Genomic DNA, 57,671 nt, shown 5'->3' on the forward strand with positions numbered 1-57,671 from the left:
CTCTAAATTGACTCGAATGCAATGGCCGTATGCCGAACGACCAGCGCGACAAGATCAGGGACGAATCCAACTATCCTTCAAGCGTGCCGAATTACGGTCATATGGGAACTCCACCATGTCGCGCACTGCTTCACTGGCGTGTGCGATAGATCTTCGTCGACTTCCTTCCCGCCCATAAGAGCGTGACCATGAACGCCACAAAGCAGAGGGCGACCGCCACCCAGAACCAAGCTGACGCGTGGGTTGCCAGACTGGCGAAGAAGCTCCCAAAAAAGAGAAGGACAAGCGGAGTCAAAAATCTCGGGGTCCAAGCCACTCTGCAATACAACTCGACCCCGAGACTTTTCGCAATAACTTCAAAATCCAAAGGTCCAACTGTGAACCGTCTGGTCTCGTGCTGCTTTCGTTTTGGGGAATGAGAGCGGATCACGATCGGCCCGGGCGAGCTCAGACATTCAAGCGTTCGTCGCGTCTATGAAAGGTAGATCAAATCTGCATTCCGACAAAAATGGCGCCCGCAGGCCGGACCCCCTACGGGACAGCATCGTCAGTCGATCACAGCAGCGACGGCTTCGATCTCGACGAGCTGATCCGTATACCCGAGGACGGTGACGCCTATGAGCGTGCTCGGTACGTCATGCGTTCCAAAGGCCTCGCGAACGACTGCCCAGGTCTTGACGAGGTCGCTCTGATTAGATGAGGCGACGAGAACTCGTGTGCTTAGGACATCATCGAGTCGGGCGCCCGCTGCGTGCAGCGCAATAACGAGGTTTTCCATCGCCTTGCTGGCCTGCGCCGAGTAGTCTCCGACTCCTGCGGTGCTGCCATCGAGATTGAGCGGGCAGGCGCCAGCCAGAAAGATGAGGCGCGCCTCAGCGGGAGCTGTTGCAGCGTAGGCATACTGAGCCACATTGGAAAGCTCGGCAGAACGGATCAAGACAACATTTTGGGACATGCCCTCACTGTATGGGAGAGCCAACGCGCGGCTGGCTTGCTCACGTACGCCCGCAAACCGAACCGCCAACGAGACAGATCCGGGGCCGCTCCACCCCACTGCCGACAGCGCCGGTGCTGTGTCAGATGGGACCCGCTTGCGGTGACCAAACACGCTGAGACCTGATTGAGATAGTGTTCCGTACGTGACGTTAAACCATGTTCGACGCGGAAGCGGTAGCCCGTTGTTGCTTGTGCATGGCTTGGGCGCAGGCTGGCGATCCTGGGCCCCAATCTTCGACGAACTGGCCGAGAGCCGTGAGGTTATCGCTGTCGACCTACCGGGGTTCGGTGAGACGCCGCCGTTGACCGGTGAGGTCTCGATCGCCACCCTGACCGACGCCGTCGTGGACTTCATCCGCGAACAAGGACTAGACGGGGTCTCCACCGTCGGCCAGTCAATGGGCGGCCGAATGGTGCTCGAGCTCGCGCGGCGGGGAGTCGGCGGCGACACCGTGGCGTTGGAGCCGGGCGGCTTCTGGAACGACCGCGAACTAGCCGTCTTCGGCGCCACGCTGCGGCCGTCGATCGCTTTAGTCCGAGCGCTGCGCGGCATGCTGCCATCACTACTCGGCAGCTCGGTGGGAAGGACTCTGCTGCTGGCGCAGTTGTCGGCCCGGCCCTGGGCGCTCTCGTGCGAGACCGTGCTGCCGGACGTGCGCGGGCTGGCCGACTCCCCGGCGACTGGCGCAGCCATGGACGCTCTGACCAAAGGGCCCAAGCAACAGGGCGCCCCCGCTGGCACGGTTCCCGGTCGGGTCACGATCGGGTGGGGACGCCGGGACTTGGTGACCGTGCCGAGACAGGCTGCGCGCGCCACGGAGCTGTTCCCCGACGCGGTGCTGCACTGGTTCGAACAGTGCGGTCACTTTCCGCAATGGGACGCACCACACGAAGCGACCCGACTAATTCTCGACAGCACCGATTAGAGTCGGGCGCTCTGCTCAGCCGATGACCGCACCCGTCGCCGTATGCGGATCCTTGTCGTGGCCTTTTTCGAGATTTCTTCGATCCATTCCGTCACGCGATCGCAGAAGCAGAAGCCATCACAGGTGTCTCCACTTATCCACCGGGTATTCGACATCGCGGTGGCCCCTGCGCCGGTGAACCTTCTCAGGATGTCGACCGAGATCGCACCATCGTCATTGGCAGTCAGCCACGCATGAGCGGTGCTGCTCAGTTCGAGCACCATTCGTTTACGTGAACAGCGGAAGGATCGCACTGTCGTGGGATCGAATAGAGCTAAATCGGGGCAACGCAGGCTGGTGATCCCACCCAGCACCCCCCGGTGACTGTGCAGGACCATCCACCTCACATGCAAGAACCCACCCGATGGGGCCCGCCTTTGGAACCACTCACGTTCCTAACAATAATTCGGCGTCCGAGGGTCTTCAGATTGTGACCAGTTCAAGGGTCAATCCCTCGCCCAAACATCAGTCGAGTGGGAAAAGGCAACGTGCGCCCGTAAGCCCAGCACGGCGACGCAAAACCCTGACCGCGTCAACATAAGGCAGCCGCGATATAAAAGCACGACGACCCGCGACGCAGTTCATACGCGAAATCCAGGATGACAGCGTATGCCAGATGGGAACCTCCAATGCGACGATCAACAGGTCGTTGCGAGGATCTCGAGAAGAACAGCCGATTCGGAAGCGGCTGCATGTGTTATCAGATCCGTGCCACGGCACCCAGAACTCGTGGCGCGATGCTGCCGACCAGCAATGCGGCGGCCGTAGGAATCAGGAGCGCGATGGGTAAAGTCGACGCGCCCGCGACGAACCCGATCAGGGCCGGTCCGATCAGTCCCCGCCGTAGCCAATTGCGGTTACCGAGGACAGTGTTCGCTCGGCTCCGGAAAGCACTGCAATTGTGCTGACAACGATGGGCCAGACCAACGCCATGCCCGCACCTGCCAGGGACCAGCCTGCGATGTCGGATCCAACTCGGGTTCCAATTGGTGCGTTGAGAACCCCGGCAAGAAGGACGAGGCCAAAGCCGAGGCTGGCGACCCCTCCAGCGAGCCTCAACGTTCTTGTCGCGCCTAATCGACTGCGAAGGGTATCCCCGAGAAATCGAACGCCCGTCATCGTTGCAAAAAACACTGCGTACACAAGTGAGCCGGTTGCCGCGTCGGCTCCAAGCACGCGAATCGCGTGAACGCCGGCCCAGTCGGCGTTAACAGCCTGGCCGGGCATTGCCCGCAGACCTCCGAATCGACGGACTATCAGGCCACATTATGCCTAGCCGAAGACGACTCGGCGCGCTACGCTGCTGCCAGCAATTGTTCGCATTCACTCCACTAAAAGGAAGAAGGCGCGACCATGTCGGCTGCCAGCGAAGAATCTCCCGCATCTGTGATCCACGATGATGCCGGCGGACCGGCAAGCTCGCTGGGGATGCCGGGTCGCGGTGCTCTGGATACGGTGCATCGAGAGCTTGAGCGTCATACCCTCGACGGCCCCGAAGCCATCGATCCGCTGCTGACCTACCGGGATGCCCTCCTCGGTCGATACATCATCGACCGGCCGATCTTCACGCTGGCCTGGCCGTCGAGTCTCTACATTCCCGCGGATGCAGACCCGGCGAAGTACTGGATCACCGCACCGCCTGCCGATCACCGCTATCGCTACCGGTGGACCGATCCGCAGCCGACCGCCAGCAGCGCGTCAGAGAAGACCGGGCACCTGTTCAGCTGGACCAACGTGTCGGGGTTGAACCCGAGCTACACCGGTGCTGCGGGCGTCGGCGTGCGGATCGTGCCGACGAACTCGCTCTCGACTGTGCGAGTCAGTGCCGACGTCGATCTGGTGGCCGAGAGCCGCTGGTGGTATCTCGTTGGCTCGTCCGCCGGTTTCGCAAACTTCTCCTACCGCGGCACCGTCTACATTTCGGGCTGGGAAATCAGCCCGGTGACCGGGCAATGGGAGTTGCTGAGACCGTTCGGGTCTCGGGTGCTCTTCCAGTATCGCGAGAGCGGGCAAGGAGGAACCGCGATACGCAGCGACCACCACGCCTTCGACGATCTCTCTGTGCGGCTGCAACTTCAGGGCGGCCACACCTACGGCATCGGGGTCTCGTTCGAGGTGGAGGTCGGATTCGACTGCCATGACCGCAATGGCAAGCCGTATCAGAAGCAGCCCGGCGACGACATCAAGCTCTGGGCATCGATGACCGGCGAGGTATCGAGCATCAGCGTCTCCACCGAGACGGTGTGGATCCCCTGACGGCATGCTCGAGAGTGGGAGGGACGCGGCCTCCTCTCGACGCGCGACCGGCTAGCTCTCTACGTAGGCCGCGAGGTGCTTGCCGGTGAGGGTGGATCGCCCGGCGACGAGTGCTGCAGGGGTGCCCTCGAACACAATGAGCCCGCCGTCGTGGCTGGCTCCCGGACCGAGATCGATGATCCAGTCGGCGTGGGCCATGACCGCCTGATGGTGCTCGACGACAATGACCGATTTGCCCGAATCCACCAGGCGATTCAGAAGGACGAGCAGCTGCTCGACATCGGCGAGGCGTAGACCGGTGGTCGGCTCGTCGAGCACGTAGACGTCACCCTTCTCGGCCATGTGGATGGCGAGCTTGAGCCGCTGCCGTTCGCCACCGGACAGAGTGGTGAGCGGCTGGCCGAGGCTGAGATATCCCAGCCCCACGTCGACGAGGCGATGAAGGATGGCGGGCTTCGCCGGTGTTCGACCCTCACCGCTGGCAAAGAAGTCTTCGGCCTCGGCCGACGACATCGCGAGCACCTCGCTGATGTCGCGCCCGCCGAGGTGATAGGAGGGAAGACCCCCACAGCGACGTCAAAATCCCAGTGAGCCCGTAAGAGGCGGTTATGGCGAGGTGAATCGCCCTGGGTTTCGTTCCTAGGTGTTCTCTTGGGAAGCGGTCGCTTCCAAGAGTGATTCGGGATTAGCGTCGTGCGCCTGTTCGGCTTCGGTCGGGGTGCGGTAGTCGAGCTCAGAGTGGAGGTGCGGGTTGTTCCACCACCACACCCATTCCAGCGTCGCGAGTTCGACTTGCTCGACGGTGCGCCACGGCCCGCGAGCGCGGATCAGCTCGGTCTTGTAGAGCGCGTTGATGGCCCCAGCCATCGCATTGTCATAGGAGTCGCCGACCGTCCCGGTCGAGGGAATCGCGGCGAGTTCCGCGATTCGGTCCGTGTAGACCATGGCCATGTAGTTGGAGCCGTGATTGGAGTGGTGGGTGAGTCCAGTCAGGTCGCCACCGGCGTCAAAAGCCGCCATGTCTAGTGCTTGCAACGGCAAGATGTCCGTTTTCAGCGTTGACGCGACGTTCCATCCGACGATACGCCGCGAAAAGACATCGGTGACAAACGCGACATAAGCGAAGCCCTGCCAGGTGCGCACATAGGTGACGTCCACGACCCAAAGTTTGCGGGGTGCGTCGGCGCGGAAGTGCCGCTTCACGAGATCGGTGGGTCGCGCACCAGCTGGATCGGATTTCGTGGTGAACACCCGTTTACCGCGTTTGACACCGCGCAGCCCGAACGAGCGCATGAGTCGCCCCGTCTGGTCACGGTCGATTTCCCAACCCTGCCGCCCCAGCAGCCGATGCATTTTCCGCACTCCATAGACGCCATAGTTCTCGGCATGCAGGCGCGCGATCTCAGTACCGATCAGTTGATCCGACAGTGTCCTGGCGGATGCCGGTCGGCTCTTCGCCGCCCGGTATCCGCGCGCGGTGACGAATCCCACCTCAGCTGCTCGCATCGTGTGGCAGACGAGCTCGACCGCGAAGCGATCCTTCATCACATCGATGAAGGCGATCATTTCGACGAGGGGCGGCCGAGCTCGGTGGCGAAAAACACGCTCGCAGACCGCAGGATCTCGTTCGCTCTCTCCAACTCGACGATCTGTTTCTTCAACCGTTTGATCTCCAGCTGCGCCTCCGACGTCGTCCCGGGGCCTTTGCCAGCATCAATATCGCCGCGCTTCTTCCACAATCGCAGTGTCTCAGGATTCACTCCGAGACGGCCTGCGACATGGTTGGCCGCAGCGAAATCCGACGCGCGATCAGGTCGTGCTTCAGCAAGCATCCGAAGAGCACGTTCACGAAACTCGGCCGGGTAAGGGTTCGACATTGTTCAATCCTCCAAAAGGAAAGAGCGGAACGAAACCCAGGGCGATTCACGGTGCCCTTTTGACTGTCCCGACATTAAGCCCGCTGACGGGGCGTCATACGCACGAGGTCAGCGTCTCGTATCCCTAGGAATACAAGACGTCTCAAGGCCGCGACCTGGGCGTCCTCAATATCGCAGGAATCTTGCGGCACGCCGATTCTCATAACTACGTCGCATAACCGCACGCTTGAGCTGTCGTACTCGCCATTGGTTATGAGACATTCCGGGAGCAGGAATGACGAAACTGATCGGTGTCATTTTTCGAATCCGTCTGCACGAACGTTCGTGCTCGCGCGCGCACCTCACTCCAGCCACCGACGAACCTCAATTTCCGTAAGCGGAACGACCTACGGTCCGAATTTTCCGCTCGTACGAGATCGCGCTGGCGACCACTTTTCGACCCGACCTGGTGTCCCGTAGGGGAACCCTCACCCCCGTCGTTAAGGTCGTGCCTGCCATCATCGATCCGTACGTCAAACTGACCACAAGTGAAAACATCACAACGAAGAGGTGGTTTGTATGGCTTCCCAACCCGTGGACTTCCACTCAGGCGCGCCGATTGACCTCGACCTCTCGGTCGAATGGATGGACGGCTCCGGCTTGAACGAGCCACTGGTCCAGGTCCACGCACTCGACGAACACACCTATATCCTTCGCCAGTCTCTGAAGACACACTACGAGGGACCATTCGTCTTCCTCCTGCTCGGCAACACGGGCGCACTCATGATCGATTCTGGCGCGACCTCTGACGAGGAGACATGGCCACTGCGCCACTTTGTCGACGAAATCATCACGGACTGGCTCGTCGCGCATCCCGCCCCGTCGTATTCGCTCACCGTCGCCCACTCGCACGGTCACGGGGACCACATCGCCGGAGATGTGCAGTTCTCCAACCGCGCCAGGACCAGCGTGGTGCCGGCGTCTCTTGAAGGCGTGAAAAGCTTCTTCGGATTCACGAATTGGCCGAACGAGACCGTTTCTTTCGACCTCGGCGGGCGGATCCTGCGCGTGATCGCCGGTCCCGGGCATGAAGAGGCCGCCACGCTTTTTTACGATCCGTGGACCGGCATCCTCTTCACGGGCGACACCGTCTACCCCGGTCGCCTCTACGTCGTGGATATGTTCGCCTACATCGCCACGCTGGATAGGGCCATCACCGTCATGGCCGAGGTTCCCGTCTCCTACCTTTTGGGATGCCACATTGAGATGTCGTCTACGCCGGGCCAAGATCATCCACTCGGTTCGCTCAGCCACCCAGGCGAGGCACCGATGCCCATGCGCCCAGGCCAGCTTCTGACCCTGCGCGAACGCGCGGTCGAGATAGCCCACGTCCCAGGCGTCTACAAGTTCGACGACGTCATCATCTACAACGGTAAGGCTGTGGTCGACGACTACTTGAACCCGTCCTCAGGCACTGAGGGTGGCAGCGATTGACCCAGCAGGGGCGCTGTGCAAACCAATCGCCACGGGAGGGTGAGAGATGCGGTCCGAGCGCGAAAGCGGCCATCGCGACGGAGAGCTCAACGGTGTCACAAGGGAACCTTCTGCGGGACCTGCTAAGCCCCGGTGTTTGATCCGCTGGTTGTCGTCAGTCGCTCGTCCACATGGAGTCGATAAGTCCGGCATACGACAATTTAGTGGGATCGGTATCGAATTTAGCTCCTGGATATTCCAAGACAATCCAGTCGGATTGATAGCCGTTCTCCCCAAGGGTTTCCGCGAATTTCTCCGCTTCGTTCGGCGACTCAAAACGGTAAATCGCAATTTCTTCTGACCGCACCACCGCTATGCAGGCGTTGTTTGTGGCACAGGCGTCGGCGGTAATGTCGCGTGGATTCGTCACGGGGAGATCAGCCTGCGCTGTGAAAGCAGCCCCTACATCATCGACCCCCATAGTCGACCGAGGCTCAAGTACCGCCTGACACCCGCTCATCGTCAAGGCAATTGCAACGACGGTGAGGACTCGAGCTGCCTCGGCTATCTTCATCACTGCATTGTCCCACCTTGATCCAGTTGCGCAGGGGAACCCGTAACGGAACGTTTTCAGCGGTTGAGAAGTTCGTGGGAGAGGACGACGGTGGCGAACTCGTCGTGAAGATTGATCGCGGTAACTCGGGAAAGTTCCGCCGCGCTGATCATTCCACCTTCTAGGTCTGCCCTGTCAAATGTGTGAGTCGCGTCTATAGCAAAGTAGACGGTGTATCCCAGATTTCCGCCAATGCGTGCTGTTGTTTCGCAGCAGTGATTGGTGGTGATGCCACAGATCACAATGGTCGAGATAGCGTTTTCTCGAAGCCAGGAGTCAAGATCGGGTGTGCCGTGAAAACTTGAGTTGACCGTTTTTTGGACCAATAGATCCGGAGTTCCGGACAGGTAGCTTTTCAAGGCATGGCCGGGGTTGCTGGGGTGCAGCGGAGAGAGCGGATTGGAGGAATTATGCTGCACGAAGACGACTGGTCGCGAAAGCCTGTGCCACTCGTTCACTAACGCTGTGATGTTCTGATCACAGTCCGCGTTATTTCGGGGTCCCCACCAATCAACTTGGTCAAATCCTTGCTGGGCGTCTACGACGATCAGGGCGGTGTGATCATCGATCGAGGGTAGTTGGATCACGATTTAGGCTCCCTATTTATTTCAGACCAATGGCCACATGGCTGATCCCAAGACGCCGTGTAGGACCGGGACCGATTCAGACACCGTTCAGCATCCCATGACGGTGGCAGCGCGCACGGTCGCGGCCAGCAGTTGGGCGCAGACGCTATCTCCAAAGCCGGAACTCCAAAGGTCCGGAGCGATTGACACGGGCGGCGGCACGCCGGTCACTCAGGGCTCCCGCACGAAGGACGGCGACCGGGATGCCCGAACGCTCATACAACATCGAAGACGATCCCCCGAGTTCCGCGGGCACCCGATTCTCGTAAGGGCCGCCCGATAAAATCCCCGGTGAGGGAGGATAAACGGCACACGCGAGAAGCGTGACCGGCGTCCTCACCCCGATCGAGTTCGGGATAATCGATGCACGAGCCGCTCACGCGGCCGGAAAGCCCAAACAAGACGTGTCAACCAAATCGTCAGCAGTCGCAGTGCGGAAATTCACCACCACTGGTGATAACGCAAATGCCTGATCCTGACTAGTCTCCGATGAGATCGAAGCCCAGATGGAGCGCTGCGTTCTTGCACGTGTCCTGATTGTTGTTTTGATCCAAGAAGCGGATGAACGCTCCTGCGAATGGCACAGACTCGCCGGAAGCGAGCATCGCCTTAATGGGCATCCAGTTACCGGTGATGCTGAAATCAATCGCCGGGCACGCTTCCGAAATTCCGCGAGACATGCTGGTCCCGGAGATGGTGACGCAAATCCGGTCGAGGGCGACAGGCGTGGCTCCCCCGTTCGTTACGAAGCCCGTGACAGGTGCCGCGGCGCTACCAGGCCCCATTCCGGCAATGGCGGAGGTCTGGGTGACGGAAATTGAATTCGTCGAGCCGACGCATTTGGATGACGGCTCAGCCGCCTGAACACGCGATGGAAACGCAGCAATCGTTGCGAGAACCACGGTGAGAATGAGCAGCAAACCCACAACGGCAATGGCTCGTTTTCGTCGTCGAGAGGAGACGAGCATGGCGATTCCCACAGCCACGACCACCGCGGCGATGACGATCACAGCAGCGATGGGCAGGTCAGTGCCGGTATACACAGCTGACCGCACAGGATGTCAGCTGTGTGTCTCACGGGACAGTCACCTCCTGCCGTGCCGTTGCTGCGTTGCCCGCAGCATCTCGCACGCGAACGAGCACGTTGTGCGTTCCTGGCGGCAATGGGGCAATCGTGACTGACCAACTACCGTCGGCGCCAACGGTCGAATTCAGCGTCTGCCCAGATACCAGAAGACTGACGATCTGTCCTGCTGCCGCCGTCGAGGTGCCAGCAAAGGTCGGAGCGTTGCTGGAAGCTACCGCCGACGAGCCACCGGTAATGGTGATGGCAGGTGGTAGGTCAACAGTGAACCGGATGGTGTTCGAAGCAAGCGTGAGGGCGCCGCTACCCAGCGCACGGCCGATCAGCTTCGCGTCGGCGCCGATCGTGATGGCGCCATGGGCGAGGATGGTGCCGGAGAAGAAAGAGTTTGCGCCCGTGCCGACAGCGCCGTTTGCCTGCCAAAACACGTTCGATGCTTTCGCTCCGTTGATGAGTTCGATCCTGCTGCCTGCGGCAGTGTTTAACGCTGCGTCGATTTGGAAGATGAATATTGCATTGGGGTTATTTTGGCCGTCGAGCGTGACGATGCCCCCGGCGCTGAGCTCGAAGGCTGCCTTGGTACTATGAACTCCGGCCGTGAAAGTGGCGCCAATTTGATCTCCCGCGAATGTTGTTGTCGGCGTTCGCGAAGCAGCATCGGCGTAGGCGGCGGCGCGGTCGGCATGCGCGCCGGAAGCGATCGCGTCGCCCGCATGAGTCTCGCCCTGCACCGTGCCATCCGGAAAGCCCGTGACGAGGGGCGTGGGGTCAACGCCAAGGTCTCCACTGAGCGCGCTGACCGACGTATTCGTTGCTGTTGATCCGAGTGCCGAGTACGGAGCGGCGCGACCCAGAAAGATTCCGGCGAGTGCGGGAGGCGTGACGGAGAACGGGGAGCTGGTAGCTGGTGCTAGCGTGCCCGACGCCGCGACAAGGGTGTAACCGACGCCAGGCGCGTCGATGCTGATGTCTGCGAAGGTGGCAATGCCGTTGGAGTCAGTGAACGCTGTCAGCGTTCCACCGAGCGTGCCGGAGGAAGGGTTTGAACCGGTCGATAGGACGACCGGAGTGCCGCTCGTCATGACCGCAGATCCGTCTGCAGACTGCACAACGACGGTGACAGCGGGCGTGATTATGGTCCCGTCAGCGGTGTCACCCAGACTGGCTCCGAACGCGAGCTTCGCTGCGACCGCGACGGCCACAGCGCCACTAGGAGTGCCCGCCGCCGTCCACGATCGGTAGATACTCGTGACAGTGTAGGTGAAGCTGCCATCGGCCGGGACCAAGTCAGTGCAGGATGTCGTCGCAATCAGGTTCCGCGCGTCCGAGCCGCAGGCCGGGGTCGTGGTCGTTCCGGATCTTCGGGTGACGACATAGCCGGAGGGCACGATCACGCCACTCGCCGCGGTCCAACTGACGGGCACTGCTGACGATGCGTACGCGGGAACAATCACAGCGGTCGGCGGCTGAAGCCTGCCGGTCTCGGCAGAACCAGCGCCAACACCACTTCCAGTCCAGTATGAAAAGGCAGGAGACGCTGTTGCGAGTAATCCAACGGCTATGAGAGCGGTGACCAGCGTCAACAGTTTAGTTTTCACGTGATCCCCCCGGGAAAGTAAGTACACAACAGAACGTCGAACGAGGGCCAGGCACACCAACCGAGGTCAGTGTGCCCGGCGGATGTCTGCTATTTCGCTAGGAAATACAGCGGGATCTCGATGTCCTGGCATGCATCCTGGTTGGCGTCGCGGTTCAGCATCGAAATATCGATAGTCCCAATGAGCTGGCCACCTCCGGCGATCTGCCCAGGCTGGTACACCACATTGCCCACAGCGAAGTCAGCTGCAGAGCAGCCGGTGACGGCTGTCCAATCGAGTCCGCCAGCGGATTTGACTGCCACGGTCACCTCGGAGAGCTTCTGGGTTCCCGTCCCCGGATTGGTTACGGTGAAGGCGAACGTCTTGGCCGCGCCACCTGGGGTGAGACCCGTGGGTGCTACGTTTTTGATGGTGAAAGGGGTGCTCGAGCCCGTCTTCACGATGCCGGTGCCGAAGCCCTGCGCGGTCCAGTAGGCGGATGCGGCCGTCCCTCCAGCGAGCACCAGCGCTGCCGTGGCGGCAACCGTTATGAGCGTGCGTTTGTTACGTCGTAATGCAGACATGTTTATTTCCCAATTGTGTACGAAGGTTGGCATCGATGCACGGCGAAAGAGCCTGCAAAGAGCGTGCTGGGCCGTCCGGCTCCAGCAGCGAGTCTCTTATATGAATAAAATGAACCCGTTTGAATAATGTATTGCTTCCGAGTCTTTGGGGGTATGAAAAACCAGAACCCCACCCGGGTGAGAATCAATCGGCGAGAGGATGAGGCTCGCCGGTTAAAGTGGGGGGAAGCGACGCGCGCAGCGGGCTATCAAGCAACTGTTGGCCAAAACGTTTCATGACGGCGGCCGCTTCGACCCTCGAACTCACGCGCAGTTTCCGGTACAGCACCCTCACATGGGTCTTAACCGTATTGCGCGAGACGAACTGACTCTCAGCGATCTCGTTGAGAGTGCCCCCGAGCGCCAGTGCCCGAAGAATCTCCATCTCGCGCGCCGTAAGCCGTTCGTGCGGTAACGACTCGTCGGGCTGGCCCACCGTTTCCGGTACGGTGGCCAGAAAACGTCGCAGCTCGGTCCACTCGCGCTCGCGCTGTTCGGACATTCGGCTCCACAGTGCAACGCGAGTGCTCACGGGAATCATCAGGAAGAGATACGGCATTGGCGATGAATGCTGCGTCAACAGCGCCTCGTCGAAAGTGTCGTCCGCCGCTATGACATCGCCCAGGAGCTCATGGGCGGCGGCTCGAACCAGAAGCAACAGGGAATGACCGGCGAGTGAATGATGCGATCCATACAGCATGCAAGGATCGGTGATGTCGAGCACCTTGGAGCCGTTTCCCGAAGCGACGAGCGCCGCCGCGAGCAGGGGGACCACGCATTCACCGCGCGGCTCGCTCACACGAGCGGCGTCGAGGTAGTCGAAAGCGAGTCTCGGCTCGCCAGCGCGCATCATCGCCTCGAAGGTCATCTCTGAACTGAGTGCGACCAGCAGCGCACCGGGACGACTGTCTCGCGTGAGATGGCCGAGTTGGCGTACAGCAACCCGCGTCTGGGTTGCGTGACCGGAATGCAGGTAGACAAAGCACTCGCAGATCTTCATCAGTACGGTGAGGCTGACACTGAGGTTGGGAACGACCGAGATGTCGAGTCGGAGGTCACTCATCCCATCGACATCGAGTGCAGCGCGTGCGAGGAAATACCGTGCGACGAATTCGGCGGTTTGCGCGATCGACCGTGGCCAGCCACACCGCCGATAGACACGCTGAGCCTCCGCGAGATAAGCCTCCGCGAGCATTAGTTCTCCGCGCTCAGCCTCCACCGCAGCGAGTGTCGCCGTCGCCAAATAGAGGTGATACGGCATGGATCCTATGGTCACTGAATCTTGCGCAACCCGAGCGAACTTTGACGCTACGTCGACGTGACCGTCGAGCAGTTCGGCGGTCGCCAGTCCGATCCAGGCCAGTGACGGCGCGGCCCCGAATTGTCCGAGCTCCAGCCACGGAACCGTGAGAAGGGATTCCGCCAACTCTCGGCCAAGCGTGCGCGCTTCCTCGTATCTACCCCTGGCCACCAACGCGGCGGTGTGCGATACGACCACCATCGCGTCCAGTTCGGCCGACGTAGCCTTTGTCGCAGACAGATGGGCTCGCTTCAGCGCCTCCTGGATCTCATCCCTCTTTCGGTCGGGCTCAAGAGGCGGCACGAGGGAGATCTGTAGCCTCATCATCAAGGCCTCGACTGAGTGCTGAGAGTCGCTGATGTCGATCGCTGCAGCAGCTTTTCTCATTGTGTCGATGCGACCGAGGGTGATCAGCGTGAGCACGGGTACGTTCGCCAAGGCGATTAGCGCTTCGACGTGCTGGCCCGAACGAGCGAGGTGGAAAACGTTGGCGTCATTGTCGCCGATGGCCGCGGCGTCACGCGCGGCGTCGGTGTGAAACTGGATGGATTCGGGTGCTGCCCGCGCCGCGGCGTCGTCACCCAGCGCATCGTGGAATTCGGGCGCGAGCGAGATACGCACACCATCGTCGCCATCAACGCTGTGGATGACGCGGCTGTCCAGCAACTGGGTGAGCGCAGCATTGGGATCGTCGACAAGGTCGAATCGAGGGGAATTCCGGCGCACTGAGAGATACTGCGATAAGAGCAGCATCAGGCGGTATATGTCCCCACTTCCGTCGAGCTGCATGGCCCAGTCACGCACGTGCCCCGCCCTACCCCGTAAATCAGTCGGAGCAAGGTTGGCAAGGGCCGCGAGGGGATCTCGAAGGTCGGCAGGTCCGACCACCATGACTCCACGCCCTGAGCCAAGGTCGGCGTCAACCGCGGCATCCGTGACGAAAGCCCAGCGCACGCTCGGCCAGTGCGCCCCGAGCGCAGCGAGCTGGGCAAAGTTGGGGAGCCCACGTGCGAGTTCCGCTTCGTTTACCACCATGATAATTGGCGATGCCTCACGCTTGACGGCGTCGGTGGCGTCCTGCAGTCGGGTGAATGTCATGCGCTCGAACTGGGTGATGACACCTAATTCATAGAGGCCGTCGAATGCAGCGTCCAGGGCATCGCCCTGTTCGGGAAGTTCTGAGCCCTCAATCCACAGGATGCGCTCGGGGCGTGTGTGCAACCAGTTAGCGAATGACACCGACTTGCCACTGCCGCGTGGTGCGGAAACGACGAGGACCGAGCCGACGTCCAGCCAGGTCGCCAGGGCGCGGGCGAATGCTGGAGGAACCCGCGCATCAACGACGGGGGGCAGTCCAATGCGGTTGGAGAATGTGTGTTTCAGGGATCGCGGAACTCGAACAGAACTGACCGCTATGTCCCGCATGTCATCGCCTTGGGCTTTCACCGGAACTCCCCCCTGCGATCGAGGCCAGCCGAGCGGCCGCGATTCCCTTCACAGTACCCATTCGCCACCTCACCCACGTTGTGCCCGTGCGCGTAAATTTCGAGCATGGATCGACCCGAAACCATGATGCTTTGAACTTGCTGCCACCCCGATAACGCCGACCGTACTCTACCCCGATCAGCGGCAGGGCGCACGGAGATCGCATCCGCGGTCGATTCGCGCGGCAGCATGCGCCCTCTTCGGAAAGGCCGGCGTTGTCCCCCGGGTAGCGTTCGCCGACAAACAGCGCATCGCGGTGCGCGGGGGTTATGGTCATAAGGCGAGGGTGTGCCGGCTTGCAAACGGGCGGCGTTGGTACAGCGCGAAACCACTGATCGGGGATGCGGGTCCCTGCCTCGCACGTGCTGCGGGGACGACCGGTTGGGTAGCCGGGTGCGCCGCAGCTTTTCGCTAGCGGATGGTGTCATCGCTATCGTCGCTGGGTGAGTTCGGCTCTGGCACATCGACCAGCAGTACCGGTGTGGAAGTGGCAATGTTGCCCGCGGCATCACGGGCAGTAGCAGTAGCAGTCACTGTTACCTCGCCGTTGGCCAGGAACGGCGAAATGACCGGTCAGGCCCTGCCGCGCCTCACCGTTGCGCGAAGCGACGGGCCCTAACGTTGCGTGTCACGATCGACCCTCACGCGCCGACCGTGGTTCCTGCAATTCTCGTGGTAGCCGTTGTCGTGGTAGCCCATGAGCCTCCATAAATCGCGATCAGAGGGTCTGAGGCGCCCACGGTAAGAACCTGCTCTGCCATAACTTCAATTCCCGTTCCAGCCGTAACGGCGGTTACCCGACTCTGTACGCCATCTGCCAGTGCGGCGGTCCTCACGCGCCAGCTACCTTCCGACGGTTCCCATGAGGTCAGAACCTGGCCCGCCACCGTCACAGTCACTTTCGAGTCGGCTACTGCATCAGCCGTACCGCTGATGGTCGTCTCAGAGAGTCTCGTGGTTGCTGCAGTCCCTCCGGTGATGACGATCGAGAGTGCTGTTTCGCTGATCAGTCCGAAGATATTTGCGTCCAGGGGGTCTGCTGAGGATTGAGGTGACACCTTGACGTGCAGCAGACCCCTTTGCTGCCCTTTCTCACCGATGCGGAGGTCACTCTGGGCACCGGCGTCATTGTCATGTCGGTGTGTGGGGTAGACCGGCTCGGCGGTTGCTGTCGATGGGCCCTAGCCGCCGGGCCGGCCTGCGCCGGCCGCCGGCCCTGATCGCGGCCTTGTTCCTGCTGGTGGGGCTGCCGCTCGCGGCCACCAGCGTGACTGCGATCGGCCAGGCTGTGGGCGAGCAGGCCGTGCACAGCAGCGCGAGTGGCTGGGCTGATTCCGTTGGCCGCCGAGTGGTGAATGTCACCTCCCGTGGCTCTGAGATGCTGCTGCGCACGAAAGGCGCCCGTTGCCGGTCCCCAACACGACCAGCCTCCCTACTCGGCTCCATTCGGCGGGCATCGATCCCGACGCCGTCGCGGTCTCTTTTCGGCCGACCTACGCGCGACGTTTCGACGCAGACCCATCCCTAAACTGAGCGGCACACTACCCGCAAAACCGGGGCCCCGCGCGGGATAGATAGAGTGAATAGATGATCTCCCGCCTGGTTCAGATCTCACGGCCGGTGCTTTGGGTGAACACCATCGGCACCTCCGTCATTGGCATGTGGCTGCTCGGGGATTTATGGCGCTGGGACGTTGTCCCGCTGCTGCTCTGGGCAACCCTGCCGTTCAACTTGTTGATCTACGGCGTCAACGACATCCTCGACCAGGAAACGGATGCCCAAAATGCCCGCAAGGGCGGCCTCGAAGGGGCTCGCATCCTCAGCTCCGAAACGCGCACGATCGTGCTCGGGGTGCTGGTCACAAACGTGCCTTTCATCGCTTACTTCCTGGTGACGCTGCCGCTGGCGGCGTTCGCTTGGATCGCCGCGTATGTCACCATTTTTGTTTTCTACTCGGCACCGCCCCTACGATTCAAGGCCCGGCGCTACCTCGATTCCCTCAGCAACGCTGCCTATGCATTCCCGCTGGTGTTCGTGCCCCTGGCCGTGGGCGAGTCGCCGATCTGGGCGGCCGCGATCGGGCTGATGGCGTGGAGCGTCGCCAAACATACCTTTGATGCTGTTCAGGACATCGACGAGGACTGCGCCGCCGGAATTCACACCACAGCGGTGCATCTCGGCGCTCGGGGCGCCGTGGTGTGGAGTGGGGTGTGGTGGGGCCTGTCAACGGTCGGGTTTGTGCTGGTGAACTGGCCGGTCGCCGTCGTAAGCGCATTGATTGCCGGCTGGCTGCTACTGTCGCTGGGGCGTGACCCCACTCCAGCCACCGCCCGCCGCCTGTACCGCTATTCCATCGCGTTCCCCTACGTCGCCGGCTCCGTTGCCGGGGCCCAAATCGTGGCCGCCATTCTGCTGAAAGATTACCGATGACCCGTTCGCGCAAGCCCACCACCCCACAACGCATCGTCGTGCTGGGCGCGGGCCTCGGGGGCCTCACCGCCGCTGCGCTGCTGGCCCGCGCCGGCCATACAGTGACGGTGTTGGAAGGTTCCGACTGGATCGGCGGCAAGAGCCGACGCCTCATGATCGATGGTCAGCGGGTCGACACCGGGCCGGCACTGGTCACGTTCCCCTTGGTCTGGGACGAGATGATCGCCCGCTACGACGCGCTCGGCGCCCGCCACTCCACCCCGCCCGAAGCCGCCGACGTGGCCGCGCTCACCCTGCAGCGACTTCCCGAAGTGGGCCGGTACTTCTACCGGGGCGACGATGTCACATTGCCGATCCCGGCTGGGCACCCGTGGCACGCGGCCTGGACCCGGTTCGAACGTGAACACGGCGGCCTCGGCCCGCAGCTCACGAGTATGCTCACCGCCAACCCGGCCAGTTTGGCGTCGTTGCCGGCCGTGCGCAATGTCTTTCGCGTCTACGGCACCAGACTGACCACCCGCGGCTTTCTGGACAGTCTGACCTGGATGCCCGACGGCCTGCGTGAGATCATCGCCATTCACACCCTGAACGCGGGCGTCTCCCCCAAGCACACCCTGGCTCTGTACGCGAGCATGCCGGCCATCATGGCCCGGAGCGGCGTTTGGGTTCCCGACGGCGGCGTGAACGAGTTGCCGCTCGCGCTGCACCGACTGGCGCTGCATGCGGGCGCGGATGTGCACACGGGCGAGCCCGTTACATCCGTCTCGAAAAGGCTCGTGACCACCGCGGTGGCGGCATACCCGGCCGACGTGGTCGTGAGCGGGCTCGACAGCGCCGTGCTCGACGGGCTGCTTGGACTGCCGAAATCCCGGCCGCGGGCGCTGAGCTGCTCGGGGGTGGCGATTTATGCGTCCCTGGAAGCGCCGCTGCCCGAGGTCACCGCCACGCACTCCATCGTGCTGCCCGACGATCCGGCAGCGCTGCACCATAGTCTCGATGCTGGGATGGTACCCGAGCAGACAATGGCATTTTTGAACTACTACCGACCACACGAGGTATACCCCAACGACCGGGCCACCGTGGCTGTGCTACTCACCGCCCCCGCCGACGGCCGCACGTACACCCTCGACAGCCCATGGGTGGCGAGCGAGGTGGCGCGGGTCAGCGGCGCCGTGGGCCTGGATCGGCCGATCAGCGAGTTCTTCCGAGACCACGTTGTACTGGACCCGCAGTACTTCTCCGACTGGGGCTCCACCGGCGGGGCTCTCTACGGCGCCACTAACCCGCTTTGGCAGAGCGGGCCGTTCCATCGCCCCGGCTACACCAGCCGGGCCCGGCCCTGGCTGTGGCGGGTCGGCGCGTCGGTGCACCCCGGCGGCGGCATTCCCGCCGTGCTCGGCGGCTCGATGACCGCGATGCAGAAGCTGATCGGACGTCTCGACGGTCGCTGACGACAACCACCCACGCACGCACCCTCCAGGAAACAGTGTCCACGAGTTCTTTGACCGCCCGGAACTCTTCGATCACATTGAGCAACATCGGCCTTGTCTGGCCTGTTAGCTCCTCCGCCCTGCGGTGCTTCACCGGCCCGTTCGGTGTGGGTCGAACTGTTCATGTCAACGCCAACCAAAAATGGGCCCATTCCTGCCAACTGAAAACAAGGCCACTGTTGTGTGGTCTACTGCGGAGTCTGCTGCGTGCTCAGGTGGCAGGCTCTAGTCACGCAGGCATGGCGGCTGGCGTGTTCATGATGACCTCGAACTTTAACGGCGTCAAACGTCCCGGGCGTGCTTGCCGCCGCCGTCGGTGATAGGTGCGTTCGATCCAGGTCACTATCTCGATCCGACCATCGGGTGTGCTGTCGGTTTGATTGACTCAAACCATGGGGCACGTCAACGAGTGGACTAGATCGACAGCAGACCCAGACGGCCATTCAGGCGCCAGCAGCCCATCCTCGCCTCCTGATGCGCGGAGTGCTATCGGGCGGTGCTTGCTGGTTCGATCGAGGTGACTGAGGTCGCGATAGGCGCGATAGGCGCGCGGTCGCAGGGAAGCGTGCACGCGAGAGGAGAGGAACCAATTCCCGGGGCTCACTTCAGATGAGAAAGTCACGAGCCTCGGGAGGCGCATGCTCCCTTTGATTACGTGGGCTCGCTTTGACCTGACAGACCCACTTCACCTGCAAATCGTCAGCCGCCGGACGATCAGGCACGCCGGATCGCAGCCTGCCCGCGCCGACGCAGCGATAGGTGTGCTTTGAGGACACCAACTCGGTGACCGACACCGTGACCGTCGGCCGCAGCCCCTTCGAAGTGACGCTGAATGAGACCACGAAGACCGCGTACGTGATCGCTACTGACGAGGGCACGGTATCGATAATCGACCCCGTGGTGACGGGTTTGGCCAATGGGGACAGTTACACGTTCACGGTGGCCGCGACGAACGCTGCCGGCACCGGTGCCGCCTCCACCGCCGTCACACCAATACAACCGCCGGTCACACCACGCATGTAGGGGACGTTTGAGAATTCAGAGCTTCGACTACGCCACGCGACCTGTTCTGCGGGGGCTGGCGTAGTTTGAGCCCCGTCTTCTTTCCGAGAGATAAACCCAAGGAACCATCACTGATCACGTTCGCGTGGCTCCCGTATCAGTGATCAGAGCCCATGTTGCCCGCGAGACGCGTGTGCAGGATGGTGCTGGCTTCGTTGAGGCCCTCAATGACGACGTGCTTTCCGTGGCGTTCGTACTTGTACTTGATTGCGTCGAGGGCGGCCACGGTGGACGCGTCCCAGATGTGCGAGCCAGACATCTCGATGACGATACGTTTCGGGTCGTCCGCGTATTCGAACTGCGTCATCATGTCGTTGCTCGAAGCAAAGAACAGTGCTCCGGTGACCGTGTAATACGCGGTCTGGGTCTCGCCCTCACCGGACAGGCTGCGCTCGACTTTTGCGAGGTGGGCCACGCGGCGGGCGAAGGCAACCATAGCGATGATCACGCCGACGACGACGCCAACGGCGAGGTTATGGGTGAGCACGATGACGACCACGGTCGCGACCATGACGGTGGTCTCGCTCTTGGGCATCCGCTTCAGCGTCGACAGGCGGATGCTGTGCCAGTCGAAGGTGAGGACAGCGACGATGATCATCACGGCAACCAGGGCGGCCATGGGAACAACGGCCAGCACATCGCCGAGGCCGAGGACCAGGACCAGTAGGAAGACGCCGGCCAGGAAGGTGGAGATGCGGGTGCGAGCACCGGAGGCCTTGACGTTGATCATGGTCTGGCCGATCATGGCGCAGCCGCCCATGCCGCCGAATAGGCCGGACATGACGTTGGCGACGCCCTGACCCCAGGTTTCGCGGGTCTTGTTGGAGTGGGTGTCAGTGATCTCGTCGACGAACTTCGCGGTCATGAGGGATTCGAGGATGCCGACCAGGGCCATGCCGAGGGCGTAGGGGGCGATGATCGTGAACGTCTCCCAGCTGAGTGGAATGTTCGGGAGGAACAGCCCAGGCAGGCTCCGGGGCAGCTCGCCCTGATCACCAATGGTGGGCACGTTGATCGCGATGACGACGGTAGCCACGGTCAGGACCACGATCGCCACGAGAGGCGCGGGGACGACCTTTGTAATGCGAGGCATCACGATCATGATGATGATTCCGATAGCGACCAGCGGGTAGACCATGAACGGCACGCCGAGCAGCTGGGGCAGCTGCGAGGTAAAGATGAGAATCGCCAGGGCGTTAACGAAGCCGACCATGACGCTGCGGGGAATGAACCGCATGAGCTTGGCCACCCCGATCACGCTGAGGATGATCTGGAATGCCCCGGCCAGGATGACAGTGGCGATGAAGTAGTCCATACCGTAGTCGCGCGCGACCGGGGCGATGACGAGGGCGACGGCGCCGGTGGCGGCGGTGATCATGGCGGGGCGGCCGCCGACGAAGGCGATGGTAACGGCCATCACGAACGAGGAGAACAGGCCGACGCGCGGGTCGACGCCGGCGATGATCGAGAACGCGATGGCCTCGGGAATGAGTGCCATGGCCACGACGAGGCCGGCGAGAACCTCGCGGGTCAGGATGCGCGGGGTTCTCAGGGCGGTCAGGACAGAGGGTTCGGCTTTATAACGATCAACTTTGGGCAAGAGGGATTTTTCGGCGATAGCGATAGAAGACTCCGGAAACGGGGCTCTCCCGCAGGAGGGCCGATGGGCGAGGTGTGGGGCGCCTCATTGCGCGGGCCCAGCACTGTCGTGTTCGACAACGGGGCGGGTGATGCTGGCACGCAGGAAACTGTGGACCAGACCTGTAACACTACCCTAACGTTAGGGTTAAGTTGAAAAGGGTGACGACGTGGAATCAGATCAAGGTGCGGTAATGCACATCGGTGAGCTCGCCGAGAAGACCGGTTTATCGTTACGAACGATCCGGCACTACGACGAGGTGGGCCTCCTCAAGCCCACAGGGCGCACCGATGGCGGGTTCCGCCTATACACGCAGGGCGACTTCAGCCGGCTCATGCTCATCCGTCGCATGAAGCCTCTCGGATTCCCCCTCGACGAAATGACCGACCTGCTGCGCGTGATCGACACCCTCAGCGACAGCGACACGATGGTCGACCCTGCTGTTCGCCGCGAACTGGACAACTTCATCACTGAAGCGGTCAAACGCCGGGCAAAACTTCAGGAGCAGCTCGCCATGGCCGACGAATTCCTCACACTTCTGCGCGAGCGGTAACACCCGCTGCCAAACCCCTTCACTCAGCAAGCCGAAGTGAACGAAATGAGGGGGCTCCCCGTGCTTCGGCGGCGTTTGCCCAGATTCATACAGTGTGCGCAGTTGGAGCGCTGCATTGAGTGAACCAGACCGGGGTAAACCCGGTTGCGTTCAGGGAATCTGTGCTGGGAGCTCTGCGCCGCGGCCCTGCGATGTGGGACTTTGACCTATCAATCTGGGCGGGTTTTGCAGGTCGATCCGGCCGGAGACGACATCACCGGCTACCTGGCGCAAGGGGAGATTCCGGTCGCGGGCGTAGGTGCGCATGATGACGAAGGCATCGTTCATGGTGGTGTTCATCGTGGCGGCGAGGACGCCTTTGGCCTGCTCGATCAGAATCCTGGAATCGAGCGCGCGTTGCAGCTGCTCAGCCACGACGTTGGCGCTGCGAATGTGGCGTTCCTGCAGGATGCCGATCGTCGCAACATCGGCCAGCGCTTGCGCAACGGCGATATCCTCCGGAACGAGCGCCCCGATCTGATGGCTGAATAGGTTCATCGTGCCTATGACTTGCCCGCGAAGTCGCAACGGAGTGGCATGAACGGATTTGAAGCCTTGTTTCAGTGCCTCTGTTGAGAACGTGGGCCAGGTTCCCCCGTCGATTTCGATATTACCGACGGTCACGGGGATGCCGGTATAAAAACAGTCAAGACATGGGCCCTCCCCTGCGGCGAGTTGGAAGATTTCTACCAACTCAGCTTCCTCACTCGTGGAGGCCACCAGCTGAAGCTGACCCGTGGGGTCGACCAGCATCAGCCCGCCCGCCTGGGTATCGAGAATCTCGGTGCATCGCTCGACAAGCCAGTGCAGCAGATCAACGACATCGAATTCAGTGACGAGGGTGTCGGCGAGTTTGACGAAAGCCGTGCTGAGCTTGCTCTCACGTGTCTTAGTTGTCATCATCTTCTTATTTTCCTCATTTTTTGTCACGGGGGCGTGTCTTCGAAGTTCAGCGAGCCGGACACCACATCGCGGGCGACGGTGTGAACGGTTATCCCGTTCGCGAAAGCGTAGGCCTGCAATCGTGCATATGCGATAGTCGCGGTCGTCTTCAACTGCACCAGAACGATGCCGGTGGCCTGGTGAACCTCTCGGCGAAACGCGGGCGCCGCCGCCGACTCCACGGCCACGTCATCGATCGCGGACACCATTGCCTGCTGAACCGTTCCTGCCGCTATTGCCGATGCGATCGCCAATGCCGTGGCCTGCTGCTGATCGTCCAATACGAGAGGTGTATCGCAAAACAGGGTTGCAACTCCCACCGTGACCGCCCCCATCTGGATGGGAACGCAGAAGATCGCACCGACAGGTAGCTCGCTGAGCGCTGCACCGAGCACTGGCCAATCATCATGACCTCCCGAAGCGACGTCCGGGATCATGACAAGTCGGCCTGAACGCACGACCGAATTTTGGGGCCCTTCACCGAGCTCGAACTGCAACTCGTCAATACGCGCGGCGATCACCCCACTCGAGCAGAGGCTCATCCGCGAACCGGAGGCGCTCATTGCCGCAACAGACGCACCCGAGACGGGAAGAGATTTCAGAAACGGACGACACAAATCCTGCACGTCGTCAGGCTCACGTCTCGCACCCGAATGGGTCGATCCGGTCACACCGATCCGCCTCGCTCACAGACGTAGTGCGGATCGCCGAATTGCGTTTCCGCAGCAAGGGTGCCGTTCAACCACATCACCATCAGGATCTTCCGCCGTTGGACTGCCAGGGTCCGGGACAGTTTTTTCTACGGTACCCCACACACCCAAACCAATACACACTGAACCCGACCGCATGGCCTGCAATGAATCACCTTGCACCCCACTTGCGGTGGCCGAATTTCCTCTTCTCATTGATTTCACATTCGAAGCATGTCAGCCTTATTTTTATTCACTCAGGCCCTCGGTGAATCCGCGTATCGTCGGATTGAGCCCAAAGTGAAAGCTTCTTTTCCACCCACACTCTGTGGCATCGGAACACTGCCACGACAGCTGCAGGTCGAGCGGGTCGGCCTAAAATCCTGGCAGGTGAGCGATAGTATCGCGCGCACTGCGATCGCCGTGCTCGAGGTGATTCCTCTCGACGGATCACGTTGGCGAATTTCGGATTCAATGGTGAACGAGCGCGACCCATGCTGGCTACTCGGATACGTAGAGCGTCTGGAGCATGACAAGTACGAAGTGTTGTGGCTGGCCGCACCCGTCACCTGGGCCTTCGTTGCATCCTTTGAGGATGCTTTAGCCGCCGTGGCCGATCGCACTCAGGTCACTGGTGCCATCCAAGCGCAACACGATCCCGCCATCGCGGCATCCTCCACTGTGGTGTCCTCCCATCTGGCGTTTGACCACATCCGCCGCCGCCAACAGGCCTCCACGACTGCTTACTAGGACAGTCGGCCAATCCGTACATCCGTACATCATCGAGAGCGGGGCCGAGTTCGTTCCTCACTCTCACAAATCGAACGGGGTATAAACCATGGGTTTTCTCTATTACGGAAACAACAGCTATGCCGTCGAGATGGATGACCGCCCGCTGGCCCATCTGAAGGTCGCCATGCTGAGCCTCCTCCGTGCGGGCAAATGCATGGCATTCACCTTCGATCGGTCAGCCGAGCTCGGCAGTGGCCGTGAAACGCTCTGGATCAGCCCGTCAACCGAGATCCGCTTCCGCTTCCTCGGAGGCCGGCCACCACGGATTAGCGAGCCGTGGGTGCGCTCCATTATCGCTACCGCGGACAGCCCCACCGGTCTTCGGATGGTCACCGAACCCGCCGACGCCCCCGCGGACACAGGTGCCCCCGCAGACACGCACGTCCTCACGCCGGCGTGACGTTTTATCGTGGAGAAACAGCGGGTGCTCATCGATATGTAGTTCTCGACCGAGGATGAACAGTATCTACAGCCGAACTTCAGATCATCACCGGCACAGAGAGGTCGCTAGCTTAATCGCGGCATCAACGCCGGAGCAGGCCAAACATCTAGCTCCCAATATGCGAAATCTGGGTACTCTTCGCCGTCGTCTTGCTCCTCAACGAGGCCGGGTAACTTCTCTATACGTACCGAAACTCCAGGGCTCACCAAGACGCGCGTCGGTCGGTTGCCCGAACCAGTGAAATCTACGAATGCCCCACCAGCGCGCACTGCTTCTACAATCTTGGATTCGACGACGGCGACAGCGGAATCGGTTACCGCGTATGAGCTTCCATGAAGATGAACCAGAACAGTCATAAGGCGCTTTCTGTTGTTAAACAGCAATATTTACCATTACCCGAACCGTACGCTCCACAGCATCCGCCATTCCCCGGCTTGACAAACAGCAGAAATCGGGCAGGCCACTCTGAAGACCCGAAACCTTGTGCCGCCACTTCGCACTCCACAATGCGACCGCAGGATTTCGCTGAGGCGTAGAGCCAGCCAATTCTGGCAAGGAGGCCCACCGCGTGCCCGATCAGGGCGTTGGCCGGCCGGGAGGACTTTTCCTGCGGGGATTCGAAGAACAGCATCACCGTGGGAACGACGTTGTGGTCGTGGTCGTCTGTGGGTCGCTACCCGGCGAGGATCAGTGCTTGCGGTGCGGCCTGCTTCATTCGGGTTTGCAACCATCTGAGTTGAATGGCAGTCTCCCCATCGCAGTCCGTCACGATGCTGAGCAGTTCTGCGTCCCTCAGACCCTGAGCGGCCTGCTTAATCATGGCCCACGTGATGTCGACCAGGCTGGCCAGGAGATAGAGATCCTGCAGGTCCCGGAGGAGCCCGATGGGTCCGGAGCGTGTGGTGGAGAGCCCGTCGACGTGGAGACGTTCAGGCTCGTCATCCCCCGGCTCACCGAACCGCTCCAGCATCGGAGCGAGGGCCTCCTGGTGTACGTCGCATTGCGCGGCGAGGATCTGGCAGATGAAGTGGACATCGGGTTCGTGGCCGTGTCCCTCGGACACCTGCCGCAGCGACGCGGCGAGGGTGCCCTCGGAGGTGTGCAGCAGGCTCAGGTAGACCGGGAGTTTCATGAGTGTTCCTCCTCAGCGACGACCATGGCCGGAGCAACGGGGGCGATCGTCTCCTTGGCCTGCGCCGCGGGCCCGCCGACGGTAGGAAGAACACCCCGGCCACGGCCTGCCGTACTGACGGGCCGGGAAGCCGTCGTCGTGGGCGCCGGGGACGCCGCGGTGCCGTCGGCGATCTTCGTGATCCGGACTGCGGCGTTCTTCAGGATGGGTTGCTTGGACACCGGGTCCCATTCAGTGATGGTGAGTTCGTTCGCGGCCCGGTAGTTCCCGCCAGGGACCCCGCCTTCGTCCCAGTAGCCGTAGTGGAACGGGGCGAAGATGCTGCCGTCACGGATCCCGCTGACCCTGACCGGGGCGGTGAGGTGCCCGCGCCGGGACTCGACCCGCACGATGTCGCCTTCTGCTACTTCGTAGGCCTCGGCGTCGCGGGCGGAAATCTCCACCCATGCATCGGGCGCCGCACCATTGAGCTGCGGGGACCTGCCGGTCTTCGTGCGGGTATGGAGGTGATAGACCGTACGCCCGGTGGTATAGCGAAACGGGTAGTCATCATCCGGGGTCTCATGTGCAGGGTGGTAGGGGGCGGTCTTGAAAATGGCCCTGCCTGCCGGGTTGACGGCCTGATAACTTTCGGGGCCGACTGGTGCCCCGGTCAGCAGGTCATGCCCGTAGCTCTCACAGTATCCAGGGTTGGTGGGGAACACGCCGTCACGGTAGAGCCGCACTGTGCCGTCCGGGTGCTCCTCGTTACACGGCCATTGCACGCCACTACCGCCGCGGAGCTTGTCATAGGTGATACCCGTGTAGTCGCACGGGCGCCCCCGCGTGCATTCCTTCCATGCCGCGAAGGCGTCCTCCGGTCCCGTCCAGTCCAGTAACGGGGTTCCGTCGAGCCGGGTGAAGCCCATGCGTCGGGAGTAGTCGAGGAAGGTGTCGAAATCGCTCCGGGCCTCACCGGGTGGTTCCACGGCCTTCTCGGAGAGATGAACGGTGCGGTTGACATTGGTGAACGTCCCGGTCTTCTCACCCCATGCCGCGGCGGGCAGGACGACGTCGGCGTACTGGGCGGTCTCGGTCAGGTACAGATCCTGTACCACCAAAAATACGCTGTCGACCGAGAGGATGTCGCGGATCCGGGATAGTTGCGGCATCGACACCGCAGGATTCGTGGCCGAGATCCATAGGAACTCGATGGATCCCTGCTCCACATAACGGAAGATCTGCATGGCATGAGTGGGTGGCGCCCAGTGCGGGATGATCGAAGCATCGACATTCCACAGGTCGACGAGTTGCTGGACGTGCTCAGGGTTCTCCCAGTTCCTGAAACCCGACAAATCCCCGTCCGCCCCGCATTCGCGATTGTTCTGGGCGGTCGGTTGCCCGTTCATCTGCAGGATCCCGCAACCGGGTTTACCCAGCAGACCGCGCAGCAGGTGCAGATTATTTACCGCACAAGACGACGCCGTGGCCTGGGACGACTGGTAGAAACCCTGCAGGACAGTGGACAACACGCGCTCCGACGTGCCGAAAATCTCTGCAGCACGGCGCACGTCGTCAGCCTCTACACCGCAGGTCTCGGCTACGGCCTCGGGAGTCCACGGCTCGACGGTGGCACGCAACTGCTCAACGTTCATCGTGTGCTGGTCGATGTACTCCTGATCGATCCATCCATTGATGAACAGCTCGCGCACCAGCCCATGCATCAGCGCCAGGTTCGTTCCCGGCCTGACTGGCAAATGCACCTCCGCTTGACGTGCCACTTCTGTGAAACGCGGATCCACGCACACGATCCTCGGCTTATCCGGACCCGCGATCCTGTCAAGGACCCGCATCCACAGGACAGTCTGGCTTTCGGCCATGTTGTGGCCGAACAGGAACATGGCGTCGCACTCGTCGATGTCGACGTAGCTGCCGGGTTGCCCGTCGGAACCGAAGCTCTCCTTCATGGCGGCGGCCGCGGTTGCGGTGCACAGTCGAGTGTTGCCGTCCATGTGCGGGGTACCGATCCCGGCCTTCGCGACGATTGCCTGCGCGTAGTACTCCTCGAGGAACAACTGGCCGCTCGTGTAGAAGCCGTGGGACAGGGGCCCTTTGTCATCAAGAAGATTTCTGCTGCGGGTGACGATGCGTTGCATTGCGGTTTCCCAGTCCGACTCGACCAGTACCCCGTTCTCGCGCACCAGGGGCACCGTGAGCCGGTCCTCGTTACTGACGCCCTGCCAGCTGGCGAACAGGCCCTTCGGTCCCAGCCGCCCATGGTTCACGATGTCCAACGACCGGCCGCGCACCCCGACCATGGTCCCGTCTTTCACGGCGATGTCGATTCCGCACCCGTTGCTGCACAACACGCACGCCGATTGCACCCAACGCTCCACGTCGGACTCATCGACCCCTTCAGCCAGGACCTGATCAACCCGCGTCGGCCACAGCTCGTCCCGCGCGTAAGGGGTGCGTGTTCCCCAGATCTCCGCAATACGGTCAACCATGACAAACTCCTCGATAACGCCGCTCATAACGTGCACCGGTAAACGTCGGTTCATTTCAGATTGTCATAATCAGCTGGCCCTGTCGACGTAATTCGAACCCTTTTGGGCAATCTGAACGGGACCCGGGAAGGGCATGGCGGCAGCGGTTCCGTTCGCGGGTTTGCCGACAGTTCGCCCCGATGGTGTTGATCTGTTCCCCACGGATGGACGCACCTCCGATGTGGCCTGCCGCCCCTATCGCACTGACACGGTTTTCGCGGGGTCATCACTGTTGCCCAGCTTGTCGGGGCAATCCAGGAGCACGCCCGATTCCGGTGGGCGTTCAGGTGTCGCTGTCCCTACGTCAGTGCCAGTTGTGCCCGTGGCGGATTGTTGCCATTGGGTACTGGAGAGTTGGTGCGAATTCTTCCCGTTTTCGATGATGGTGCATTGCAGACCGCCTCTTCGAACAATTCGCAGTCCGCGTTGGAAGTGGCTCTTTCACCCGCCGATGAGGGCGCCGGGAATTATCGGAATCTGATACCGACAGTCGATAAGGTGACGGCTTGAAGGAATTTCCCCGAGGGGCAGTATTCCTACACACCCTGCATCATGCGGTGGAAGGGCTCATCCATGCGGCTCGGATGAACGCAGAACTGGCCAATCATTGCCACGAGATCTCACCGGGCACGTCCTACCTCACCTTGCACCGGATGCACAACGATGGCCTTCCTGTGCCGTGCAACGCCACCGTGGATGGCCGGGTTCTTCGCACCCTCACCGCCACCAACGGGGGCCTTGCCGCGCTCCGGGGCGGTCGACGAGCCGTTCGCGAGCCGGCTGCAGAAGTCCTCCCATCCCCATTGGCCCCTGGACTGGAACTGTGCCTTGACGAGTCGTCCCGCGCTGGCCCGCAAGCTCGGCCGAGGAGATGCGGTCGCCATCGGCCTGGGATCCATGATCGGCGCGGGCATCTTCGCCTCGTTCGCTCCTGCAGCCGCAGCCGCGGGAGCGGGCCTCCGGACGTGCCCCACGGTTTAGTTACCTTCATTGGTGTGAAGATCAGGCTGATACGGGTGTCTGGCTGAAGCGTAACTCGTGCTCGACCGGAGAGAGATGCTGCAACTGAGAATGTCGTCGCTGCCAGCTGTAGAAGATCTTGATGTAATCGAATATGGCGTTCGCGAGATCGAGTCTTGTTCGCCATTTCTTCCGATTGAGGAGCTCGATCTGCATGCTGGACCAGAACGATTCCATCATGGCGTTGTCATAACAATCGCCGTCGGGCTCGGGCTCGGACTCGGACTCGGACTCGGACTCGGACTCAATCTTGCGATCTTCACCGGCGGCGTCTTCAGCGCCATAACCATCAGCCGGAGCGACCGAATGAGCCTCCCCGCGATGATGGTCGTTCCTGCGATCATTGCCTTCCCGATCGCAGCCGTCGAGCGCCGGGTCGCGTTCCCCGTTGGTCGCTGACCGGGAAGCGCGTACTTCTTCCATTTGCGGCAATTAGTTCGTTGTCGATGCCACGCGGGCCAGTCCGCGAGGTACCTCTTCGACATGCGTTACGGGATAGACGCACGAAGCGCCCCTTGCGTGTTGCAGGAGGCGCTTCACACCGCTCGAGCGACTAGGCGAACGTTGCCGCATCGATGACGAAGCGGTAGCGGACATCCGACTTCAACACGCGCTCGTAGGCATCGTTGATGGAGTCCGCGCTGATGAGTTCGGTTTCGGGCACGATTCCGTGCTCTGCGCAGAAGTCAAGCATCTCCTGCGTTTCACGGATGCCGCCGATGGCCGACCCAGCAAAATTACGCCGAAACGGGATGAGCGAGAAGACCTGGACGGGGAGCGGCTCCGCGGGGGCGCCGACGTTCACGAGGGTGCCATCGACGCGGAGGAGTCCGAGGTACGCTCCCATGTCGAGTTTGGCCGACACCGTATTGATGATCAGGTCAAACGAGTTGGCCAGGGTGGTAAAAGTGTCGGCATCGCTGGTCGCGTAGTAGTTGTCGGCGCCGAGGCGGCGGCCGTCCTCTTCCTTTGACATGGTTTGCGACAGCACGGTCACCTCGGTGCCCATGGCGTGGGCGATCTTGACGGCCATGTGACCGAGGCCGCCCATGCCAACAACAGCAACCTTCGTGCCGGGGCCCGCGCCCCAGTGGCGAAGCGGCGAATAGGTGGTGATTCCAGCGCACAGGAGCGGGGCCACCTTGGAAAAATCGAGATTCTCGGGCACGCGCAACACAAAATCTTCAGTAACGACGACGGCCTGCGAGTAACCGCCCTGAGTGACGGTACCGTCAGCGGAATCGACACTCGCGTATGTCCCGACGTTTCCCTCGGCACAGTACTGCTCGTCACCGCGGAGGCAATATTCGCACTCTCCGCAGGAGTTCACCATGCAACCGACGCCGACACGATCGCCGACTTTGTGTTTGGTTACCTCGGAGCCAACCTCAGTGACATAACCGACGATTTCGTGTCCGACGACCTGCGGGTAAGCGATCTGTCCCCATTCGCCGCGCACGGTGTGAATGTCTGAATGACAGATACCGGCGTACGCGATGTCGATCATGATGTCTTTGGGGCCGACGTCACGGCGTTCGATGGTGGTCTTAATGAGCGGTTCGGTCGCGGCTGGTGCTGCATAGGCGTTGACGGTGCGCATGGTTTCCTTTAATCATTGAACAATCGTGCGAGGTACTTGGTGATGTCCCGTTAAGCAATGAAGTTTCTCAATACCGCGCGAGCCAGTCTTCTAGCCTAGGCGATGGCAAGTTCGGAGAGGCTGGGCGCCGTCTCTGTTCCCCGGGTAGACACAGTGGATACACCAGTCGTCCACGTGTAAGGCTCACGATGACATCCGTTGAGTGCCGTCTGCTTCGTCACGGTAAACGTCACACCGACAAAGGCGCCCCGGCCGCGCTTGGCGGCAAGTTGTGGGTCGTTCCTTCAGGATTGACGCTTCTCGCACTCACCCGAGCTGTGCTCGCGATAAGTCCGCAGCCTGAGCCGGTTACCCTTCACCAATACCTCCGGGAGAACGCAACCGGCAGCGGCAAGAACTACCGGGTGCCCGACTTGGTCCCGAAGAACGACGTAGGGCCGCCGACACCGGTCAATGGTGGGCCTCGTACTTCTTCGGTTCGGCGAGACCCGCCTCCGATCGAGCCCGCCGAGCGAACCGCTCGAGTGACTTCATCGCGGAGACCACCTCGGCGGGGCGCACCTCGAATGGCATGTTGTGGATCGTTTCGCCGGGCACCGTCGCGGCCTCCGCGACGCCGCGCAGATCGGAATCGTCGTCGATCGACAGTCCAATCTCCGTGAGGGTCGTCGGGAGCCCCACCCGCGTCGTGAATTCGACGAAGTCGCGGATATCAGAACTCGGTGCCCCCTCGAGAATGAGCTGGGTGAGCGACCCGATGTTGACCTTCTGCCCGTGCGCGAGCCCGTGCGTCTGCGGTGCCACGGTGAGCCCGTTGTGGATCGCGTGCGCTGCCGCGAGGCCACCCGACTCGAAACCGAGGCCCGACAGGAGCGTATTCGCCTCGATGACCTTTTCGACAGCCTGCGTTACGAGGTTGTCGCGCACCGCGTCGAGCGCGGGGAGGGCGTTCTCCCAGAGCACCTCCCAGCTCAGCTTCGCGAGCGCCGTGCCAGCGAGGGTCGGCAGGCCACCCGCCATGGTCGTCGAGTTCGAGCGGGACGTCGCTCGCGCTTCAAGCCAGGTCGCGAGGGCATCTCCGACCCCCGCCGCGAGGAACTCCGCTGGAGCATTGGCGATGAGCTGGGAATCAACGAGCACGAGATCGGGGTTTCGGGGAAAGAAGCGGTACTCCTCGAACGCGCCGTCCTCGGTATAAACGACGGCGAGTGCCGAGGTCGGTGCGTCGGTCGACGCGACGGTGGGTGCCGTCGCCCATCGGATACCGGCGAGAAACCCTGCGGCCTTGACCGCGTCGATCGTGCTGCCACCGCCCACAGCAACCACGACATCCGCCTTGGCGTCGGCGATCACGGCGGTCAGCCGGTCGATCTCCTTCGCCGAGGGCATGCCGCCGAAGCGCTCACGCCGAAGCGGCAGGTTGGCCTTCCTGAGCGAGGATTCGACCTCGTGTCCGACGAAGCCCCAGACCACATCATCGGCGACGATGAGCGGAGTGCTGCCGATAGCGGCGAGGAACTCACCGAGCCGGGACATGGCACCCGGGCCCTGCACGTAGCGGCCGGGGCTGATGACGGAACGGATGGGGGTGGCTGTCGACATGAAGATCTCCTGACGTCGTTGTCGAATGCGGGGCCCGATGGGCGATCGACCAGCGGGATAACTCGTTCACGCACTATCCACGGTAGGGGTGTCGCGACCTCGGACACCACGAGGTTTTTCACTCTGCGAGAAGTGGAGCCGCACGGCATTGTCGTGCCGGTCGCCTGGGCGCAGAATGAAAGGATGCGAACAGATGATGCGTCGACACCCGAACCGATGAGCGACCCCGTGCCCGCGCCCTCGAACCCGCGCGAATCAAGCGTCGTGACGGTCGAAAAGACCCTCGCCATCCTGGAGATCGTCGCCGAGCGTGGTGGCGCGTCCGCGCGGGACGTCTCGCAGGCTCTCGGGTATCCCCTGCCCACTGTCTACCGGCTCATGCAGGCGCTCGTGCATGCCGAATACCTCGTGCATCTTCGAGGCGAACACCGGTTCGAACTCGGATACAAGATCGACCGACTGGGGGTTTCCCTGCACCGACAGATCGGGGTGCCGAGTCCCGTGCGTGCCGAGATTGCGCGGTTGCACGACACCGCGAAGGCGGCCGGCTATTTCGCCGTCTATCGCGGTGCTGACGTGGTCGTTGCGTTCGTTGTGGATTCGCCGGCTCATCCGCGGCTCACGCCGCTGAGCTTCGGGTTTCACCAGGCTGCCCACGCCACCGCGTTCGGGAAGATCCTCCTCTCCGGAATGAGTGAGGATCAGGTGGGGCAATACCTCGACGTGCACGGGATGGCGCCGCTCACTGCCCGCACGATCACCGACCGTTCCGACCTCGACGAACATCTCGCGCTGGTGTCTCGCACGGGGATCGCGTGGGAGCACGAAGAGTTCGTGCCGGGAATGACCTGCGCGGCGATCGGAGTGCGTAACGGCGCGGGGATGGTCGTCGGCTCGGTCGCGATCAGCGCGCCGAGCGGTGAGGTATCGAGCGCACGCGAGCGCGTATTCGAGAAGCTGTTGCGCGACGCGGCGAACCAGGTAAGCAAGTACTACCGGTCGGGACAGGTGCGCCAGGCCGCGACCGCCTGATGGGTTTGAGCGCGGGGCGGGTTTGAGCGCGGGGCAGGTTCGCGTCCCGCCTGGAAACCGGCCCGGCGAGAGAAAGAGCCCGGCCACCTCGCGGTCGCCGGGCTCTCCGTCAGTTGCTTCGCGGCTACTTCGCCTCGTACCAGGGCGTGATCACGGCGCGGGCGATCGTGTGCCCCGCCATGTTGAAGCCGAGAAACGAGGGGGTCGCACCTGCGTCGAGGCCGAGTGAATCGACGTCGAGCGCGTGAATGCCGATGTAATAGTTGTGCTTGCCGTGGCCCGCGGGCGGCGCCGCACCGAGGTAATGGGCAAGGCTCGCGTCATTCTTGAGCTGCAGCGCGCCCGCGGGTAGTCCGCTCCCGACCGCATTTCCCGCCCCGGTGTCGACCGAGGTCGTCGTGACCGGCACGTCGGCGACCGCCCAGTGCCAGAATCCGGCACCGGTCGGGGCGGAGGGGTCGTACATCGTGATGGCGAAGCTCTTCGTCTCGGCAGGGAACCCGTTCCAGCTCAGCTGCGGGCTCACATCCTCCCCGCCGGCGCCGAAGATACCGCTGCGGTGGCCGGGCGCCATCTCCTCTCCATCCGTGACGTCGCTGCTCGTCACGGTGAAGGTCGGGACCTTCGCGATGTCGTCATAGGGGTTGTGGCTCATAGTGCTCCTCGATTCAGGTTGGGACGGTAGAGAACAGGTCGTGTCGGCATCAGATGCCGCCGGTCTTGAGTTGGTCGGCGATGTACTCGGCCTGCCGGATCGCGAGCGCAACGATGGTGAGCGTCGGATTGGCTGCGGCTCCCGTCGTGAACACCGACCCGTCACTGATGAAGAGGTTCGGCACGTCGTGCGCCCGCCCCCATTTGTCGACCACGCCATCCTGGGGCTTTTCACTCATCCGGCTCGTGCCCATGTTGTGGGTGGCTGGATACGGCGGCGTACGGTGGGACCCGATGGAGCCGACGGCGTCGTAGAGCAGTTCGGCCTGGGTGTAGCCGTGGTTGCGCATCGCGACATCGTTCGGGTGATCATCGAAATTCACGTTGGGAACGGGCAGCCCGTTCTTGTCGGTGACCGACTTGTTGAGCGTGATGCGGTTCGACTCCTGAGGCATATCCTCACCGATGACCCACAGTCCGGCGGTGTTCGCGTAGGCCTCGAGGATCTCCGTGAAGCTCGCTCCCCACGCGCCGGGATCAGCGAAGCTTGCAAGGAACGCCGGACCGAGCGAGATGGTCTCGAGGTAGTAGCCTCCGGCGAACCCGCGGTCCGGGTCGTGGCCCGACTCGTCCGCGATGACGCCCGCCATCGTCTCGCCGCGATACATGCGCACGGGCTTGTCGAACCGCGCGTAGACCGAACCGGTGGTGTGGCGCATGTAGTTGCGGCCCACCTGGCCGGACGAGTTGGCGAGACCGTCGGGGAACATAGGACTTGCCGAAAGCAGCAACAGCCGGGGCGTCTCGATCGAGTTGGCCGCCACCGCCACGAGCTTCGCGCGCTGTCGCTGGAGGTTGCCGTCCTTGTCGAGGTAGAGCACGGCATCCGCTCGCCCCTTCGCGTCGTGCGTGATCTGCACGACGTGACTGTCGGGACGAAGGTCGAGCAGTCCGGTCGCCTCGGCACGGGGAATTTCCCGCACCAGCGTCGACCACTTGGCCCCGCTTTTATCGCCCTGGAAGTTGAAGCCGTCCTGCACGGATGCCGGTCGGCCGTCGTATTCCTCGGCGTTCGTGGCGTACGGCCCGGTCGAATAGAACGAGTAGCCAATGCGTTCGGCGCCATTCGCGAAGACCTTGTAGTTATTGTTCGCAGGCAGCGGTTTGCGGCCGTGCAGGTGGGTGGATCCCATCGCGATCTCGGCCTTGTCGTAGTACGGCGCGAGATCGGCGAGAGTGATCGGCCAGTCGAGCAGGTTCGCCCCCTCGATCCGCCCGTAAGTCGAGCGGGTCTGGAACTCATGAGCCTTGAATCTCGGAGTCGCCCCCGACCAGTGGGTCGTCGTGCCGCCGACCGCCTTGACGATCCAGGCGGGAAGGTTGGGGAAATCGCGGGCGATGCGATAGGAACCGGACGTCGTTCTTGGGTCAAGCCAGGCCATCTGGTTGAAGGCCTCCCACTCGTCGTTGACGTAGTCCTCATTGCGCAGGTAGGGACCGGCCTCGAGCACGACGACGGGGATTCCCTTCGCCGTGAGTTCGTAGGCAAGCGTTCCACCACCGGCGCCGGAACCGACGATGACGACCGCCTCGTCGTCGTGCTCGATCGCGGTCACTTCTTCACCTCCGCCATCTCGGCGTCGCGCCGTCCGGGCTGGTTGCTCGTGTCGCGGTCTATCGCAGGCGAGACGGGCGGGAGGGTCGCACCCCCGGTGACCCCGGTGGCGATTTCGACGAGCTGGTTGGGCCCGTCGTAGGTGTCGATGCGTGGATCGGGTAGCCAGTCGAGGTCATCGAAGCCGCGGTTCACGTAGCCGCCCTTGGGGAAGCTCGGGCCCTCATAGCCGAGCACCTCCCAGACGTCCTCATTGTCGTAGAGGTTCAGCACCGTCGTACGACGCACGAAGCCGAAGAATTCGGTGGTCTCGATGCGGCGCAGCACCTTGGTCGCCGCCTCATCGTCGAGATCACGGAAATCCCCGCCGGCGAGATGGCCGAGCGTGAGAAGACCCTGGGTCAGCGCTACCCGGAACCAGGTCGAGTTCTCAGCCTCTGCAAGGATCGTGTCGGCAGTGCGCTCATAAGGTCCGTCGGGAAAAGACGGGTGGGGGAAGGCGACACGGATCACCCGGATGAGCACGCTTCGCGCTTCATCTGTCAATGAGGTGTCGTTCAGCTGCGGATACTTGGCGGGAAATGCCATTTGTCGGCTCCTTTGCTCGAGAGAAATGGGGGTGGTTGAAGGTCAGGGAACGAGGATGCCGCGGCCGATCAGACGGCCAGCGTCGAGGTCGGCTATCGCGTCGAGCGCCGCATCCATCGGGTATACCGCCGTGTGCAGCGTGACGCGACCCTGCGCGGTGAGGGTCATGAGTTCGACGAGGTCGTTGTACGTGCCGACGAGGTTGCCGATCACGTTGATCTCCCGGGAGATGATGTCGATCGTTGGGAGGCTCACCGCCCCGCCGTAGCCGATCACGTAATGCGACCCGCGGTTGCGCAGCAGTCGGGGCGCAAGCAGCTCCGCGCCCCGCTCGCCGACGAAGTCGAAGACGACATTCGCGCCACCGTTCGTGATGTCGAGCACGTGTTTTTCTACCGTGGCGTCGTCGGTCGCGAGAACCGTGTGGTGAGCGCCGAGGGTTCGCGCGAGTTCGAGGGCGCCCTCGCTGCGGTCGACCACCGTGATCGTGGCGCTTGTGATGGCGGCGAGCGCCTGGATGCCGATGTGCCCGAGGCCACCTGCGCCGACCACGACCGCGTGGGTACCGGGGAAGAGCACGTCGGCTGCTTTGCGCACCGCGTGATAGGCGGTGAGTCCGGCATCGGCGAGAGCCGCGACATCCTGTGGCCGAAGCCCCTCATCGAGCTTCACGACCGCCCGCGCGTTGGTGAGCAACTGCTGGGCCATCCCACCGTCGACGTTGATGCCGGGGAAGGTCGCGTTTTCGCAGTGCGAGTCCTGCCCTATGCGGCACGCGGGGCACAGCCCACAACTCGTGAGCGGATGCATGATGACCGTGTCGCCCACCTTGACGTTGTGCACGGCGCTGCCGACCTCCCGCACCCATCCGGCGTTCTCGTGGCCGAGGATGTAGGGAAGGCTGGGGTGCTGGATCGGGTCCCACTGGCCCTCGATGATGTGCAGGTCGGTGCGGCAGAGTCCGGCGGCGCCGACATCGACGATCACGTCCCACGGGCCGGTGATCTGGGGCTCGGCGACCTCCTCGATGACGGGGTGCTCTCCGTACTGGTGCAGACGAACTGCTTTCACTATGTTCTCCTCATTGAGATCGGCGACGGATACAGAGATCGATGGCTGGTGCAAAGATCGACGGCTGCCCCGCCCGACGTTTAAGCATCTCCCGCCACCGAGCGACGTGCCAGAGCGCGTATCGCAGAGTGAGAACGGGGGCGAGGCGACGACTGGCCGAGCGACCGAATTCCGGTGATCTGTCGTCAAGGAGCGCGTCGCATCCACTTCCGTGTCGGCGTCGTCGGGTTCGGCTCTGGTGGCGGCTGAGCCGTCGACGTCCATGGGGACGGCAATCCGCGCCTCTGCTTCGGTTTCGGCCATCATGGTGCCAACGGCAACCAGTTTCACCGCATCGATCCGCGTGGATTTCGAGATGGTGCCATGTTCGATGCCAACTAGAGTTGGGCCCAGCAACCCTCAAGGCGAGTGCTCTTATGGTGTCACCTGGCTGAGAAGGTCTCAACTAGGTTGGGAACTGAGAGTTGTGCCCCGTACGTAACCACTCTTCACACCGGAAGTGACGACATGACCGCCCTGGTGCCGATCCCCTCCCCCGGTGAAACCCTGTTCTACGGCGAGTGGGGCAACCCCGCGGTCGTTGTCCTCCATGACATGTACGGCAGGATGCCCTGGCTCGAGCCGTTCGCCACGGCCGTCGCCAGTCGTGGTTTCCGTGTCGCGGTGCCCGACCTCTACAGCGGATTCTGCACCCCTGACCGGGAGGCGGCCCGCAATCTCATGGAGAGCCTTGATGTCGCACAAGCGCTATCGATTATCGACGACGCCGTCGAACAAGACCGGGAGACCGGCGTCGAACGCGTCGGCCTGGTCGGCTTCTCGATGGGCGGCTGGCTCGCGCTGCTTCATGCCCAGGGCGGTGGAGCCGATGCCGTTGTCGCGTACTACGCGAGCCTGGGCTCAGCCGACCACGGTGTGATCCCGTGCCCGGTGCTGCTGCAGTGGGCCGAGAGCGACAGTTGGCGAACAGGCGAGGATCCCGAGTCCTTCGTGACCCGGCTGAAAGACCACGGCACGCCCGTCACGGAGTACACATACGCCGGCACCCACCATTCGTTCGCGAATGCGAGCCTGCCGAGCGGGCTTGACAGCAGGGCCGCGGCTCTCGCCTTCGCCAGAACAGCGGTGTTCCTGGAAGCCCAGCTCATCGACTGAGGTCGTCAGCGACTCACGTCATGCAGGTGATGGATCGGGTCGTGGATGAAGTATTTCGAGAACGACTCGATCGTGAACTGCACTCCGTCACTGCGGCGCCCCGGTCGTGACCAGTCGGTGACCCGCCCGAACGCGGCCGAGAGCGATGCCGCAGCCTCCGTGAGTTCGGCGGCGATAACGGCGGGATCCTGCGTGTTGTAGCGCTCGGCGACAGCCGTCTCATCCTGGTCCCAGTTGGGGTACAGCGGGTTGTCGTCGCGCTGCATGAGTTCGAGCCTGTGGTGATAGAGACGGAACACGTCGCGCACATGCGCCGCATACTCCAGTGGTGACCACGTCGACTCGCCGGGTCGACTGCGGACGTCGGCGCGGTTCAGCACTGGCGGCCAGGCCGCCGCGTTCGCGAGCAGCATGGCCGCGACATCCTTCGCTCCGAAAGTTGCTGCGTCGAAGCCGCACTCGGGGCAGGGTTTCTCGATGACCCAGGTCCAGTTCTTGGTATCGGGCGTGAGCGGGGCATCGGGGGTGATCGGCATATCGGGCGGGATCGGCATGCTCCCATGGTCGCGCTCCAGCACCGGCGCGTGCCGCAGATTTGCTGCCAAACTCGCCAGCACGATGCCGATTCCTGATCCGCGCTAGGCCCTGATCGCGGGAATCGCTGTCACACGTGACATGAACCGTACAACGTTGTCGTCGACGATGATGTCACTCGGGCGAAGGGGGCGCGACAGGTACAGCCCGTCGAGCGCGCTGATGCGACTCAGCGCGACATAGGTCTGCCCGGGAGCGAACGACCGCTGCCCGAGGTCGACGATCGCACGGTCATAGGTCTTGCCCTGGGATTTGTGGATCGTCACGGCCCACGCCAGCCTCAGCGGAAACTGGGTGAACTCAGCGACGACGTCTTTGCGCAGTGATTTCGTCAGCGACGAGTAGTTGTACTTGAATTTCTCCCACACGGCCGGGCGAACCTCGTGGCGTTCCCCGTCGACGTTCACCCACACCGTCGAGTCGATCCTGACGACGGTGCCGACGGTGCCATTCACCCAGCGCTGGCCGCCGTTCTCGTAACCCGTGTCGTTGCGCAGGAACATCACCCGCGCGCCCATCTTGAGCTCCAGCGCCTCATCCGCCGGGAACGCTCGCCCGTTGAAGTCGCCGCTGACCTCGGCCTTGGCCGTGAGCACCCGCCCCGGCAGCCTCGCGAGCTCTGTCGCGTTGATCCTGGTGACGGTGCCGTTGGTGGTGGCCAGCGTGATCGCGCCGTCGGTAGGGGGCGGCCGCGCACCGACCTCGTTCAGCCTGGCGGCGATCTCGGCTGTCACCCCGCCGTGCCGAACCGCGTTGAGCATGTATTTGAACTCGGCTTCATGCTGGCGATGAATGGTCGTCAGTTCGTAGATCGTGAGGTCGGTGTCATCCCACACCTTCGCATCGAAGAACCAGATCGAGCGATAGTGATCCTCGAAATAGGCGCGCTCCTCACCCTCACCCGGCACCGGCGCCAGTTGGTACGGGTCACCGAACAGCACGACCTGCACCCCGCCGAATGCCTCGTGCTTTCGCTGCCGGGCCTGCCTCAGCGACCGGTCGATCGCATCGAGCAGGTCGGCGTTGACCATGGAGACCTCGTCGATGACGAGCGTGTCGATAGTGCTGAGCAGTTTGCGCAACGCGACGCCCTGGTCGATGTCGTGGTCAGCGATGACCCCGATCGGCAATCGGAAGAGCGAGTGGATGGTCTGCCCGCCCACGTTCAGCGCCGCGACACCGGTGGGCGCACAGATCACGATCTGCTTCGACGTATTCTCAGAGAGGTGATTCAGGAGGGTGGATTTACCGGTTCCCGCCCGACCTGTGATGAACAGGTTCTGCTGGGTGGTCTCGATCGCGTCGAAGACCGCCTGCTGTTCAGGCGACAGCTGCAGCTCGTTCCGCCCGACACCGTTCACCGCTTTACTGTACCCGGGGCATCCAGGGCATCGTGCGAGCGTGCCGGGACTGTTCAGAATGCGACGGCACCCCGGATGCGCAATTTAGGATGGAACTCGTGAACCGCACGATCATCATCTGGGCCGTCGTAGCTGCGGCCGTGATCGGCGCCTTCGCGATCACGGTCGGCGCTCTCAACTCCACCCTCTACAGCTCGAGTGGCTTCGTGAAGAGCTACCTCGACGCGCTCGAGAGGAAGGATGCGCCAGCAGCTCTCGAACTCGCCGGCTCCGGCGAGCGCAGCACCGCCACCAGGGCCATGCTCGACTCTTCCGCGATGAGCGACCTCGACACGGTCGAATTCGTCAGCGAGTCGCGATTTTCCGACGGTGTGCAGCGCGTCGTGTTCTCCTATGTCGCCGGCGGCAAGCCCGGCGAGTCGAGCTTCGATGTGCAGCAGGCAGGGAATGTGCTCGGCCTGTTCTCGAACTGGAGCTTCGCGACCGCGCCGTACAGCGTCGTGCAACTTTCGGTGCTGAACTCACAGGACTTCACCGCGAACGGCGTGGATCTCAGCACCCCCGAGCAGGGCACTGCCCTGCCCCTGGTGGTGTTCACGCCGAGCGCTGTCAGCGTCACCCACGAGTCGACCTTCCTGACAGCGAATCCCCTGCTGGTCAGCGCAACCCAGCCCGGGGCATCCGTTGTCGCGGCCCTCGACGTGCGGGCGAATTCGGCGTTCGTCGAGCAGGTGCAGGGTGAGATCGACGACTTCCTCGACACCTGCACCACGCAGACTGTGTTGCTGCCGACGGGGTGCCCCTTCGGCCAGCAGATCTCGAACCGGATCGCGTCGACTCCCGAATGGTCGATAAGCGAATACCCGTCGGTATCACTGGTTCCCGGCGCCGAACCCGGCAGCTGGCTGATGCCGGTGACGAACGCCGCAGCTCACCTCACCGTCGACGTGCAATCACTCTTCGATGGAACGACCTCTGTCTTCGATGAAGACGTGGCGTTCTCTGTGAGCTACCTCGCGACGTTCCTCGGCGACGACGAGGTGCTGATCACCGCCCAGCGTTAGGCGTCGATTCCAGTCTGGCGTCGACGCGAGCACGCCCTGCGAGCATGGAATTGTATTCGTCGAGCTCCGCGTCGCCATCACGGTCGGCCTTGCGGTCGTAGCGTTTCGATTCCTTGGCATCGCTTCGCGACCACATGATCGCCACCACGATCGCTAGTGCAACAGTCGGGATCTCGCCGACGCTCCACGCGATCCCGCCGCCGATCTGCTGATCCTGCAGCGCGGTGATGCCCGTATCCCAGCCCATCGAGCCGTACCAGTCTGCGAGCAGCAACCCGGTTCCCGACATCAGGGCGAGGCCGAAGAAGGCATGGAAGGCCATGGTTCCCAACAGGATGAGCAGCCGGATCGGATACGGCGGCCTCGATGGTGACGGATCCACCCCGATGAGCGCCTGCACGAACAGGTAACCCGTCAGCAGGAAGTGGATGACCATCCACTCGTGACCGATGTGGTTGGTGGTCGCCCAGCCGAACAGGGGCGTGTAGTAGAACGCCCAGAGTGAACCGGCGAACAGCACAGCCGCGACGAGCGGCTTGCCGAGAACCTCGAAGTACTTCGAGTGCACGAGCAGCAGCAGCCACTCCCGCACGCCACGACTGCCATCCGTGCGCTTCTCGATCGTGCGCAACGCGAGGGTGATCGGCGCACCCGGAACCAGCAGCACCGGGATTCCCATGCCGAGCACCATGTGGGCGAGCATGTGCTGCGAGAAGAGGAACTTCTCGTACACATTGATGCCGCCGTTGGTGATGTAGAACAGCAGCAGCATCCCGGCAACCCACAGCACGGTCCGCAGCACCGGCCAGGTGTCCCCGCGCCGGCGCAGCCTCAGCACGGCGGCGACGTAGAAGAAGATTCCAAATCCGCAGACCAGGATCCAGAGTAGATCGAAGTTCCAGAGCGTGAACAGGCGCTCGATCGTCACCGGAGGCGGCAGCGGGCTCCCGGTCAGAAGCTCGGCCGGTGTGGGTCTCGCGAGATCCGCCGCTGTGACCTCCGGTATGGGAGTCGCGGTACGCGCCAGCGCCGCGGCTACTCCTGACGCGATCCCCATGAACGCGATCTCTGCCGTCACGACCCACCAGAAGTACCCACGTCCGCTGCCGGCGGCCGCCTGCATCCTGCCGATGAAGAATCGGCGCTGCATCGCGCCGAACAGCCCGAGCGCCAGCAATGACGCGACTTTGACGAGCACGAGAATGCCGTACGGGGAAAGGAGATTGCCGATCTGCTCGATCCTGATCTGGGCACTGAGGTAACCGGATGCCGCTACCACGATGAAACTGATCAGGGCAACCGTCGAGTACCGCGCCAGCACTGAGGCAAGTCGGCCCTTCTCGAGGGTCGGCTTCACCAGCACGATGGTGATGAGTCCGCCGAGCCAGATCCCGGCGAAGAGCACGTGCAGGAAGATCGCGGTGATGGCCGAGTCGTGGTTCTCTGTGCCGCCCGTGTGGCCCTCGAGCGACATCGGAACGAGACCCACGACGGCGACAACCGTGACGAACAGCAACACTGTGACGTTGCGCACGGCGAAACACAGCACGGTGACTGTCGCGGCGATCAGCGTGGTCGCCAGCCATGCCTGCCCGAGCCCGGTGCCGGTGAGGAAGCCAGCGAGCACATCGCCGAACGCATTGTCGAGGCGGATCGTCGGCTGCAGCACGGTCAGGAACGTGAAGAAGGCACTGGCGGCGGCAGCGACGGCCCAGAGGGCGGATGATCCCGCCGCGACATCCAGCGCCCTCGAGAATTCCGGCTTCCCGGAGTCGAGAGCGAACAACGCCAGCACGAGAGCACCAATGGTCCCGGCGACACCGATGTTGACCAGGAGCTTCGAGATCGGGAGCCCGTAACGGGCGGCCGCTCCCGGGTCGATCAGTTGTGGGGCATCGGCTCCACCACCGAAAGCGAGCGACCCGAAAAGGGCGAGCATGGCCACCAGGATGAGGGTCGCGGGAGCAGCAATCCGAACAAGACGTGGCACTACCACAGTTTACGTCTGGCTCTCCGAGTGCCCGCCGTGTGAGGCCCCTCCCTGAAGAGGGCCCGTCCCTGTACGACGAAGGGCGGCATCCTCTCGGATGCCGCCCTGACGTTGTGAAACTGCTTAGCCCTTTGCGGCAGCCTTCAGCTTGCTTCCGGCGCTGATCTTGACGCCCTTGCTTGCCTTGATCTCGATCGCTTCACCGGTCTGCGGGTTGCGTCCGGTGCGCGCTGCGCGGTCGGTGCGCTCGACGGAGATCCATCCCGGGATGGAGACCTTCGTGCCGTCGCCGACAGACTTGGCGAGAACTGAGAAAAGCGAGTCAACGATGCCGCTGACTGCCGCCTGGGTCTGGCCAGACTCTGCGGCAACTGCCGCGACGAACTCGGTACGGTTTAGTGACTTGTCAGCCATGGGGTGTCCTCCTCGGACCTGATGCAGTTATGGGTGGAACTTTGGTGGATGATCCGGGTCAAAAACCGCGGAACCGCTAGGAATCTACCAGCTTGACTTGGTAATTCCGGGCAATTCGCCCCGGTGCGCCATGTCACGGAAGCGAACACGGGATACACCGAACTGGCTGAGGAAACCACGCGGGCGTCCATCGATGGCGTCGCGGCCGCGAACGCGGACCGGCGAAGCGTTGCGCGGGAGCTTCTGCAGGCCGAGGCGTGCAGCTTCGCGGGACTCGTCGGTTCCCGCCGGGTCGACGAGCGCCTTCTTCAGTTCGAGACGCTTGGTCGCGTAGCGAGCCACGATAACCTTGCGCTGCTCGTTGCGGGCGATCTTGCTCTTCTTGGCCATTGTTAGCGCTCCTCGCGGAATTCGACGTGCTGGCGAATCACTGGGTCGTACTTCTTGAGTACGAGGCGATCCGGGTTGTTGCGACGGTTCTTGCGCGTCACATAGGTGTAGCCGGTTCCAGCGGTGGAACGGAGCTTGATGATCGGGCGTACGTCCTGAGTCTTAGCCATTAGATTTTCTCCCCACGTGCGAGAAGATCCTTGACCACTGCTTCGATGCCGCGGACGTCGATGACCTTGATGCCCTTAGCGGACAGCTGCAGCGTGACGTTACGGCGAAGCGAGGGTACGTAGTACTTCTTCTTCTGGATGTTCGGATCGAAGCGACGCTTCGTGCGTCGGTGCGAATGCGAGATTGCGTGACCGAAGCCTGGGATGGCTCCTGTCACCTGGCATGTTGCTGCCATGGTTCTACTCCTGTTCTGGTTACCGCGAGCATCCCGTTTCCGGAAGCCCGCCCAAGATCACTTGTCGGCGCACCTGTCTTTCAAACTTTCGAAGAAGGCATGTGCACGTGAGCGGAAGAGTCCGCTCTGCAGCCTGCAATGTTACGGGTTTCCTGGCGCTTCTGCAATTGAGCAGGGTGCACAGTATCCGAACACGTCGACCACGTGGTTCGGTCGGGTGAAGCCGTGCTCCGCAGCGACGGAGTTCGCCCACTGCTCGACGGCGTCCGCCTCGATCTCCACCGTCAACCCACAACGGCGACAGATCAGGTGATGGTGGTGGGTTCCGGGCGTGCACGCGCGGTACAGGCTCTCACCCTCCTGCTGCAGCGAATCGGCCTCCCCCTCCACGGCGAGGTCGGCGAGTGCCCGGTAGACGGTGGCCAGCCCGATGGATGATCCACCGGCCCGCAACGCGGCATGCAGTTGCTGCGCGCTCACGAAACTCTCGCGGGTGTTCAGTGCAGCACGCACCGCATCGCGCTGCCAGGTGTGGCGCTTCATGCGGACACTCCCGCGGCTGCGCTGCGGGCTGACGGTTCGAGCTGGCGACGAAGTCGATGTCCCCTTATGCGGCCCACGATGCGGCATCCGAGGTAGATGAGGAACGAGATGGTCGTGACATACGGGCTGATCGGCAGTGAACCACCGATGGCGAGCAGCACGCCGCCGACGGCAGATGCGAATCCGAAGAGCATCGCCAGCAAGGGCACGACAATCGGCGACGACGAGACCCGCAGGGCGGCAGCCGCTGGCGTGACGAGCAGCGCGAGCACGAGCAGCGCGCCGATGATCTGTACCGAGACCGCGACCATGAGGCCGAGCAGGATCATGAACACGATCGACAGGGTGCGAGCGGGAACGCCCCGCGCCATGGCTACATCCGGATCGACGCTGTCGAACACGAGCGGTCGCCAGATCACCAGCAGTGTGATGAGCACGACAATGCTGATCGCGATGAGAACGCCGAGCTGGGGGATGTCGACCGACAGGATCTGGCCCGTAAGCAAGCCGAACCTGTTGCCGCTGCGCCCCGGATAGAGCGCGAGGAACAGGATGCCCAGCCCGAGCCCGAAGGGCATCAGCACCCCGATGATGGAGTTGCGATCACGGGCCCGAGCTCCGAGCACGCCGATGATCGTCGCCGCAAGCAATGAGCCGACGAGCGATCCTGCGACGACGTTCGCACCGAACAGCAACGCGGCAGCGGCTCCCGCGAACGAGAGTTCGCTGATGCCGTGCACCGCGAAGGCCATGTCGCGCTGCATCACGAAGACGCCGATCAGGCCGCCGACGATGCCGAGGATGGCGCCGGCGATGATGGAGTTCTGCACGAGTACGAGCAGTCGGCCGTAGTCGCTGAAGTTGAAGATCGACGACCAGAAGTCTGCCGCGAAGACGTCGGTCATGATGCCTCCCCGAGATGATGCGGAAACTCGGGAACTCCGGCGACGAACACGCGATTGCCGGTATGGATCACCTCGACCCGTGTTCCGTACAGGTCGCTCAACACCTCCGAGCGCAGGACTTCCTCAGGCGGGCCCGAGGTGAACCGGCCAGCAGCGAGGTAGAGCACCGTATCGACCATGTCGAGCACCGGATTGATGTCATGGGTGACGAAGACGACGGCGGTGCCGCGCTCGTGCAGCCCCTTATCGATGAGCTCGGCGACTCCACGCTGGTGGTGCAGGTCGAGGCTCGACAGCGGCTCATCGCACAGCAGCAACGCGGGATCACTCGCGAGAGCCTGCCCCACACGGAGGCGTTGCTGCTCACCGCCCGACAGCACGCCGACCGGGAGGTCGGCATACGCCGTCGCTCCGACGGACTCGATGAGGGCATCCACCGTCTCCTTCGACCGACGGGATGGCCACGGCACGCCCCAGCGATGCCCGTCGAGCCCGAGGCTCACAAGGTCACGGCCCCTCAGGGCGGTGCCAGCGGGCATGATCCGCTGCTGCGGGATGTAGCCGATCGCACGGTCGCCGCGGTGCACCGGCTTGCCCTGCAGCAGGATTTCGCCGAAGTCCACGGGAAGCTGCCCGAGAATCGCGCGCAGCAGGCTCGTCTTTCCCGAACCGTTGGCACCGAGCACGGCGACGAACTCCCCCGGCTGGACTGTGAGGTCGAGGTCGCTCCACAGGGTACGGCCTCCGAGAGACAGTCCGGCCCGGCGGATATCGAGGATCGGACCCGCGTCGCTCATAGGGCCCGTGACGGCGACAGGGCTCGGCGTCACAGCCGCAGCGCCCGCGCCAGTTCGTCCAGGTTGTCGGTCATCCACGAGACGTAGTCTGCCCCCTCCGGCAGGGTCTCCGTGAATACGACCACCGGCACGTCGGCGGATTCTGCGGCCTGGCGCACGCGCTCGGTCTCAGGGCTCGCGGTCTGGTCGTTGTATCCCAGTATGCGCACGTCCCCGTCAGTGAACAGGTTTACGGTCTGCTCGAAGGCCAGCGGAGGAACGTCGCTGCCCTCTTCAATTGCCTCGGTGAAATCATGGGGCGTCAGATTCTCCAGCCCGACGGCCTCGAGCAGGTAAAGCGGAACCGGTTCGGTCACTGCTGCACCGCCTCCATCGGCCTCTTGCTTCAGGGCTGCCGCCCGAGTTTCGAGGCCCTCGATCTGCGTGGTGAGGTCCGCAGCGTTGGTGGCGAAGGTGGCGGCGTTCTCGGGGTCGATCGTCGACAGCTCATCGGCGATCCGCGCGACGACACCGGTCATGCCGGGGAACGAGTACCAGACGTGCTCGTTGAATCCATCGACCGGCTCCGTGGTCTCGCTCAGGCCCGATGCGGTCACGGCTTCGAGCACGACGGCGTTTGTTCCGGATGCCTCGACCAGTGCCTCGACGAAGGGGTCGTATCCCCCACCATTGGCGATCACGAGGTCGGCGTCGGCGATGGCGAGCTGGTCGCGGGCCGAGGCCTCGAAACTGTGCGGATCGACCGTGGACTCGCCGATGAGGCTGGTCACCGTACCGAAGTCGCCGACGATGGCCTGCGCGATGTCGCCGTAGACGGTCGTGGTCGCGACGATCGACACACCCGCGCTCTCCGGAGCGGGAGTTGCAGAACATCCGGCGAGGCCGAGGGACACGATGGCGACAGTGGCCAGAACGGGAAGAGTACGGCGCATGATGAGCTCTCTGGCTTGAACGGTAATGAGATTCGTTATCAACAGCCTACGCCACCACGCTGCCGCCTGCGCCCGGGGAGGCAGCAGCTAGTCGAGCAACAGCGCCGGTTCCTCGAGCACGCTTGCGACATCCGCTACGAATCGACTCACCACGTCGCCATCGACCACGCGGTGGTCGAAGCTCCCACCGAGGGTCGTCACGAACCGCGGCCTGACCTCGCCATCCACGACCCACGGCTTCTGCTTGATGGTGCCGAGTGCGAGAATCCCTGCCTCGCCCGGGTTCAGGATCGGGGTTCCCGTATCCATGCCGAACGAACCGAGGTTGGTGATCGTGAATGTGCCGCCCGCCATCTCCGCCGGCTGGGTACGACCGTCCCGGGCCGTGATCGTCAATTGCTCGAGTGCCGTCGCAAGGTCGCGCAGGGAAAGGGTGTGCGCATCCTTGATATTCGGTACGACCAGCCCCCGCGGTGTCGCAGCGGCGATGCCGAGGTTCACATAGTGGTGCACGCTGATCTCTTTATCGGTCCACGTGCTGTTGACGGTCGGGTTTCGTCGCACGGCCCAGATCACGGCCTTGGCCGCGATGAGCAGCGGCGAGACCCTGATGCCCGCGAAATCCGGGGAGTTCTTGAGACGCTTGACGAACTCCATCGTCCTCGTCGCATCGAGGTCGACGAACACACTCACGTGCGGAGCAGAGAATGCGCTGCCGACCATCGCCTTCGCGATCGCCTTGCGCACACCCTTCACGGGGATGATCTCTTCGCGTTCGTCACCCCACTCCGGAGTCTGGATGTTGCGGAAGACGCTGACCTGCGACGCCTGCCTGATCACGTCGTCGCGGGTGATATCGCCGATCGGTCCGGTGGCGACCACGAGCGACAGGTCGACGCCGAGGTCTTTCGCCAGCTTGCGGATCGGCGGCTTCGTCATGGTGATGGATGCCCTGGGCGGCGGAGCGCTGGCGACCCGGGGTGCCGTGGCTGCCGCCGTGGCTCGCGGGGCCGACGGGGCCGCTGGCGCGGTCGCGCGCCGGCGGGACCCACCGTGACCGCTGACTCCGTATCCGACGAGCACAGCCCCCGAGGTCTCCTCCTGGGGCGCTACGGTCGCTGCCGTGTCTGCCACGATCGACTCGTCGGCACCGGCCGGCGCCGTGAGCTCGATCTCGGCGCCCTCGGCGCTCACCGAGATGATCGGGGTGCCGACCTCGACAGTCTGGCCCTCCGCGACCAGAAGGGCGGAGACCGTCCCGGCGAACGGGGACGGCAGTTCCACAAGCGATTTGGCCGTCTCGATCTCGACGAGCACCTGGTTGACGACGACCGTGTCGCCAGCCTTGACCTTCCACGAGACGATCTCGGCCTCGGTGAGTCCCTCGCCGACATCCGGAAGTGTGAAATCTGAATTCGTCATGCTCGCCGTGCTCCTGTTCGTAAAAGTCGTGGGTGGCCCGGAAATCGTGAGCAGCCCTGGGTCCCAGCGCTAGTAGGCCATGGCCCTGTCGACGGCCTCGAGCACGCGGTCGGCATCCGGCAGGTAGATGTCTTCGAGCTTCGCCGGAGGGAAAGGTGTGTCGAAACCGGCGACACGCAGCACCGGCGCCTCGAGTGAGTAGAACGCGCGCTCAGTGACCGTCGCCGCGATCTCAGACCCGACCGAGACGAAGCCGGGGGCCTCCTGGGCGATGACCAGCCTGCCGGTCTTCTGCACCGAGGCCACCACCGGGTCATAGTCGATCGGCGACAGCGAGCGCAGGTCGATGACCTCCACGCTTCGACCCTCCTCGGCCGCGAAATCCGCGGCGCGCAGCAGCACATTCACCATCGGACCATAGCCGAGCACCGTGATGTCCGTGCCCTGGCGCACCACGCGTGAGGCGTGCAGTTCGCTGCCGCTCGCATCCAGTTCGACCTCGCCCTTCGGCCAGTAGCGACTCTTCGGCTCGAAGAACATCACCGGGTCGTTGCTCGCGATGGCCTCCTGGATCATCCAGTAGCCATCGTGAGGAGTGGATGGCGTCACCACGCGCAGCCCTGCCGTGTGAGCGAAGTACGCCTCAGGGCTCTCCTGGTGGTGCTCGACGGCACCGATATGTCCGCCATAGGGCACCCTGATCACGACCGGCATACTGAGCGAGCCCTCGTGACGGGCCGTCAGCTTGGCCAGCTGGGAGGTGATCTGGTCGAACCCGGGGAAAATGAACCCGTCGAACTGGATCTCGACCACGGGACGATAACCGCGCATCGCCATGCCGATGGCCGTGCCGACGATTCCGGACTCGGCAAGCGGGGTGTCGAGCACACGATTCTCGCCGAACTCGGCCTGCAACCCCTCGGTCACCCGGAAGACACCACCCAACGGGCCGATGTCCTCCCCCATGAGCAGCACTTTGTCGTTGTCGAGCAGGGCCTGGCGCAATCCCAGGTTGATGGCCTTCGCGAGACTCAGCAACTGCGTGCTCATGCGTGGCCGCCTTCCGTGCCCGCGAACGAGGCCTCATAGGCTTCGAGCCAGGCGAGTTGGGCATCCATCACCGGGTGTGGCTCTGAATACACGTTGGCGAACATGCTCGATGCCGGAGGCGTGACGAGATCGTGGATGCGGCGGCGGATGTCTGACGCAGCGTCAGCGCCTTCGGTCGCGACCTCCGCGAAGAACCCGTCGCCCTCGCCCCGCGACCTCAGGTAGGCCTCGAACCGACTGATCGGATCTGCAGCCGTCCAGAACTCGAGCTCTTCCGACCTGCGGTATTTCGTGGGGTCGTCACTCGTGGTATGGGCGCCCATGCGATAGGTGAGCGCCTCGATGAACCTGGGGCCGACACCGCTGCGGGTGGCATCGAGGTTCGCTCTCGTCACTGCGTAGCTGGCGAGCACATCGTTGCCGTCGATCTGCACCGACGGGATGCCGAAACCCGACGGGCGCAGGTAGAGCGGCGTGCGCGACTGCTTGGTCACGGGCACCGAAATCGCCCAGTGATTGTTCTGCAGGAAGAACACCACTGGAGTCTGGTAGCTCGCCGCGAAGACGAGAGCCTCGCTGACATCGCCCTGGCTGGTGGCACCATCGCCGAAGTAGACCATGACGGCTTCGTCGGCTTCCAGGTCTCCCGTGGCCGTCGCGCCATCCAGCTGGATACCCATCGCGTAGCCGGTGGCGTGCAGTGTCTGCGAACCAATGACCAGCGTGTACAGGTGGAAGTTGCCGTTCATCTGAGGATCCCAGCCTCCGTGACTGAGCCCTCGCAGCAACGCGATGAGCCTGATCGGGTCAACGCCCCTGATCCGCGCCACCGCGTGCTCACGATACGCGGGAAACAGATGGTCCTGTGGCCTGGCAGCGAAGGCGGAACCCACCTGTGCAGCCTCCTGGCCGAGGCTCGGAATCCACATCGCAAGCTGGCCCTGGCGCTGCAGGTTCGCAGCGTCGAGATCGATCATCCTCATGACGACCATGTTGCGATGGAAGTCCCTCAGTTGCTCATCGCTGAGCTGCTCGATATAGGGAAGGTATTCGGCGGCAGCATCGCTCGTGACGATTTTACCTTCCGTCGACAGGAGTTGCACCGTCGCTGGGGTGTAATGCATTGCTCTAACCTAACCCGCCTGCCGTCGGCGACGTTCGTTGCATGTGTACAACCTCAGCCGAAGCCCTAAGAAGCTTGTCTACAGCTTCTGCCTCGCCCACGCTCACACGGAGCCCGTCGATGAGCGCCCTCGCCACAATCGAGTGGCTGGCAAACACCTCGGCCGCCGCGGCTGTATTCTCACCGGTCGGCAGCCACACGAAGTTGCCGTGTGGTTGCGGAAAACGCCAGCCCTGCGCCGTCAACCCGTCGGCGACGCGCTGCCTCACCTCATTGAGCCGAGCCACTCGCTCGAATAGCTCATCCTCGTGCTGGAGGGAGACGATTGCCGCCTGCTGCGCCAGCCCGGTTACAGACAGCGGGATCGCGACGGCTCTGGCCGCATCCATCACATATTCGGGACCGAGGGCGTACCCGATGCGGAGCCCGGCGAGCCCGAAGGCTTTGGAAAACGTGCGGAGCAGCACGAGATTCGGGTATTCAGCCAGCAGCCCGTCGCCACTCACTGCGTCAGGGTCGACCACGAATTCGGCGTAGGCCTCATCGAGCACCACCAGAACGGTCGACGGCACTGCTGCCATGAACTCAGCGAACTGCGCGCCGGACACCACCGTTGATGTCGGGTTGTTGGGGCTGCACACGATAACAAGCCTCGTGCGATCAGTGATGGCCGCGAGCATCGCCGGAAGGTCGTGTCCGTGGTCTGGAGTGTTCGGCACCTGGATGGATGTCGCACCCGCGGTCGTGACAAGCCCCGGGTATGCCTCGAAGCTGCGCCATGAGTAGACGACCTCATCTCCGGGGGCTGCGGCGGCAGTGATCAGCTGGGCGAGCACCGACACGGATCCGGCGCCGACCTGCACCTGCCCGGACTCGACGTTGTGGCGCGCTGCGAGAATGGAACGAAGCGCACCGGCCGTAGCATCCGGATACCGGTTGATGCCCTCGAGGGTGAGCGATTCGAGCACGGAGGGAAGCGGTTCGAACGGATTCTCATTCGAGGACAGCTTGAAAGCATCGACGGCGGCGGGCTTGCCCTGCCGGTATGGCTGAAGCGTCTCTATCTCGGGGCGCAGTCGTACTCTCGATGAGGTCACAGCCCCAGCCTAAACTGGGTGGTTGCAGTCGCGGCACAGCCCGCGGACCTTTGCGCCGGTCATCGCCGTCGGTGCATAGTTGTGCCATGAAACTTATCGTGCGCCTGCTCATCAACGCTGTGGCTCTCTGGTTGACGACACTGCTGGTTGCGGGCGTCAGTGTTCAGGCATTCGCGCCCGGTGGCACCGTCGAAACTGTGCTCACATACCTGCTGGTGGCGGCGATCTTCGGAATCGTCAATGGAGTGGTCGGCAACCTGATCCGTATCGTTGCGTTCCCGCTCTACATCCTGACCCTCGGCCTCATCTCCCTCATCGTCAATGGCCTGCTGTTGCTGCTGGCGGCCTGGCTTTCACAGCTGTTCGGCTTCGGTCTTGTGGTCGAGAGCTTCTGGTGGGGAGTGCTCGGTGCGCTGGTGCTCGGCCTGATCAGCTGGCTGATCGGCATTGTGCTCCGTCCGGTGGTCAATCCTTCACGGCGCAGCTGACCCAGGCATCGTCTTGCCCAGGCGCAGTTAAGCCAGGTATCACTGGGTCAGGTATCACTGGGTCGGGCATCACTGGGTCGGGCATCAGCGGAGTCAGACATCCGCGGAGTCAGGCATCACTGGGACGGCACTCGCTCGTACTGGTAGGCGGTGCTGGTGACAGAGGTGGCACCACTGCTGAACGAATCGAGTCGCGAGCCCGTCTTCGTGATCTGGTCGCTCCGCGCCTTATCCATGAGCCGTGCCGTCTCTTCGTAGTACTCATAGTGGTGAGCCGGTACCGCGTAATCTGTCGGCACCTCCCTGCCCGAGAAGACCGCCCGCTCGACGAGCACTGCATGGTTGTTGACCTGTTCACCGCCAAGAGCCGGAACGATGTCGTCGGTGTGCTCGACGATCACAGTGGGGAATCCTTCAGGGATCTGCACCTGGCCCGTCGGGCCACCGAAAGACGCCAGCCCCTGCGTGTTGTAGTCACCGGATGCCGCCAATCGCGCTGCGGTCCCGCCTCCCTGCGAGTAGCCGGTGAACTGAACCGGGCTTGACGAATCGATCCCCGCAAGTTCCATCGCTGCGGCGACGGACGCATAGCTTCCCCCGCCGAAGCCCGCGGCGTTGGCCATATTGCTCGTCATATCCCATGGTTCACTGTCTGCCGACGGCGAGAATGTCACGGTGCCCGCAATGTAGACCTCGAACCTGTCGACGTCACCCGGCGTTGAATACTTCTCTATGACCACCTGGGCGCCATCTGTCGTTTCAGTGTCTGGCACTCGTGACAATCGTTCGGCGAAACCATTCGGGCTGCCCGACACCGTCTGCATGTGCGTGTCGACGAGCCTCACCGGAGTCTCCTTGAAGAGCCCGATCGTGGAACCGGCACGCATGACCGCGGTGGAACCGATCATCACCCCGGCGCCACCGAGCAGGCTGGTCAACTGCGGCGGCACACCCAACGCTCCGGCCACCACATCGCCCGACGCCTGCGAGGCAAGGCGCACGAGATCGACGGTGAGCGGATTGGTGATGATCTCGTTGTGCTCCCTGAACCAGGGTGCCGGATGCGATTCACCGGACCGCCCCGCTTGCGAAGTGCTGAACGGAGAAGAACCCAGCGGAGAAGAACCGAGCGGAGACCGGCTGGGTTGATTCGGGCCTCGTTGATTCGGGCCTCGTTGATTTGGGCCGAATCGATTCGGGCCTTGCCCACCCGCGTTCGCCTTTTCGATCAGGATTCCGCCAGCGACGCCGAGTACAGCCGTCCCAGTGAGGGTTGCGAGCAACAGCATCGGCGAGAACCTTGCGAGCATCGCCCCGAACTGGCCGGTGAACTCATGGATCATGCGACCGACGAAATGCTCGGCGAATCCGTAGCCGGCCGCGGCTGCCTCGATCGCGGACTCCATGGCTCTGGACTGCAGCTCGACCTCAGCGATGACCATTCTGGCCCTGTGGATCTCGGCCTCAGCGTCAAAAGCGCTCGCGGGTGCGGCCGCCGACCTCAGCTGCCACGGGGAGACGAGCGAGTCGATAACTCCGAGGTCACTCCCGAGAGCCGACATCTCGCGCCAGAGCTCCCGCAACTGCTCGGCACAGGTGAACAATTCATCGGTACCCACCGCGAAAGACCCGCTACCTCCGATGACCAATTCGTCACCCATCGGAACCCATTCCTGCGATTGCGTTCCGCGTCGATTGGATGGCCGAACGGATCGTAGCGATGCCGTCATCCATCGTCACCCCAAGTCCGCCCAACGCCGAGTCGAACGCCAGTTTCGTCAGACCACGCCACGACCCCGCTGTAGCGGGAACGAGCACATGGCGGGCACGCTCCAGCCGCCAGAGAAGGTGGGTGAGTTCGCGCGCCTGGTTTTCCAGGTCAGCGAGAACCTGCTGCGCAATCTGGGGATCGGGTGCACTGCCTGTCGCGAGATTCGTCGAGTAGTTCAACTGTGGCCTTTCCCGATGCGTAGTTCGATGCGATGTGGTGCTTGCTGCAGCGTGCAGGAGCGCGACCCGGCACGGTAGACGGGACGGCAACCGGTGGCGATTGTGGAGAATCGGTTCGTGTGGGCGAGAAGAACTGCGCAACAATAGGTGGGTGAGTTTTGAGCAGAGTTTCATCGAAACCGCACGATTTCGCGTGTGTTTCGTCTGCACAGGCAACATCTGCCGTTCACCCATGGCCGAGACCATTCTCAAGCGGCTGGCCTCCCAGTCGGGGCTGGGTGGCAACGTCTCGATCACCTCCGCCGGCACGGGCGACTGGCACGTCGGCGAACCGGCCGACGACCGCACACTGGCAGCCCTGGCATCCCGGGGATACAACGCTTCCGGTCATCGCGGCCGTCAGTTCGACCCTGCCTGGTTCGATGAACTCGATCTCGTGGTCGTCTTCGATCGCAGCCAGGAGCGCACCCTCAAGTCATGGGCATCGACAGACCAGGATCGATCGAAGGTGCAACTTCTGTTGTCATTCGACAGTAGGCAGTCCCCGATGAACGATGTCCCAGACCCGTATTATTCTGACGCCGCACTCTTCGACCAGGTGCTGTCGATGATCGAAAAAGCCTGCGCTGCACTCTTCCGCCAGATCACACCAGGAATCCGACAGGGAACATCATGAGCTTGCCCGAACAACCACTGAGCCCGCTTGACGGACGATACCGACCCATGGTCGTCGGTCTCGGAGACCATCTCTCTGAGGCTGGTCTCAACCGCGCGCGGGTGCGCGTCGAGGTGGAGTGGCTGCTTTACCTCACCGACCATGAATTGTTTGGCTCGCAGCGAGTCGAACACGAACAGGCACGCCAATTGCGCGAGTTCGCCGCCGATTTCGGCCAGCCTGAGATCGACCAGCTCGCCGCCCTGGAGGCCACCACCCGGCACGATGTCAAAGCCGTCGAATACCTCGTTCGCGCCAAACTCACCGAGCTCGGTCTCACCGATATCGCTGAGCTCACCCACTTCGCGGCGACGAGCGAAGACATCAACAACCTGTCGTACGCCATCACGATCAGCGCGGCCGTGCGCGAGGTCTGGCTGCCGAGGCTGCGCGCGGTGATCGAGTCTCTTCGCACCCTCTCCATCGAACTGAGGGATGATGCGATGCTCGCCCATACCCACGGCCAACCCGCCACCCCCACCACCATGGGCAAAGAGTTCGCCGTCTTCGTACACCGCCTCGAGCGCATCACAGCGAAGATTGAAGCCACCGAGTTCCTGGGCAAATTCAACGGTGCCACCGGCACGTACGCAGCCCACCTGGCCGCCGACTCCGAGCAGGACTGGCCCGGGATCTCGCGTGAATTCGTCACGGGCCTCGGTCTGCAATGGAATCCACTCACCACCCAGATCGAATCGCACGACTGGCAGGTTGACCTGTACCAGCAGATGAGCCACGCCGCGCGCATCCTGCACAATCTGTGCACGGACGTGTGGTCGTACATCAGCACCGGATATTTTCGCCAGATTCCGCAGGCAGGGGCGACGGGCTCATCGACGATGCCCCACAAGATCAACCCGATTCGGTTCGAAAACGCTGAAGCCAATCTCGAGCTCTCCAGCGCGCTGCTCGAATCCCTGGCACAGACCCTCGTCACGTCGCGCCTTCAGCGTGACCTGACCGACTCGACCACCCAGCGCAACATCGGAGTCGCTTTCGGTCACTCCCTGGTCGCCTTCGAGAACATCCTCCGCGGTCTGAAAGAGATAGACCTCGATCGCGAGAGACTCGCCGCAGATCTCGATAGCAACTGGGAGATTCTCGGTGAAGCTATCCAGACGGTCATCCGCGTCGAGATCACAGCCGGCCGAAGCTCGATCACCGATCCTTACGCGATCCTGAAAGATCTGACCCGCGGGAAGCGCATCGGGCAGTCGGAGCTCGTCGAATTCATCGATGGTCTCGACATCGGCCAGGACGCGAAGGACCGGCTGCGCGTCCTGACACCGGCGACATATGCCGGGCTCGCGTCACAACTCGTGAACTACATCGAAAGCTGACTGTCTTGAGGGCCGAGTACATCGAGGGGTAAGTACATCGACGCGCCGAGTACATCGACGCGCATTGCCACCAGTGCGGTGGCCCTCAGGCTGTAAGCAATCGGCCCGTGCTCACCAGCCCGGCTATCCGCACCAGACAGGCTGTCCGCGCGAGACAGGCTGCA

General features: G+C 62.8%; 52 protein-coding genes and 5 pseudogenes. 16 read left to right on the top strand and 41 right to left on the bottom strand.

All coding sequences use genetic code 11. The features are described 5' to 3' along the window. Positions 1-547 precede the first annotated feature (547 nt). A complete protein-coding gene (locus tag IEW81_RS11835) occupies positions 548-955 on the bottom strand; it encodes a RidA family protein (protein WP_097061511.1) in 408 nt (135 codons plus the stop codon). A gap of 184 nt (positions 956-1,139) precedes the next feature. Here IEW81_RS11835 and IEW81_RS11840 point away from each other — a divergent pair, with 184 nt between their 5' ends. Beyond that, positions 1,140-1,922, top strand: a complete 783-nt coding sequence (locus IEW81_RS11840; protein ID WP_097061512.1) for an alpha/beta fold hydrolase — start codon at positions 1,140-1,142, stop codon at positions 1,920-1,922. 1,392 nt (positions 1,923-3,314) lie between these two features. Then, positions 3,315-4,217 carry a hypothetical protein gene (locus tag IEW81_RS11845; protein ID WP_097061515.1) on the top strand — a complete coding sequence of 301 codons (903 nt, stop codon included), beginning with the start codon at positions 3,315-3,317 and terminating at the stop codon, positions 4,215-4,217. 51 nt (positions 4,218-4,268) lie between these two features. On the opposite strand, the pseudogene IEW81_RS11850 reads toward IEW81_RS11845, so the two are convergent. The 3 genes and pseudogenes from IEW81_RS11850 to IEW81_RS11860 all read right to left on the bottom strand — a co-directional run. Further along, positions 4,269-4,769: pseudogene (locus IEW81_RS11850) on the bottom strand (ATP-binding cassette domain-containing protein); the annotation flags it as partial. Between the two features lie 87 nt (positions 4,770-4,856). Further along, positions 4,857-5,828, bottom strand: a pseudogene (locus IEW81_RS11855) (IS3 family transposase); the annotation flags it as partial. Beyond that, the gene (locus IEW81_RS11860) at positions 5,780-6,094 is read right to left on the bottom strand and encodes a transposase (RefSeq protein ID WP_097061517.1); all 315 of its coding nucleotides are present in this window, start codon (positions 6,092-6,094) and stop codon (positions 5,780-5,782) included. The gene IEW81_RS11860 and the pseudogene IEW81_RS11855, both read right to left, overlap by 49 nt. A 558-nt stretch (positions 6,095-6,652) precedes the next feature. Between IEW81_RS11860 and IEW81_RS11865 the strand changes: the two genes are divergently transcribed. Next, entirely contained in the window at positions 6,653-7,567 is a 915-nt protein-coding gene (locus IEW81_RS11865; protein ID WP_097061518.1) for an MBL fold metallo-hydrolase, read from the top strand. Positions 7,568-7,721: 154 nt separating this feature from the next. Here IEW81_RS11865 and IEW81_RS11870 read toward each other — a convergent pair whose 3' ends face one another. The 7 genes from IEW81_RS11870 to IEW81_RS14655 all read right to left on the bottom strand — a co-directional run bounded on the left by IEW81_RS11870 (position 7,722) and on the right by IEW81_RS14655 (position 15,388). Next, positions 7,722-8,120: a hypothetical protein gene (locus IEW81_RS11870; RefSeq protein ID WP_097061519.1), complete on the bottom strand. Its 399-nt coding sequence runs from the start codon at positions 8,118-8,120 to the stop codon at positions 7,722-7,724. A 56-nt stretch (positions 8,121-8,176) separates the two neighbouring features. Next, entirely contained in the window at positions 8,177-8,746 is a 570-nt protein-coding gene (locus IEW81_RS11875; RefSeq protein WP_229671387.1) for a cysteine hydrolase family protein, read from the bottom strand. Between the two features lie 518 nt (positions 8,747-9,264). Continuing rightward, positions 9,265-9,795 (bottom strand): hypothetical protein, encoded by a 531-nt coding sequence (locus tag IEW81_RS11880; RefSeq protein WP_143544720.1) that lies wholly within the window; start codon positions 9,793-9,795, stop codon positions 9,265-9,267. Between the two features lie 64 nt (positions 9,796-9,859). Then, positions 9,860-11,467: an ice-binding family protein gene (locus tag IEW81_RS11885; protein ID WP_143544721.1), complete on the bottom strand. Its 1,608-nt coding sequence runs from the start codon at positions 11,465-11,467 to the stop codon at positions 9,860-9,862. Positions 11,468-11,556: 89 nt separating this feature from the next. Next, positions 11,557-12,030 carry a hypothetical protein gene (locus tag IEW81_RS11890; protein WP_097061522.1) on the bottom strand — a complete coding sequence of 158 codons (474 nt, stop codon included), beginning with the start codon at positions 12,028-12,030 and terminating at the stop codon, positions 11,557-11,559. 184 nt (positions 12,031-12,214) lie between these two features. After that, positions 12,215-14,815, bottom strand: coding sequence for a helix-turn-helix transcriptional regulator (locus tag IEW81_RS11895; protein WP_143544722.1), 2,601 nt, complete (start codon positions 14,813-14,815; stop codon positions 12,215-12,217). 450 nt (positions 14,816-15,265) lie between these two features. Then, the gene (locus tag IEW81_RS14655) at positions 15,266-15,388 is read right to left on the bottom strand and encodes a hypothetical protein (protein ID WP_268236662.1); all 123 of its coding nucleotides are present in this window, start codon (positions 15,386-15,388) and stop codon (positions 15,266-15,268) included. 1,053 nt (positions 15,389-16,441) lie between these two features. Here IEW81_RS14655 and IEW81_RS11900 point away from each other — a divergent pair. After that, on the top strand, positions 16,442-17,284 hold the full coding sequence (locus IEW81_RS11900) for a UbiA family prenyltransferase (RefSeq protein WP_097061525.1): 843 nt from the start codon (positions 16,442-16,444) through the stop codon (positions 17,282-17,284). Next, positions 17,281-18,735, top strand: coding sequence for a phytoene desaturase family protein (locus IEW81_RS11905; protein WP_097061526.1), 1,455 nt, complete (start codon positions 17,281-17,283; stop codon positions 18,733-18,735). Before IEW81_RS11900 ends, IEW81_RS11905 begins: the two co-directional genes overlap by 4 nt. Positions 18,736-19,003: 268 nt before the next feature. Here the strand turns inward: IEW81_RS11905 and IEW81_RS14550 are convergent. Then, positions 19,004-19,129: pseudogene (locus tag IEW81_RS14550) on the bottom strand (IS3 family transposase); the annotation flags it as partial. 428 nt (positions 19,130-19,557) lie between these two features. On the opposite strand from IEW81_RS14550, the gene IEW81_RS11910 reads away from it, so the two are divergent. Beyond that, complete coding sequence (locus IEW81_RS11910; protein ID WP_179691898.1) at positions 19,558-19,797, top strand: hypothetical protein; 240 nt, start codon at positions 19,558-19,560, stop codon at positions 19,795-19,797. A gap of 136 nt (positions 19,798-19,933) precedes the next feature. On the opposite strand, the gene IEW81_RS11915 is transcribed toward IEW81_RS11910, so the two are convergent. Continuing rightward, complete coding sequence (locus IEW81_RS11915) at positions 19,934-21,436, bottom strand: SulP family inorganic anion transporter (RefSeq protein ID WP_229671388.1); 1,503 nt, start codon at positions 21,434-21,436, stop codon at positions 19,934-19,936. 232 nt (positions 21,437-21,668) lie between these two features. Here IEW81_RS11915 and IEW81_RS11920 point away from each other — a divergent pair, with 232 nt between their 5' ends. Next, entirely contained in the window at positions 21,669-22,028 is a 360-nt protein-coding gene (locus IEW81_RS11920; protein WP_097061529.1) for a MerR family transcriptional regulator, read from the top strand. 150 nt (positions 22,029-22,178) lie between these two features. Here the strand turns inward: IEW81_RS11920 and IEW81_RS11925 are convergent, their stop codons facing one another. Next, entirely contained in the window at positions 22,179-22,997 is an 819-nt protein-coding gene (locus IEW81_RS11925; RefSeq protein WP_229671389.1) for a GAF domain-containing protein, read from the bottom strand. Continuing rightward, positions 22,994-23,680: a GAF and ANTAR domain-containing protein gene (locus tag IEW81_RS11930; RefSeq protein WP_179691899.1), complete on the bottom strand. Its 687-nt coding sequence runs from the start codon at positions 23,678-23,680 to the stop codon at positions 22,994-22,996. The genes IEW81_RS11925 and IEW81_RS11930 overlap by 4 nt, the downstream gene beginning before the upstream one ends. Positions 23,681-23,932: 252 nt before the next feature. Between IEW81_RS11930 and IEW81_RS11935 the strand changes: the two genes are divergently transcribed. Beyond that, positions 23,933-24,448 carry a hypothetical protein gene (locus IEW81_RS11935; RefSeq protein ID WP_143544723.1) on the top strand — a complete coding sequence of 172 codons (516 nt, stop codon included), beginning with the start codon at positions 23,933-23,935 and terminating at the stop codon, positions 24,446-24,448. 88 nt (positions 24,449-24,536) lie between these two features. After that, positions 24,537-24,890 carry a DUF7882 family protein gene (locus IEW81_RS11940; protein ID WP_097061532.1) on the top strand — a complete coding sequence of 118 codons (354 nt, stop codon included), beginning with the start codon at positions 24,537-24,539 and terminating at the stop codon, positions 24,888-24,890. 715 nt (positions 24,891-25,605) lie between these two features. Here IEW81_RS11940 and IEW81_RS11945 read toward each other — a convergent pair. Together IEW81_RS11945 and IEW81_RS11950 are read right to left on the bottom strand one after the other, a co-directional pair. Next, positions 25,606-26,064: a hypothetical protein gene (locus IEW81_RS11945; protein WP_097061533.1), complete on the bottom strand. Its 459-nt coding sequence runs from the start codon at positions 26,062-26,064 to the stop codon at positions 25,606-25,608. Continuing rightward, positions 26,061-28,550, bottom strand: a complete 2,490-nt coding sequence (locus tag IEW81_RS11950) for a molybdopterin oxidoreductase family protein (RefSeq protein WP_097061762.1) — start codon at positions 28,548-28,550, stop codon at positions 26,061-26,063. The genes IEW81_RS11945 and IEW81_RS11950 overlap by 4 nt, the downstream gene beginning before the upstream one ends. 867 nt (positions 28,551-29,417) lie before the next feature. On the opposite strand from IEW81_RS11950, the pseudogene IEW81_RS11955 reads away from it, so the two are divergent. After that, positions 29,418-29,549: pseudogene (locus IEW81_RS11955) on the top strand (amino acid permease); the annotation flags it as partial. A gap of 42 nt (positions 29,550-29,591) precedes the next feature. Here the strand turns inward: IEW81_RS11955 and IEW81_RS14555 are convergent. The 3 genes and pseudogenes from IEW81_RS14555 to IEW81_RS11970 form a co-directional block, all read right to left on the bottom strand. After that, positions 29,592-29,810: pseudogene (locus IEW81_RS14555) on the bottom strand (integrase core domain-containing protein); the annotation flags it as partial. Between the two features lie 352 nt (positions 29,811-30,162). Continuing rightward, entirely contained in the window at positions 30,163-31,209 is a 1,047-nt protein-coding gene (locus IEW81_RS11965) for an NAD(P)-dependent alcohol dehydrogenase (protein ID WP_097061535.1), read from the bottom strand. 450 nt (positions 31,210-31,659) lie between these two features. After that, complete coding sequence (locus IEW81_RS11970) at positions 31,660-32,811, bottom strand: glycerol dehydrogenase (RefSeq protein WP_097061536.1); 1,152 nt, start codon at positions 32,809-32,811, stop codon at positions 31,660-31,662. Positions 32,812-32,994: 183 nt separating this feature from the next. Between IEW81_RS11970 and IEW81_RS11975 the strand changes: the two genes are divergently transcribed. Beyond that, positions 32,995-33,843, top strand: coding sequence for an IclR family transcriptional regulator (locus tag IEW81_RS11975; protein WP_143544724.1), 849 nt, complete (start codon positions 32,995-32,997; stop codon positions 33,841-33,843). Positions 33,844-33,967: 124 nt separating this feature from the next. Here the strand turns inward: IEW81_RS11975 and IEW81_RS11980 are convergent, their stop codons facing one another. The 4 genes from IEW81_RS11980 to IEW81_RS11995 are packed head-to-tail and all read right to left on the bottom strand — an operon-like array spanning position 33,968 to position 37,771. After that, positions 33,968-34,498: a YbhB/YbcL family Raf kinase inhibitor-like protein gene (locus IEW81_RS11980; protein ID WP_097061538.1), complete on the bottom strand. Its 531-nt coding sequence runs from the start codon at positions 34,496-34,498 to the stop codon at positions 33,968-33,970. A gap of 49 nt (positions 34,499-34,547) precedes the next feature. Further along, positions 34,548-36,113 (bottom strand): GMC family oxidoreductase, encoded by a 1,566-nt coding sequence (locus IEW81_RS11985; RefSeq protein ID WP_097061539.1) that lies wholly within the window; start codon positions 36,111-36,113, stop codon positions 34,548-34,550. Continuing rightward, the gene (locus IEW81_RS11990; RefSeq protein WP_097061540.1) at positions 36,110-36,700 is read right to left on the bottom strand and encodes a hypothetical protein; all 591 of its coding nucleotides are present in this window, start codon (positions 36,698-36,700) and stop codon (positions 36,110-36,112) included. Before IEW81_RS11990 ends, IEW81_RS11985 begins: the two co-directional genes overlap by 4 nt. 42 nt (positions 36,701-36,742) lie before the next feature. Continuing rightward, positions 36,743-37,771: an NAD(P)-dependent alcohol dehydrogenase gene (locus IEW81_RS11995; RefSeq protein WP_097061763.1), complete on the bottom strand. Its 1,029-nt coding sequence runs from the start codon at positions 37,769-37,771 to the stop codon at positions 36,743-36,745. Positions 37,772-38,278: 507 nt separating this feature from the next. Between IEW81_RS11995 and IEW81_RS12000 the strand changes: the two genes are divergently transcribed. Next, positions 38,279-38,926: a dienelactone hydrolase family protein gene (locus IEW81_RS12000; protein ID WP_097061541.1), complete on the top strand. Its 648-nt coding sequence runs from the start codon at positions 38,279-38,281 to the stop codon at positions 38,924-38,926. A 5-nt stretch (positions 38,927-38,931) separates the two neighbouring features. Here the strand turns inward: IEW81_RS12000 and IEW81_RS12005 are convergent, their stop codons facing one another. Together IEW81_RS12005 and IEW81_RS12010 are read right to left on the bottom strand one after the other, a co-directional pair. Beyond that, on the bottom strand, positions 38,932-39,480 hold the full coding sequence (locus tag IEW81_RS12005; RefSeq protein ID WP_229671390.1) for a DinB family protein: 549 nt from the start codon (positions 39,478-39,480) through the stop codon (positions 38,932-38,934). Positions 39,481-39,564: 84 nt separating this feature from the next. Further along, positions 39,565-40,881, bottom strand: a complete 1,317-nt coding sequence (locus IEW81_RS12010) for an ATP-dependent DNA helicase (protein WP_097061542.1) — start codon at positions 40,879-40,881, stop codon at positions 39,565-39,567. A gap of 98 nt (positions 40,882-40,979) precedes the next feature. Here IEW81_RS12010 and IEW81_RS12015 point away from each other — a divergent pair, with 98 nt between their 5' ends. Continuing rightward, complete coding sequence (locus IEW81_RS12015; protein WP_218840051.1) at positions 40,980-41,945, top strand: hypothetical protein; 966 nt, start codon at positions 40,980-40,982, stop codon at positions 41,943-41,945. Here IEW81_RS12015 and IEW81_RS12020 read toward each other — a convergent pair. The 13 genes from IEW81_RS12020 to IEW81_RS12080 form a co-directional block, all read right to left on the bottom strand. Continuing rightward, positions 41,929-43,935: a bifunctional copper resistance protein CopD/cytochrome c oxidase assembly protein gene (locus IEW81_RS12020; protein WP_229671391.1), complete on the bottom strand. Its 2,007-nt coding sequence runs from the start codon at positions 43,933-43,935 to the stop codon at positions 41,929-41,931. The genes IEW81_RS12015 and IEW81_RS12020 overlap by 17 nt on opposite strands. 123 nt (positions 43,936-44,058) lie before the next feature. Next, positions 44,059-44,349 (bottom strand): HU family DNA-binding protein, encoded by a 291-nt coding sequence (locus tag IEW81_RS12025; protein WP_097061544.1) that lies wholly within the window; start codon positions 44,347-44,349, stop codon positions 44,059-44,061. An 84-nt stretch (positions 44,350-44,433) separates the two neighbouring features. Continuing rightward, positions 44,434-44,739: a 30S ribosomal protein S14 gene (gene rpsN / locus IEW81_RS12030; protein ID WP_097061545.1), complete on the bottom strand. Its 306-nt coding sequence runs from the start codon at positions 44,737-44,739 to the stop codon at positions 44,434-44,436. A 2-nt stretch (positions 44,740-44,741) separates the two neighbouring features. Then, positions 44,742-44,909, bottom strand: a complete 168-nt coding sequence (rpmG, locus tag IEW81_RS12035) for a 50S ribosomal protein L33 (RefSeq protein ID WP_097061546.1) — start codon at positions 44,907-44,909, stop codon at positions 44,742-44,744. Then, positions 44,909-45,145 carry a 50S ribosomal protein L28 gene (rpmB, locus tag IEW81_RS12040; RefSeq protein ID WP_097061547.1) on the bottom strand — a complete coding sequence of 79 codons (237 nt, stop codon included), beginning with the start codon at positions 45,143-45,145 and terminating at the stop codon, positions 44,909-44,911. Before rpmB ends, rpmG begins: the two co-directional genes overlap by 1 nt. 141 nt (positions 45,146-45,286) lie before the next feature. After that, the gene (locus IEW81_RS12045; RefSeq protein WP_097061548.1) at positions 45,287-45,688 is read right to left on the bottom strand and encodes a Fur family transcriptional regulator; all 402 of its coding nucleotides are present in this window, start codon (positions 45,686-45,688) and stop codon (positions 45,287-45,289) included. Further along, entirely contained in the window at positions 45,685-46,593 is a 909-nt protein-coding gene (locus IEW81_RS12050; protein WP_097061549.1) for a metal ABC transporter permease, read from the bottom strand. The genes IEW81_RS12045 and IEW81_RS12050 overlap by 4 nt, the downstream gene beginning before the upstream one ends. Beyond that, on the bottom strand, positions 46,590-47,390 hold the full coding sequence (locus IEW81_RS12055) for a metal ABC transporter ATP-binding protein (RefSeq protein WP_097061766.1): 801 nt from the start codon (positions 47,388-47,390) through the stop codon (positions 46,590-46,592). The genes IEW81_RS12050 and IEW81_RS12055 overlap by 4 nt, the downstream gene beginning before the upstream one ends. A gap of 29 nt (positions 47,391-47,419) precedes the next feature. Further along, positions 47,420-48,322 (bottom strand): metal ABC transporter solute-binding protein, Zn/Mn family, encoded by a 903-nt coding sequence (locus IEW81_RS12060; RefSeq protein ID WP_097061550.1) that lies wholly within the window; start codon positions 48,320-48,322, stop codon positions 47,420-47,422. Positions 48,323-48,409: 87 nt separating this feature from the next. Further along, complete coding sequence (locus tag IEW81_RS12065) at positions 48,410-49,744, bottom strand: dihydrolipoamide acetyltransferase family protein (RefSeq protein WP_097061551.1); 1,335 nt, start codon at positions 49,742-49,744, stop codon at positions 48,410-48,412. A 69-nt stretch (positions 49,745-49,813) separates the two neighbouring features. Then, on the bottom strand, positions 49,814-50,794 hold the full coding sequence (locus IEW81_RS12070; RefSeq protein ID WP_097061552.1) for an alpha-ketoacid dehydrogenase subunit beta: 981 nt from the start codon (positions 50,792-50,794) through the stop codon (positions 49,814-49,816). After that, a complete protein-coding gene (locus IEW81_RS12075; protein ID WP_097061553.1) occupies positions 50,791-51,918 on the bottom strand; it encodes a thiamine pyrophosphate-dependent dehydrogenase E1 component subunit alpha in 1,128 nt (375 codons plus the stop codon). The genes IEW81_RS12070 and IEW81_RS12075 overlap by 4 nt, the downstream gene beginning before the upstream one ends. A 4-nt stretch (positions 51,919-51,922) precedes the next feature. Continuing rightward, complete coding sequence (locus tag IEW81_RS12080; protein WP_097061554.1) at positions 51,923-53,014, bottom strand: histidinol-phosphate transaminase; 1,092 nt, start codon at positions 53,012-53,014, stop codon at positions 51,923-51,925. 86 nt (positions 53,015-53,100) lie between these two features. Here IEW81_RS12080 and IEW81_RS12085 point away from each other — a divergent pair, with 86 nt between their 5' ends. Next, a complete protein-coding gene (locus tag IEW81_RS12085; RefSeq protein WP_097061555.1) occupies positions 53,101-53,502 on the top strand; it encodes a phage holin family protein in 402 nt (133 codons plus the stop codon). A 116-nt stretch (positions 53,503-53,618) separates the two neighbouring features. On the opposite strand, the gene IEW81_RS12090 is transcribed toward IEW81_RS12085, so the two are convergent. Both IEW81_RS12090 and IEW81_RS12095 read right to left on the bottom strand, forming a co-directional pair. Continuing rightward, a complete protein-coding gene (locus IEW81_RS12090) occupies positions 53,619-55,163 on the bottom strand; it encodes a hypothetical protein (RefSeq protein ID WP_097061556.1) in 1,545 nt (514 codons plus the stop codon). Further along, positions 55,156-55,452: a hypothetical protein gene (locus IEW81_RS12095; protein WP_097061557.1), complete on the bottom strand. Its 297-nt coding sequence runs from the start codon at positions 55,450-55,452 to the stop codon at positions 55,156-55,158. The genes IEW81_RS12090 and IEW81_RS12095 overlap by 8 nt, the downstream gene beginning before the upstream one ends. 151 nt (positions 55,453-55,603) lie before the next feature. On the opposite strand from IEW81_RS12095, the gene IEW81_RS12100 reads away from it, so the two are divergent. Together IEW81_RS12100 and purB are read left to right on the top strand one after the other, a co-directional pair. Next, positions 55,604-56,128 carry a low molecular weight protein-tyrosine-phosphatase gene (locus IEW81_RS12100; protein ID WP_179691900.1) on the top strand — a complete coding sequence of 175 codons (525 nt, stop codon included), beginning with the start codon at positions 55,604-55,606 and terminating at the stop codon, positions 56,126-56,128. Further along, the gene (gene purB / locus IEW81_RS12105; RefSeq protein WP_097061558.1) at positions 56,122-57,507 is read left to right on the top strand and encodes an adenylosuccinate lyase; all 1,386 of its coding nucleotides are present in this window, start codon (positions 56,122-56,124) and stop codon (positions 57,505-57,507) included. The genes IEW81_RS12100 and purB overlap by 7 nt, the downstream gene beginning before the upstream one ends. Positions 57,508-57,671: the final 164 nt, after the last annotated feature.

Origin of the sequence: Salinibacterium xinjiangense (genome assembly GCF_014645015.1) — a bacterium.
Taxonomy (GTDB): Bacteria; Actinomycetota; Actinomycetes; order Actinomycetales; family Microbacteriaceae; genus Rhodoglobus; species Rhodoglobus xinjiangensis.

Bases quoted from the DNA above. Each gene is read 5' to 3' on its own strand.
- IEW81_RS11835 (WP_097061511.1), bottom strand. From the start codon at position 955: ATGTCCCAAAATGTTGTCTTGATCCGTTCTGCCGAGCTTTCCAATGTG.
- IEW81_RS11845 (WP_097061515.1), top strand. From the start codon at position 3,315: ATGTCGGCTGCCAGCGAAGAATCTCCCGCATCTGTGATCCACGATGAT.
- IEW81_RS11860 (WP_097061517.1), bottom strand. From the start codon at position 6,094: ATGTCGAACCCTTACCCGGCCGAGTTTCGTGAACGTGCTCTTCGGATG.
- IEW81_RS11865 (WP_097061518.1), top strand. From the start codon at position 6,653: ATGGCTTCCCAACCCGTGGACTTCCACTCAGGCGCGCCGATTGACCTC.
- IEW81_RS11870 (WP_097061519.1), bottom strand. From the start codon at position 8,120: ATGAAGATAGCCGAGGCAGCTCGAGTCCTCACCGTCGTTGCAATTGCC.
- IEW81_RS11890 (WP_097061522.1), bottom strand. From the start codon at position 12,030: ATGTCTGCATTACGACGTAACAAACGCACGCTCATAACGGTTGCCGCC.
- IEW81_RS11900 (WP_097061525.1), top strand. From the start codon at position 16,442: ATGATCTCCCGCCTGGTTCAGATCTCACGGCCGGTGCTTTGGGTGAAC.
- IEW81_RS11905 (WP_097061526.1), top strand. From the start codon at position 17,281: ATGACCCGTTCGCGCAAGCCCACCACCCCACAACGCATCGTCGTGCTG.
- IEW81_RS11920 (WP_097061529.1), top strand. From the start codon at position 21,669: ATGCACATCGGTGAGCTCGCCGAGAAGACCGGTTTATCGTTACGAACG.
- IEW81_RS11935 (WP_143544723.1), top strand. From the start codon at position 23,933: ATGTCAGCCTTATTTTTATTCACTCAGGCCCTCGGTGAATCCGCGTAT.
- IEW81_RS11940 (WP_097061532.1), top strand. From the start codon at position 24,537: ATGGGTTTTCTCTATTACGGAAACAACAGCTATGCCGTCGAGATGGAT.
- IEW81_RS11945 (WP_097061533.1), bottom strand. From the start codon at position 26,064: ATGAAACTCCCGGTCTACCTGAGCCTGCTGCACACCTCCGAGGGCACC.
- IEW81_RS11950 (WP_097061762.1), bottom strand. From the start codon at position 28,550: ATGGTTGACCGTATTGCGGAGATCTGGGGAACACGCACCCCTTACGCG.
- IEW81_RS11965 (WP_097061535.1), bottom strand. From the start codon at position 31,209: ATGCGCACCGTCAACGCCTATGCAGCACCAGCCGCGACCGAACCGCTC.
- IEW81_RS11970 (WP_097061536.1), bottom strand. From the start codon at position 32,811: ATGTCGACAGCCACCCCCATCCGTTCCGTCATCAGCCCCGGCCGCTAC.
- IEW81_RS11975 (WP_143544724.1), top strand. From the start codon at position 32,995: ATGCGAACAGATGATGCGTCGACACCCGAACCGATGAGCGACCCCGTG.
- IEW81_RS11980 (WP_097061538.1), bottom strand. From the start codon at position 34,498: ATGAGCCACAACCCCTATGACGACATCGCGAAGGTCCCGACCTTCACC.
- IEW81_RS11990 (WP_097061540.1), bottom strand. From the start codon at position 36,700: ATGGCATTTCCCGCCAAGTATCCGCAGCTGAACGACACCTCATTGACA.
- IEW81_RS12000 (WP_097061541.1), top strand. From the start codon at position 38,279: ATGACCGCCCTGGTGCCGATCCCCTCCCCCGGTGAAACCCTGTTCTAC.
- IEW81_RS12005 (WP_229671390.1), bottom strand. From the start codon at position 39,480: ATGCCGATCCCGCCCGATATGCCGATCACCCCCGATGCCCCGCTCACG.
- IEW81_RS12025 (WP_097061544.1), bottom strand. From the start codon at position 44,349: ATGGCTGACAAGTCACTAAACCGTACCGAGTTCGTCGCGGCAGTTGCC.
- rpsN (WP_097061545.1), bottom strand. From the start codon at position 44,739: ATGGCCAAGAAGAGCAAGATCGCCCGCAACGAGCAGCGCAAGGTTATC.
- rpmG (WP_097061546.1), bottom strand. From the start codon at position 44,909: ATGGCTAAGACTCAGGACGTACGCCCGATCATCAAGCTCCGTTCCACC.
- rpmB (WP_097061547.1), bottom strand. From the start codon at position 45,145: ATGGCAGCAACATGCCAGGTGACAGGAGCCATCCCAGGCTTCGGTCAC.
- IEW81_RS12045 (WP_097061548.1), bottom strand. From the start codon at position 45,688: ATGAAGCGCCACACCTGGCAGCGCGATGCGGTGCGTGCTGCACTGAAC.
- IEW81_RS12050 (WP_097061549.1), bottom strand. From the start codon at position 46,593: ATGACCGACGTCTTCGCGGCAGACTTCTGGTCGTCGATCTTCAACTTC.
- IEW81_RS12055 (WP_097061766.1), bottom strand. From the start codon at position 47,390: ATGAGCGACGCGGGTCCGATCCTCGATATCCGCCGGGCCGGACTGTCT.
- IEW81_RS12060 (WP_097061550.1), bottom strand. From the start codon at position 48,322: ATGCGCCGTACTCTTCCCGTTCTGGCCACTGTCGCCATCGTGTCCCTC.
- IEW81_RS12065 (WP_097061551.1), bottom strand. From the start codon at position 49,744: ATGACGAATTCAGATTTCACACTTCCGGATGTCGGCGAGGGACTCACC.
- IEW81_RS12070 (WP_097061552.1), bottom strand. From the start codon at position 50,794: ATGAGCACGCAGTTGCTGAGTCTCGCGAAGGCCATCAACCTGGGATTG.
- IEW81_RS12075 (WP_097061553.1), bottom strand. From the start codon at position 51,918: ATGCATTACACCCCAGCGACGGTGCAACTCCTGTCGACGGAAGGTAAA.
- IEW81_RS12085 (WP_097061555.1), top strand. From the start codon at position 53,101: ATGAAACTTATCGTGCGCCTGCTCATCAACGCTGTGGCTCTCTGGTTG.
- IEW81_RS12090 (WP_097061556.1), bottom strand. From the start codon at position 55,163: ATGGGTGACGAATTGGTCATCGGAGGTAGCGGGTCTTTCGCGGTGGGT.